The organism is Microcoleus sp. S13C4, from assembly GCF_036700865.1.
Lineage (GTDB): Bacteria > Cyanobacteriota > Cyanobacteriia > Cyanobacteriales > Microcoleaceae > Microcoleus.
In genome coordinates, this window is sequence record NZ_JAUBPS010000017.1 from 1 (window position 1) to 57,671 (window position 57,671).

Annotated in this window: 38 protein-coding genes and 1 pseudogene; 25 read left to right on the forward strand and 14 right to left on the reverse strand. The window is 45.0% G+C overall.

Going from position 1 to position 57,671, the window contains the following annotated elements:
* Positions 1-84: 84 nt before the first annotated feature.
* From QT996_RS09680 to QT996_RS09690, 3 genes are all read right to left on the reverse strand, one after another.
* A complete protein-coding gene (locus QT996_RS09680; RefSeq protein ID WP_333046180.1) occupies positions 85-294 on the reverse strand; it encodes a hypothetical protein in 210 nt (69 codons plus the stop codon).
* Positions 295-360: 66 nt separating this feature from the next.
* A complete protein-coding gene (locus tag QT996_RS09685; protein ID WP_333046184.1) occupies positions 361-843 on the reverse strand; it encodes a hypothetical protein in 483 nt (160 codons plus the stop codon).
* A 154-nt stretch (positions 844-997) separates the two neighbouring features.
* Positions 998-1,264, reverse strand: coding sequence for a hypothetical protein (locus tag QT996_RS09690; RefSeq protein ID WP_333046185.1), 267 nt, complete (start codon positions 1,262-1,264; stop codon positions 998-1,000).
* A 109-nt stretch (positions 1,265-1,373) separates the two neighbouring features.
* Between QT996_RS09690 and QT996_RS09695 the strand changes: the two genes are divergently transcribed.
* The gene (locus QT996_RS09695) at positions 1,374-5,204 is read left to right on the forward strand and encodes a hypothetical protein (RefSeq protein WP_333046186.1); all 3,831 of its coding nucleotides are present in this window, start codon (positions 1,374-1,376) and stop codon (positions 5,202-5,204) included.
* Positions 5,205-5,451: 247 nt separating this feature from the next.
* Here QT996_RS09695 and QT996_RS09700 read toward each other — a convergent pair whose 3' ends face one another.
* Both QT996_RS09700 and QT996_RS09705 read right to left on the reverse strand, forming a co-directional pair.
* Positions 5,452-5,577: a PEP-CTERM sorting domain-containing protein gene (locus tag QT996_RS09700; RefSeq protein WP_333046189.1), complete on the reverse strand. Its 126-nt coding sequence runs from the start codon at positions 5,575-5,577 to the stop codon at positions 5,452-5,454.
* Positions 5,578-5,721: 144 nt separating this feature from the next.
* Positions 5,722-9,258, reverse strand: coding sequence for a S8 family serine peptidase (locus QT996_RS09705; RefSeq protein WP_333046191.1), 3,537 nt, complete (start codon positions 9,256-9,258; stop codon positions 5,722-5,724).
* Positions 9,259-9,486: 228 nt separating this feature from the next.
* Between QT996_RS09705 and QT996_RS09710 the strand changes: the two genes are divergently transcribed.
* The 3 genes from QT996_RS09710 to QT996_RS09720 all read left to right on the forward strand — a co-directional run bounded on the left by QT996_RS09710 (position 9,487) and on the right by QT996_RS09720 (position 15,799).
* Complete coding sequence (locus QT996_RS09710) at positions 9,487-10,929, forward strand: hypothetical protein (protein WP_333046193.1); 1,443 nt, start codon at positions 9,487-9,489, stop codon at positions 10,927-10,929.
* 88 nt (positions 10,930-11,017) lie between these two features.
* Positions 11,018-11,713 (forward strand): PEP-CTERM sorting domain-containing protein, encoded by a 696-nt coding sequence (locus QT996_RS09715; protein WP_333046194.1) that lies wholly within the window; start codon positions 11,018-11,020, stop codon positions 11,711-11,713.
* A 75-nt stretch (positions 11,714-11,788) separates the two neighbouring features.
* The gene (locus QT996_RS09720; protein WP_333046195.1) at positions 11,789-15,799 is read left to right on the forward strand and encodes a VWA domain-containing protein; all 4,011 of its coding nucleotides are present in this window, start codon (positions 11,789-11,791) and stop codon (positions 15,797-15,799) included.
* Between the two features lie 368 nt (positions 15,800-16,167).
* On the opposite strand, the gene QT996_RS09725 is transcribed toward QT996_RS09720, so the two are convergent.
* Both QT996_RS09725 and QT996_RS09730 read right to left on the reverse strand, forming a co-directional pair.
* Positions 16,168-16,458, reverse strand: a complete 291-nt coding sequence (locus QT996_RS09725; protein WP_333046196.1) for a PIN domain-containing protein — start codon at positions 16,456-16,458, stop codon at positions 16,168-16,170.
* Entirely contained in the window at positions 16,459-16,710 is a 252-nt protein-coding gene (locus QT996_RS09730) for a DUF2281 domain-containing protein (protein WP_333046198.1), read from the reverse strand.
* Positions 16,711-16,885: 175 nt separating this feature from the next.
* On the opposite strand from QT996_RS09730, the gene QT996_RS09735 reads away from it, so the two are divergent.
* From QT996_RS09735 to QT996_RS09745, 3 genes are all read left to right on the forward strand, one after another.
* Positions 16,886-18,325 carry an NB-ARC domain-containing protein gene (locus QT996_RS09735; RefSeq protein ID WP_333046199.1) on the forward strand — a complete coding sequence of 480 codons (1,440 nt, stop codon included), beginning with the start codon at positions 16,886-16,888 and terminating at the stop codon, positions 18,323-18,325.
* Between the two features lie 135 nt (positions 18,326-18,460).
* A complete protein-coding gene (locus QT996_RS09740) occupies positions 18,461-20,161 on the forward strand; it encodes a serine/threonine-protein kinase (protein WP_333046200.1) in 1,701 nt (566 codons plus the stop codon).
* Positions 20,110-21,102 carry a hypothetical protein gene (locus tag QT996_RS09745; protein WP_333046202.1) on the forward strand — a complete coding sequence of 331 codons (993 nt, stop codon included), beginning with the start codon at positions 20,110-20,112 and terminating at the stop codon, positions 21,100-21,102. Before QT996_RS09740 ends, QT996_RS09745 begins: the two co-directional genes overlap by 52 nt.
* Before the next feature lie 7 nt (positions 21,103-21,109).
* Here the strand turns inward: QT996_RS09745 and QT996_RS09750 are convergent, their stop codons facing one another.
* The 3 genes and pseudogenes from QT996_RS09750 to QT996_RS09760 all read right to left on the reverse strand — a co-directional run bounded on the left by QT996_RS09750 (position 21,110) and on the right by QT996_RS09760 (position 27,995).
* Positions 21,110-23,710 carry a CHAT domain-containing protein gene (locus QT996_RS09750; RefSeq protein ID WP_333046204.1) on the reverse strand — a complete coding sequence of 867 codons (2,601 nt, stop codon included), beginning with the start codon at positions 23,708-23,710 and terminating at the stop codon, positions 21,110-21,112.
* Positions 23,711-23,733: 23 nt separating this feature from the next.
* Positions 23,734-26,727: an S-layer family protein gene (locus QT996_RS09755; protein ID WP_333046205.1), complete on the reverse strand. Its 2,994-nt coding sequence runs from the start codon at positions 26,725-26,727 to the stop codon at positions 23,734-23,736.
* A gap of 189 nt (positions 26,728-26,916) precedes the next feature.
* A pseudogene (locus QT996_RS09760) lies at positions 26,917-27,995 on the reverse strand (IS630 family transposase).
* 701 nt (positions 27,996-28,696) lie between these two features.
* Here QT996_RS09760 and QT996_RS09765 point away from each other — a divergent pair.
* Positions 28,697-29,116 carry a hypothetical protein gene (locus QT996_RS09765; RefSeq protein WP_333046206.1) on the forward strand — a complete coding sequence of 140 codons (420 nt, stop codon included), beginning with the start codon at positions 28,697-28,699 and terminating at the stop codon, positions 29,114-29,116.
* Here QT996_RS09765 and QT996_RS09770 read toward each other — a convergent pair.
* The gene (locus tag QT996_RS09770) at positions 29,093-30,556 is read right to left on the reverse strand and encodes a transposase (protein WP_333046207.1); all 1,464 of its coding nucleotides are present in this window, start codon (positions 30,554-30,556) and stop codon (positions 29,093-29,095) included. The two genes, QT996_RS09765 and QT996_RS09770, sit on opposite strands and share 24 nt — an antisense overlap.
* A 58-nt stretch (positions 30,557-30,614) precedes the next feature.
* On the opposite strand from QT996_RS09770, the gene QT996_RS09775 reads away from it, so the two are divergent.
* The 10 genes from QT996_RS09775 to QT996_RS09820 all read left to right on the forward strand — a co-directional run bounded on the left by QT996_RS09775 (position 30,615) and on the right by QT996_RS09820 (position 43,858).
* Positions 30,615-30,845, forward strand: coding sequence for a hypothetical protein (locus tag QT996_RS09775; RefSeq protein WP_333046208.1), 231 nt, complete (start codon positions 30,615-30,617; stop codon positions 30,843-30,845).
* A gap of 277 nt (positions 30,846-31,122) precedes the next feature.
* Entirely contained in the window at positions 31,123-31,545 is a 423-nt protein-coding gene (locus tag QT996_RS09780; RefSeq protein ID WP_333046210.1) for a plasmid mobilization protein, read from the forward strand.
* Positions 31,546-31,655: 110 nt separating this feature from the next.
* On the forward strand, positions 31,656-33,983 hold the full coding sequence (locus QT996_RS09785; RefSeq protein ID WP_333046212.1) for a hypothetical protein: 2,328 nt from the start codon (positions 31,656-31,658) through the stop codon (positions 33,981-33,983).
* A 21-nt stretch (positions 33,984-34,004) separates the two neighbouring features.
* Positions 34,005-34,715 carry a hypothetical protein gene (locus QT996_RS09790; protein WP_333046213.1) on the forward strand — a complete coding sequence of 237 codons (711 nt, stop codon included), beginning with the start codon at positions 34,005-34,007 and terminating at the stop codon, positions 34,713-34,715.
* Positions 34,716-34,737: 22 nt separating this feature from the next.
* On the forward strand, positions 34,738-37,989 hold the full coding sequence (locus QT996_RS09795; protein WP_333046214.1) for a hypothetical protein: 3,252 nt from the start codon (positions 34,738-34,740) through the stop codon (positions 37,987-37,989).
* Positions 37,990-37,994: 5 nt separating this feature from the next.
* Complete coding sequence (locus QT996_RS09800) at positions 37,995-39,002, forward strand: hypothetical protein (RefSeq protein WP_333046216.1); 1,008 nt, start codon at positions 37,995-37,997, stop codon at positions 39,000-39,002.
* Between the two features lie 99 nt (positions 39,003-39,101).
* The gene (locus QT996_RS09805; RefSeq protein ID WP_333046218.1) at positions 39,102-40,232 is read left to right on the forward strand and encodes a hypothetical protein; all 1,131 of its coding nucleotides are present in this window, start codon (positions 39,102-39,104) and stop codon (positions 40,230-40,232) included.
* 24 nt (positions 40,233-40,256) lie between these two features.
* A complete protein-coding gene (locus tag QT996_RS09810; RefSeq protein ID WP_325314634.1) occupies positions 40,257-40,973 on the forward strand; it encodes a hypothetical protein in 717 nt (238 codons plus the stop codon).
* 34 nt (positions 40,974-41,007) lie between these two features.
* On the forward strand, positions 41,008-43,068 hold the full coding sequence (locus QT996_RS09815; protein WP_333046220.1) for a hypothetical protein: 2,061 nt from the start codon (positions 41,008-41,010) through the stop codon (positions 43,066-43,068).
* A 16-nt stretch (positions 43,069-43,084) separates the two neighbouring features.
* Positions 43,085-43,858 (forward strand): hypothetical protein, encoded by a 774-nt coding sequence (locus QT996_RS09820; RefSeq protein ID WP_333046222.1) that lies wholly within the window; start codon positions 43,085-43,087, stop codon positions 43,856-43,858.
* Positions 43,859-44,212: 354 nt separating this feature from the next.
* On the opposite strand, the gene QT996_RS09825 is transcribed toward QT996_RS09820, so the two are convergent.
* Entirely contained in the window at positions 44,213-44,488 is a 276-nt protein-coding gene (locus tag QT996_RS09825; RefSeq protein ID WP_333046224.1) for a lipase, read from the reverse strand.
* 152 nt (positions 44,489-44,640) lie between these two features.
* Positions 44,641-44,964 carry a transcriptional regulator gene (locus QT996_RS09830; RefSeq protein WP_333046225.1) on the reverse strand — a complete coding sequence of 108 codons (324 nt, stop codon included), beginning with the start codon at positions 44,962-44,964 and terminating at the stop codon, positions 44,641-44,643.
* An 805-nt stretch (positions 44,965-45,769) separates the two neighbouring features.
* Between QT996_RS09830 and QT996_RS09835 the strand changes: the two genes are divergently transcribed.
* From QT996_RS09835 to QT996_RS09850, 4 genes are all read left to right on the forward strand, one after another.
* A complete protein-coding gene (locus QT996_RS09835; RefSeq protein WP_333046226.1) occupies positions 45,770-46,063 on the forward strand; it encodes a DNA primase in 294 nt (97 codons plus the stop codon).
* Between the two features lie 383 nt (positions 46,064-46,446).
* Positions 46,447-47,691, forward strand: coding sequence for a helix-turn-helix transcriptional regulator (locus QT996_RS09840; protein ID WP_333046227.1), 1,245 nt, complete (start codon positions 46,447-46,449; stop codon positions 47,689-47,691).
* Positions 47,692-48,235: 544 nt separating this feature from the next.
* Positions 48,236-52,867 carry a plasmid replication protein, CyRepA1 family gene (locus tag QT996_RS09845; RefSeq protein ID WP_333046228.1) on the forward strand — a complete coding sequence of 1,544 codons (4,632 nt, stop codon included), beginning with the start codon at positions 48,236-48,238 and terminating at the stop codon, positions 52,865-52,867.
* Positions 52,868-53,192: 325 nt separating this feature from the next.
* A complete protein-coding gene (locus QT996_RS09850) occupies positions 53,193-54,491 on the forward strand; it encodes an RNA-guided endonuclease TnpB family protein (RefSeq protein WP_333046229.1) in 1,299 nt (432 codons plus the stop codon).
* 98 nt (positions 54,492-54,589) lie between these two features.
* Here QT996_RS09850 and QT996_RS09855 read toward each other — a convergent pair whose 3' ends face one another.
* Positions 54,590-54,721 (reverse strand): hypothetical protein, encoded by a 132-nt coding sequence (locus QT996_RS09855; RefSeq protein WP_333002731.1) that lies wholly within the window; start codon positions 54,719-54,721, stop codon positions 54,590-54,592.
* A gap of 230 nt (positions 54,722-54,951) precedes the next feature.
* On the opposite strand from QT996_RS09855, the gene QT996_RS09860 reads away from it, so the two are divergent.
* From QT996_RS09860 to QT996_RS09870, 3 genes are all read left to right on the forward strand, one after another.
* Positions 54,952-55,542, forward strand: coding sequence for a hypothetical protein (locus QT996_RS09860; RefSeq protein ID WP_333046230.1), 591 nt, complete (start codon positions 54,952-54,954; stop codon positions 55,540-55,542).
* Between the two features lie 236 nt (positions 55,543-55,778).
* The gene (locus tag QT996_RS09865) at positions 55,779-55,982 is read left to right on the forward strand and encodes a hypothetical protein (protein WP_333046231.1); all 204 of its coding nucleotides are present in this window, start codon (positions 55,779-55,781) and stop codon (positions 55,980-55,982) included.
* Positions 55,983-56,037: 55 nt separating this feature from the next.
* Positions 56,038-56,583 carry a tyrosine-type recombinase/integrase gene (locus QT996_RS09870; RefSeq protein ID WP_015211723.1) on the forward strand — a complete coding sequence of 182 codons (546 nt, stop codon included), beginning with the start codon at positions 56,038-56,040 and terminating at the stop codon, positions 56,581-56,583.
* The last annotated feature ends 1,088 nt before the right edge of the window (positions 56,584-57,671 follow it).

Here is a 57,671-nt window from a genome sequence, read left to right on the forward strand (position 1 = left end):
ATAATGGAGATAATCGAGTAGATTTCTTGAACTGTAATTTTTCGGCCTGTTTTTCAGTAATTATTAGTTCACCAATACAGCTTTTTACTGTGCGCGGTCGTCCTTGTTCTGTTCCTGTTGCTTGTTTGATAAAAAAAAACCGATTTGTGGGCCAACTTTTTCTAGCCATTGTTGCCTGAGATGTTTTTCAATATTTTCCAGACTGGTCAGTTCACTTGGGGGTGTATTGTTATACAAAATTTTAGCAATTTCTGCCGAAAAGAATTGCAACTGCTCTAGTTCTTCAGGGGTCATGGCTCTTTTTCTCGACTTTTTTTGACGCTTTTATTGATTTTAACTATTTTACACTTATTCGGATATTTACAAAACCGGGATGCTCCCAAATTGTTTGAATCTTTCATCAAGTGGACGTGGCGGGCCAAGATCGTTACGATGTGCGCGACCATGCAAACCATATTCATTTTGTCTACCTGCTAACTTCAGCCAAGTTTGAGCTACTGTCTCTGTTTCAGGAATGCCCAGTGCTTGCAAAATAGCACTAATTTCATCTTTATGAGAAGGAGCCTGATTAGATTGTGAAAATTTATCCCCGCAGCTTGGACACTTAGACAAATTGGGGTTGCTTACCACAGGTTTTGCTAATGGCTCTAACACATCGCGTAACGCACTCTCAATTTCTCGCAATGAGTGAGCTACATAATGTGTTGTGGACTCTAACGGCGACTCCATTTCCATGAGACGACAGGCATCGCGGTAGAAGGCAGCAGAACCAGGCCCTACAAGGGAGTTTAGCCAGTGGTATATTTGCTCTTGCTGTTGATTGTTAAGGGGATAGGGGCTCATTCTTTACTGTATGGTACTTGTATTATATTTTGTATTATAAAGGGTTTTCCATTAAGGATAGGTCAAAACTAAAAGATATTAAACGTTTAAAGGGCGGCTACCGCCGCCCCATCGAACCAAACACCCCATGCCTCTGCTATGTGTCCCCCTACGCCTAAACCCTATCTATATATGTAGGGTCAGCCTGAACTCGCTCATCAAAGTCCATATTCTCCCATTCTGTAATAACTCTCTCCGGTCTGTCCATCAAATCCGCAGGAGCACTGCTGGGACGCACGAATGGGTATTTATCCTCATCTTCAGGAGCGATCGCCAATTCCACCAGCTCAGTATCTTCATCTTCAAACAGAGCCGGATTAACAATTGCATCAACCTTTAGTTCCATTTCAATCACCTCAAAAACACTTCCAACGGTCAACACTTGACCAAGTTTCAACCTGTTAAGGCTTAGATAGACTTTTCTTACCTGCCTTACCAACTGTTTCAACAATTCTTATTATAACACCTCGATTCTAGGGAGAAATCAACTCATGGTCGCCACAGTTGTTACCGAACAAGGACTCAAGATTCCCGTTTTTGATGCTGCTTACACTGATGCCAAAGGTCGAAATGTAGGAAAATTTTTCAACAACCCAGAAATCCTACGCCACTCGATTTTGCAAGCAATGTTTCAACCAGACGAACTGAAGACATTAATGATTGTCAAACTTGACAAATCCAATCCAGATCCTAGCCAATTACGCGCCAGCATCCACGACCCAGAAGATGGCATCAAGCGACGCATGATATTTCAATCTGGCAACAGTTATTACTTTGGTGACGAAACCCTAGCCAAAAAGATAGGAGACTTATTCGTAACCGAAAAAGACACCGCCTGTCGCTACGGTTCCCTTCTAGTCAGCACTTGTATGTCCGGCGTATCAGAATGCGACAACCTGCGAGTAAAAATTGTTGATTTCACCGACCCGCAATATGCTAAATATCGAACCGGAGACTGTCACGGTGCAATCAGTTCCGAGTTAATCAAAAGCATCGGCGGCGAGAAAAACCGAGCTAGCCAATTTCGTTTCGCTTGGCTTCGCAGTTGGAATACAGACAATACAGAATCCACACCCCAAGTCAGCTTTCTAGCTAAAGGAACGCTCCGTCCCGATGATAATTTACTCGACTCATTAGCAGACTCTGAAGGGAACACACCTCAACTTATTTTAGACCGTTCCAGCATCAAAGGCATCAATAAAAAACAACTCAAAGAACTCATTCCTTGTGGCGATTACGAATTACCTAAAGCCATCCTGGGAAACCGCAAAAACAGTCAAATCGGCATCACCCAAACAAGCTGGCAATCCACCGGAGTTTGGTTCGACGAAGCAGCCCAAAAACAAGACCTAGTACCAGCAGCTAAAGCCGAAGCCCAAAGACTGGCAGCACTGCAACGCGACCCCATGAAATTGCGCCAAGCGATGATTGAAGATTACGACAGGCGCGAAGCATTTCTGGCTCGTTTGAACGAAAGAAAACTTAAAGAACAGCAGGACAAACTCTCAACTACAATTGAGGAAGAAATCAACGGTGACAGCGAGGAAAGTACCGAAGATAAAAAGCGGGAAAGACAGGACATCCAGATGCTAAAAGCCGATAAATTCGGACTGATGATAGGCAGTCCCGAATTCACCAATATGGCAGAAAGGTGGCTGGCATCCAAATGGCGAAATCTGGCAACCAGGGGAGCTTTATCAATGACCTCTGCAATGGCTTTACCCTGCGAAGATTTACCCAAAGGCACGGTTTGCGCTAACCATTTAGAAGAAGGAGAATGCGTTCAAGGTCGATTCCCAATTCTCAACAAAGATGGTCTGAGGATATATCAAAATGTACACGCAAAAAACCTGGAAAATATTCCAGAGGAAATTCGCGCTGTCATGGCGAAAATCAAAGGGGTAATTTGGTTCAATCCCAAAGACTTAGAAAAGTTCCATCAAGGAGACTTTGACGGTGACGAACCGTTTGGCATCGAATCTCGAAAAATTCCTCAAATTGCCCAACAAATCTTACCAGCACAAGACGGATTATTTGACTTCGGAGAAGTGGTACAAGCGGAGAAAGTTCCCTATACTAAAGCTCGGTATCGAGAAGACGACCCCGAAGTCAGAGAAGGTAAAGTTAAAGCAGGTCAGCGCAAATTTACCACCCTAGAACAAATTGGAGTTGCCAGCTCTCAAAATGAAGTCGGAATCGTCGCTTTAGCCATTGGTAAAGTAGCAGCAGCACTCCCCAACCCCGGCGAAGATGAAAAGCTATTTCTCAAGCAGCAAAAGCGATTTATCGCCGCTCTCAGCATCATGGAACAGTACGAAGTTGACTACCAGAAAAACTCGCTGCGGGGTAAAGATGCCAAAGAAGTGAAAGAGAAAACAGGTTTAAATCCCCACACCTTACTAGAAAAAGTAGATGAATGGTGCGAGAAACACAAAAGCTGCACTTACTTTTTCCAGTACAAAGGAGACGATCGACTGTACAAACAATTTCCCATGCCCGCCGACTTTCCCAATCCTGTTTACGTCCTAGCCAAAGAAGCCGTTAACCCTTATTGGGAACAGACGCGACTCATCCACCGCAACCGAGATGAATTTCAGCACATTCTTCCCCCCATCCCGGCTCATTTAATCGTGTCGAAAGACAATCGCCAGCAACTGAATGCAGCAGGCATTGAGTATGAAAAAGAAGGGAAGGAATTGCACGTTTTCTATGAGTACAAAAATGCCTTAGTAGAGAGAGAAATCGAGTACCGACACAGCAAAGAAAATGACCTCCCTTGGGAAGAAAACGAATTACAATGGGCGAAAGACCTGGTGCAGCGCTTTCAAGAGGACAAAAGCATTATCTACGATCGCACTGGCAGCGATATCAAAACTCGAAAAGAGGAAATGGGCAAACTTTATGACAGTTATCGAGCGGAGATTGACGAAATTTGGGATACTCCTGAAAGAAAAACCAGGGCTGCTCATGCCTTATTCCAAGCTACCCACACTTCCGATAATCTGAGCAAACACCGGACAATTTGCCAGAAGGTGGCAGAGGATTTGGAAATTACCTTTTCCCTCCAAGAAGACTACGAATTGCTGCACGAAGCCTTACCGCGAGATGTCTACGTGCTGCAAGTTCCTTTCCAAAAAGTTAAAACTAAAGATGGCAGAACCATTGACCTTCCTAACCAATGGAAAGACGCACTCGATAGCAAAGGAATTGCATACGAAGCCACTGCTCATCCCGAATTGCCGCTAGTTGAATTCGCCTTCAAAAACTTACCCCAAAGCATGGTGGCGAAACTGGATACCAAATACGGAGACAATTCTAACGATCGCATCGACACCGACTCTTTGAAGGTAACAAACTACTCCGGTAATGAAACCAGACTCCTCATCGTCCCTCCCGTCGATTGTCGGTGGATCGAGTCTCAAGATAAAGCAGGTAGAGGCGCACTTGTCTACAAACTGTTCATGGATGAAATCTCGGATGCTTTGTCAAATTATCGGGTAAATCAAATAGAAGTAGTCAATGTCAAACATCCCGATAACGACTACTCAGAGGAAGATTTCTCCAAGTCAAAATGGAAAGATCGGAAAGTCACTGTGCAAGTGGGAACGATCGATTTACCTCCCACTCACGAGAAGTATTACCGATTTCAAGGCACTCCCATTATCCAGCTTGACGATAAAAACTTGGGTACATTTTCCCCCGAAAGTCCTAAGTTTCCCCCTGGAACTACTTTTGAGGCGACGCTTTCCCCCGACAAAGGCGGCAGGTCGGTGATGCTGAAAGTCGATCGCGAATCGATTCGGTTGCCTGAAATTCAATTGCCCGCGCTCGATTCACCTGAAGTATCTCAAAGTTCTGAGTTGGGGAAAACTGGGCGTAGTGCGATCGCACAAAATGATAACACTTCACAAGAACGGGTTTCAAAACCAGAAACAGCAGTTAACGGAAAACACGATATCACCAACGCTAAAGCTGACAACTGGCGGCTTTCTCTGCAAGACACCCTCTTTAGCGTTGTTTCGGAAACCTACAAACAGCGGCGATCGCACCTTCCTTCCGATAGCACTCAGCACTTTAAGTTTGGCGACAACCAATGGACGGCTTACGTACAGCCTAACGGGGATTGCTTTGTCAGAAACGAGTCCAAGCGCACCGTGTTTAAAGCCAACGTTCACACTGGGGACGTTCAAATTCCCCTGACAGAGCAAGCAGCGGCTCGTTTCCAAGAGATGATTGTAGAACGGGAAAAAGCTTTGTCCCAGTCGCGAACTACTCTCACGCCTGCGACCGAATCGAAACCCAGAGAACTGGAAATGGTTTAGTCGAGTCGAGGGGATTGGGGAACTGGGGGCGATCACGTAGAAGTTCAGTGGGAAATTTTCCATTGGTTTCTATGCGATCACCCTTTCAATGGTGAGTTTCGAGCGATCGCACCCTTTACTATCCTCGAAGGTATCGCAATTGAGAAGTAATGAATCAGACGCGAGCGCTAATTTTTGACTGGGGGAGCGTTGGCTAATAGGTTAACATCTGACCTATCGGGATAGCAAACAGCGCCTCTATCGCCCATTATCTTGCTTTTTGTTGTTGGCGTTTCCGCAGCCACCCTATCCCTAATACTGCTTGAGACAAAATTCCCAAAATTAAAATAGGTTCAGGGACAGCTTCAGGGGGTATAGAAGCTTCTTCAGTCATCTGAAAAACCCGGTTTCTTTTGTGTAGCCAAGAGCGATTGCTCTTGAGAAATATACTCGAAGGCAAGCGCACTTTATTTCAGGAAGGGGAAAGAGAAGAAATTCATTGCAAATATTGCTCAACTAATTGCGTTGTCAATGCTGGTTATCCTATATACTCTGCCAGCTTATTTTGATAAACTTTCTTAAGTTTTTCCATGCTTTTTTCTGGTTGGGTATAACCAGCTCCTGGGAAACTAGCCCATTCTTCTCTTGCTTTTATTACAGCCTGCTCGAAATTACCAGTTTCTACATCCTCATAGGCTTTTCTGTTCTTTAGACGACCTATTGCAGCAAGGTCTTGATTTGCTGGGCTGAAGTCATTAAGTCCAAGTTTACGTTTTTCCTCATCCCACACAAAATCGAGAAATTGGTATCTTCCAGCAGCCGTAGAGTATAGCTTTTTACTCGAATTAACCAATATTTTTTTTCGAGGATGGTCAGCAAAACCCTCAAAAAAACCGCCGGGATTTACTAACTTGCGATAACTATTATCTCCATAGTCAAGAGTACCTTCAGCATAAGCAATGGTGTCCAAAAATGCCATAACCCTGGCTGATTTCTCCAGTTCTTTACGCACCCGCTCTATCTCTTGTTCTTTATTCTTCTTCTGCAACTCAAGATTAGAGATGTCATCTCTAAGTTTACGTGCGTCTTCTTTTAACTTGTCATACTCAGTTTTAATCCCAGGCCACCAAGTCCACCATTCTTTGCTCTTGGCGTCATCTTCTTTTGTCTTTGCTTCTGTTTGTTTATTGTTAATTTGACCGTTAATGTTGTCTATTTCCTTCTGAAGATCCTGAACCTTTTGTTTGAGCTGATCTAAAGGAGTACCGCCACCAGTCCGAATTAGAGTTAACTTGGAACTGCCCGGCGTAGAAGCTGGAGGCTGTGTAATAGGTTTACCTGTGCCCGACTGATAACCAAACGGCAAACGAAGCAACTGACCCACTTGGAGACGAGTGGTATCCCAATCAGTCAATAGGGTGTAATCTTCCTTCAATATTTCAGTCCAGCGGGAAGCCTCTCCCAGTTCTGTCAGCGCGATCGCCGAGGGATAATCGCCAGACTTCACATAGTAGTCCCGATAACCAGTCGTTGCTGGTCGCTGGTCGGGATTGCCGACGCTCCCAACACTCCCAGCACTGCCGAGAGCGCTCAAGTAACGCTGGGCAATTTCAGCAATGTAACTGGCTTTATCTATGCCATTAACAATGCGTCGGGCGTTGTAAAAATCTTGGTTCGCGCCATTAATATATCGGCTCAGCCCTACGCCTGTAAAACTGCCGTCGCGCATTCCCTCAACGAGTATCTGGGCAGCGATCGCCGGATCGGATGCCAAATCTGGATTGTTTACCAAATCAATTCCAAGTCGCTGCGACCACTTCTCATAATTCGACCGACCCGTAATTTGCACGTAACCGCGACCCCTGTAGCGATAGCCATCACCGGGTAGATAGTTGCCCAGGATGTTGTCGTAGTTTTGCTGCGCTGCGGTTGGCCCCCACAGTTCCGCCATCCACAGTCCCAGATTCGATTCATGGTGAGCCGTTGCCAAAATATAGGCAATTTGCCCCAAATCTGTAACACCATTGGCTTGACACTCAGCAAGGATCGCAGGAATAGATTGCCTCGCGTATTGCTGTAAAGAAGCCGGCACAGCAGCAATGAGTTTTTCTATATCAAAATTAGTTGGCTGCGCTTGCGGTTGTGGTTGCGGGTTAGAAACCGAAACCTCTTGAGGAATTTCTATTGGCTGTCCTGCAAAAACCGTGTTGGGGTCAGCAATGCCGTTATGCTGGGCAATGATGTCGAAGGCAGAAGTATTTCCTAAAGTGTAGCCAGCTATTGTACTCAGGAACTCGCCATCTTGAATAGTGTGAGCAACCCACTTATAGGTTTTGCCGTTGTATTCAAATGTCCCTGTCGGCTGCGGTTGAGGCTGCGGCTCAGGTTGTGACTGTATCGGCGGCAGTAAAGACGGACGGCTTGGCGGATAGCCATCAATCCAAATACTGGGAACCCAGTACGCTTGACCGTTGTACCAAGTTCGGTAATACAGCGCATCCTGTTCGTTGGTAATAGGATCGATATTGACACTACCCCACGTCCAAGCATCAAATTCCAGCCACGTATCTTTCGCAATTGAAAAAGGGCCGCGATCGTCATAGTTCGGGCTGTTACGCAGATTCACTCCATCATCATCCCACACTCGCAAACTAAAATGTTCCTCAGTCTCGCTGGCACGCTCTGTCGGCGTAACTTCCCCTTCACCGAGCCAAGTATCGCGAATTTCAATCGCAGGAGTCGCATAAGTTTCCGGCATCGTCACCTTTGCTGACTGCACCGCCGCCAACACATTTAACAACCCAAAACCCGTCTTATTATCCCATCCGGGCGTATCCAAATCCCTCGCCGTCTTCTCCAAAATCTGAATCACTTGACGGTAACTCAAATCGGGATTTGCTGCCCATACTAATGATGCTGCACCTGTCACTTTCGCAGTCGCTACAGAAGTGCCGGCCATCGTCCCTAAATCACTTTCTGCTGTTGATAAAACTGGGTGTTCGGCAGTACCACCGTCAGCTATTAGATCCAGTCCCCAACCGTAGCTAGAATAATTATGCCGCCCATTAACATCCCCTGATCCAACGGTAATAATATTGTCAAACTCCTGCGACGCTTGACCCAAAACCGACATCAGAGTGCCATCATTACCCGCCGCCACGACAATCATCACTCCATTTTGCCGCGCATATTCAATCGCACTTCTTTCTTGTGGCGTAAATTGATAGCGTGTCGTCACACTACCGTCAGAATTAACTTGAGTTAAATCTAAACTGAGGTTCGCGATCGCATTCTTTTGTCCAGAAGCCTTCGCCGCATCTACAAATTCCCTCAGCGAATTATCCCACTTACCCGAACCGATCGCCCTTCCCACCCACTTCGGCGCATTCTTATTAATCGAGTCAAGAATACCTAAAATAAAAGTCCCGTGTTCGCTACCTTCACCAGGTTGCAGCAATGGATTATCATCACCATCTACATAATCATGGCCCTTCTTAAGATTCGTGTTAAGAATATAGGGATTATTTGCATTCACACCCGTATCGATCGCCCCTACAATCGGCTGATTAGCCAAAGGGAAATCTAGCAATTTCGGATCGATCGCAATTAGCTGATTCTTATTCACCTGCCCATCCCCCGGCGGATCTAACGGCATCATAAACGGAGGCGTTAAAGTATCCCAAGCGCCCCCCGGCGTACCAGGCACCTGAGTCGGAATGCCATTGTGTCGCAAACCCAGCGGGTCAATATCTATCAACGGCGGCAAATCACTTGTTGGTGCGGGAGTAGTCGGGCACGTACCACCGGCATCAGCCATAAAACGAAGAGAATTGCTACCCTCGCGCACCGCGTGAAGCCAAAGCCTCTCCAGCGAGTGACGTACATCCAAATCTGGCAACGGTAGAGATTCAAGGAACTGGCGCAGCGGATCGGTGTCATGCACACCAGGAATCAGAGCGCTAGGAGTAATAATCTCCTCCAGCATAAAGCTACGCCGCGATTTGCGAGCTTTTTTCGTTGATTTCCCAAAGCCTTGAGCCTGTTCGCCTTTTTTTCCCTGAAACCAGAAACCCATAATGCACCTCGAACCTGGTAAGTTTACAAACCGCTACTCGCTGTTCAGATGTCAAAAGCCTACTGTTTTGTCCTAAGAATGACAATAACTACTAAATATTGTAACTTTTAGCAACATAACTTTACAATACTTCATCTTTGAGCTATTTACTTTCTGAAATTTTGGGGCTACGCTGTCACTTATCTGTAAAAACGCAGTAGCCGAACTAACTATCACTCAAATTACATCATGGAGCACGGCAACAGAATTGCAACAAAAGATGACTCAGACTACCTCTGTCCCAATCTCACCGACAACTGGCAGTTAGATGACCGAATTGATAGCGTCGGTCAAGTCATCTTGCAAGCAAAAGCAGGGAACCGCCGCTACCAATTTGAAGCGATAGAAGGCTACGCATTAAAACACTTTACAGGTCAATACACCGCCCGCCAAATTCTTAATCGGTGCCGATCGCGTTCCGGCACCTTTATTCCCTCTGACTTCATAGTGCGGCTGCTACAAAAACTCAATGATTTAGAAATATTACCAGCAACCGCAGCCGAGGAATTAGAGAATCCTACCCCTGATTCTCCTCCTCCAAAAACATCAAATTTCATCGAACTAAAATCTACTGTAGAGTGGATACCCCACCCAGGTGGCTATTGGATACTCCGCAACTCAGAAGATATTACCTGCTTGCAAATTGACAGCTTTGACAAAGAAGTAATTTCGCAGCTAGGTCAGCAGCCACTAACTGCCGTCGTCAATAAATACGACATTAGTTTAGATGACGTGCAATATCTGATGCAAATGTTAGCAAAAGCCGGAATGTTAGAAGGAATTAAAGCGCCAAAGCCACCTAACAAATTCAATCTCCAGAAACTCTTGTACTGCAAAATCCCTGTATTAAATCCCGACGCTTGGCTAACGCAGCACATTGACAAACTACGCTGGATTTGGACAGAACAATTTGGCTTTGCATTGTGCGTTTTTATCACAACTTCTGTCTCCCTCTGGCTAGCTTTCCCCTCGGAGATTTTAGCCTCTAGCAAACAAGTCTGGGCAACAGGCGGAAATGCTGCTATCTTAACGCTTGCGTTGTTGACAGTCCTAGTAGTATCCCTCCACGAACTCGGTCACGCTTTTACTTTAAAACACTACGGCGGCGTTGTTCCAGAAATCGGGCTGCTATTTATGTGTTTAATCCCTGGATGCTATACAAATACTACAGATCAATACGCCTTAGTAAGGCGGAAACAGCGCATCTTAGTAGTAGCAGCCGGATTATTAGTACAAGTGACAATTTGGGCGACAGCCGTTTGGATGTGGGTTTTATCAACTTCTAATCCTTGGCTGCACAATGCCAGCTTTTTGTTGATGACAGCCTCTCTGTTAACAGTTGCCCTCAACCTCAATCCCATGAATCGATTTGATGGTTATTACCTATTAGTTGCTTTGACAGGAATTAACAATTTGCGGGAGAGGTCGTTTCAATTTTACACAGAATTGCTGCAAAGACAGGAGAGTTTAGAAGATTCAGCGAACAAATGGATGTTAGCAGCTTATGCTCCTTTCAGCATCGTCTATACAGCCTTGATTTTCAGTTACTTGATGTCTTTAGTTGGAAATTGGGTTTGGCAACACTTACCAACAACACTAGATTTTACCAAGTTAACATTACCGCATTTTTAATCAGCCTATGCAGAAAAAATCCCTCATCATCCTTATATTCTTGTCCAAATCTGTGTTGTGCCATATTGTTATCTAGGAGTGCACCAAAATGAACATCTACAAAAAATTAGGAATTGCGATCGCGTCTGGAACTTTGAGCCTTATCACCTTAAATTACCAGAGTCTCCCCGTACAAGCTGCTTCCCTTACTCAAACTTTCACTGTGAATCTAAATTCACAGCCATTAAATAGCAGTACCAATATAGTCTTACCAAAATTCAACTCACTTTTGGGAACTCTATTAAAAGCTTATGTCAATGTTAGCGGCACAGTAAATAGCAGCACTAGCATTACTGCTTTAGGTAGTAATTTTACTGGAACGGCAACAACTGATGCTCAAATCGCCATCAATTTGCCTCAGTTAAAAACCGACCCTTTTATAGCTTTGAGTTTGTTTGCCAGTCCACCGGAAACAAACATCGCCAGCGGCGGTACGAAAACTGTAAGCGGCACAGCTTCAGGAACAAATTCTAAGAGTTTCAATCAGTCAGAAATTCTAAGTGCTTTAAGCGGGTGCGCGGGAGATCGCATTACCTTTGGTGTGGGAACAACAGGTAGTGTTCTTGTTAGGGGAACGCCTGGTCGAGGTACTTTTGGCGGTCAAGTATTGACCAATCAAACGCTAAGCATAGCCTACGAATATGAACCTTTATCGGAACCTGTACCGGAACCAACCACAATGGCAGGTTTTGGTTTAGCTACGGGATTAGGGTGTTGGTGGAAGAGAAGGATGCGGCGGCGATAGTTAGGATTCGGTGTAATAGGGGGTTACTGGTCTGGTTTTTGTGTTGAGAAAATATTAGTTTTGTGAGGAGATTAAATGATGAAGTTACTAGATGATGTATTGTTGGGTAGTGAAGTGAATGCGACTGCGATCGCGCCTCTGGAGGAAGAGATTAAGGGCGATTCAATCTTGTCCTATGGTTTGGATACCCGCAGTGCTAGCCAGTTAGGGGCCAGTTCGTCTTTCATTTCGACTTTCGACGGACTAAGCGGACAAGTTGGAACGATCGATCCCTCAGCAAAATTCACCCAAATTGCTAGTACCTTCAGTTTCTCCGACATCGCTGTTTCTAAAGACGGGACTATTTTCGGAATTACGCCTACTCAGTTATTCAAAATCGATCCCGTATCGGGTTTAACTTCATTTGTTGGCGGCCTTCCTGCGGGTGTCAATATTAATGCTCTAGAATTTGCGAATGATATTCTCTATGGGGCTGGGGATTCTAACTTATACGCGATTAATACCACTAATGCGGGATTATATTTAATCGCTAACTTGGAATCTACTGGATTCAATAGCAGTGGGGACTTGGCATTTGATGCTCCGAATAATCGATTTTTAGCGACATCGAAGGGGGCGACAAGCGATAGTTTGTATGCGGTGTCTCTAACTGGTCAAGCAGCCAAAATTGGTGATATTGGCTTTAGTAATATTTTAGCCTTGATGTTTGAGGGCGAGAAACTTTTTGGTTTCACGGCGGATGGGGCGCGAATTGCGATAAATCCTGGAACGGGAGCGGGGGTTTTTGATACCCTTGTCAAGGGGATTAGCGATCGAATTGGGGGAGCATCTGGTATTCAAATTAAGAAAGGAGAGGTACTGTCGAGCACTCCCGGAACAATTCTGTCAGCGGATACGATCGATGTGTTTTTACCACCAGGGGGCGAAATTACTTTAGATATTACAGTGACGGTGCCTGGGGATGCTTCTAGTTCAACCACTCGCAGCGCATTAAGTGTTGAAAGTGTGGATACTGTGGCTGCTCAGATGCCAAGTTCTTCAGCGGTTAGTGCAAGTGCGACGAATGACCAGATTCCGCTTGATGTTTTTCTGCTGCAAGACGCTTCTGCCTCATTTGAGGATGACGTGTCTATTTTCCGCCGTTTAGTACCAAACTTAGTTGATACTCTGTCAAATCAGCAAGCCAATACTCAATTTGGTCTTGGCAGTTTTGTTGACAAGCCAATAAAAGGAATCGGAAGTATTGAGGCTGGTCATTATGTTTATCGGACTAATCTGCCACTAACAATAAACAACAATGAACTGCAATCGGCAGTGAATAATCTAACTATTCTACCTGGTAACGAAACAGATCCGGAAGCATCACTGGAAGCCTTGCTGCAAACGGCACGTCGCGCAGACACTACTGAAATTGGTTTCCGTGACAGTGCTCGCCGTGTGGTTGTGGTGGCTACAGATGAACCGTTTCACCAGGCTGGTGATGGTGGGATTTTAGCTGGAATTACGAGGCGAAACAATGGCGATGCTGTTCTTGATGGAAATCCGCCGGGAACCGGAGAAGATTATCCGAGTATTCAGCAAGTTCGCGAGGCGTTGATTGATGCAGGTATAGTGCCTATTTTTGCTGTTACGCCTACATCAAAAAATATTTCTGTTTATAATGACCTAGTTAATAAATTAGGTTTTGGTAAGGTTGTCAGATTAGACTCAGATAGTGCTAATTTGGTGAATGCAATTACAGAGGGGTTAGATAAAGTCAGTCAGGAAATTACTCTCGTACCTGCTGATGATGATTTCAACTATGTGAAAGATATTTCACCCAAGAAATTTGAAAATGTCAAGCCGGGTGATAAGCTGAATTTTAAAGTCACGTTAAAATCTGATAGTACAGGTGGTGACGATAATCTGAAACTGCAAATACCTGGATTTGGTAATCTGGGTGATACGAAGGTTAATGTGCGAACATCAAATCTTAATCAGCTAATCACAGAAACAGAGACCATTACTGCCAATTTTTTTGAAGATTCTGATACTGACAAAAAATTAAAAGACGGGATTAGTAGAACAAGAACCAGTATAGCAGCAGGTTCCATAGGAGTAGCAGAGTTTAGTAAAGGATTTGGCATTGGGGGTCTCATTGCGGGAGTTACAGTAGGCGTTGGAGCAGGTTATATTAATGACAGGCTGGGGGAAGGTTCTACATTACTTCCCTATGGTCAGTTCCCTAATGATTTGGGGATAAAACAGAAGAATCAACGTGAAGTTAGCCTTAAGCGTTTTCCATCTTCCCTAACTTCCACACCAATTAATTCAACTGAACCTAAAAAAACCTGGGTCATTATTCACGGTTTGAATGATAACCCTGACGATAAGTCGGATAGTGATGGAGATTTTTCTGACATAGCAAAAGCCTTAACTACAAAAACTAACGATAATGTGTTTCTTCTCGATTGGAGACAAGCTGCTGCTGGTGGAATAGTAGATAAGAATGATAATGCTCCTAATGCTCTTATGAGACTTGGCAACTATACGGGAGCTAAGTGGATTAGACCTGTTGCTGAGTTTGCAGTTAAGAAGCTGAAAGAGTTTGGCATTGATGCTGAATATGCCAGTAAAAATCTCAATTTAGTAGGTCATAGCTTGGGGTCATTACTTAGTAATGAAATTGCCAGAATATACAAAAATGGTTTCAGTGATAAAAATGATGGCAAAGAAACTAAAGCTAATGGAATAGGAGTGAACTCTATTTTGGCTCTCGATCCACCATCGCAGACTAACCTAAGTTCTTTCTCAGCTTTTGTTCCCGGTATTGGATACGATATAGATGGCAGAACAGCGGAAGCTGATTTTGTAGATCCCGTTCAAGGAATATATTTACCAAAATTTAGAGAGGTATCTAACTTTTCAAGGGCTTTTGTTGGCAGCAAAAGTCTCGCAGGAAATCAGTTATTCGCTGAACAGGCTCATGAATCATTTCAAATGGATTTTGGATCTCGCTTTGGTAGAGTTGGTGGCGATACAGGTGAGGAACACGTTTGGGTAGTCCAAACTTTAAAACAAATTATTGATCAAAGGGAAAGTTTAGGAGAAATTGGCAAACTCTTCAATCCGACTCCTATTACACAACTCATCAATCCCAGTCCCACTTTCAAAGAAAATGCTTACACCAACGCTATTGGCGGAAAACATGATGGCAGTCTTGCCGTTAAACCTCCGGGACAAAAAACAGAGCTACCTAAGCCATTTGCACTCATCTTTAAGAATACATCAGGCGATGAAGATGATATTGTCTATGGTACTGCTGGAAAAGATAAATTAGATGGTAGTGACAGTGCCTTGGGCTTGTTCGTTGGTGATTCTCGTTACAGTGATGCTGGAAACGATATATTTTATGCCAACTCAGGAGATGATGAAATATTTGGCGGTACTGGCAATGATACTCTTTATGGCGATAAAGACAACAATTTCATCAATGGCGAAGAAGACAACGATTTGATTGAAGGTGGCCATAATAACGACACTATCTTTGGTGCGAAAGGAGACGACACAGTTATTGGAGGTAAGGGTAACGATAGTTTAGAAGGCAACGATGGTAAAGACACTCTCATCGGTGAAGAAGGTAACGATACCCTATGGGGTGGTGGTGATAGCTCGGCTGATAGCCTGGAGGGTGGTGATGGAAATGACTCTCTCCTGGGAGAAGGTGGCGATGACATCCTGATTGGTGGAAAAGACAAGGATACTCTAACAGGTGGCGATGGCAGTGATATATTTGTTTTTTCACCCGGCGATGGTGCTACCAGTAGCAATGAAGCTGATCTCATTACAGACTTTGGATTTGGTAATTTATTTGGAGGAGGAGGCGTTGATAGAATAAGCTTATTTGGTAAATTGTGGGAAGAGAAGAATAACATCAAATTCTTGCCAATCTCTGAACCATTAATTAATACTCCCATTGGTAACATTCTAGATCGTCCCGTAGCAACTGCTATGGTGTTAGGGGATGAATATTTAGCGAAATTTAATCGTACTTTCAGCAATGATGAGGAGCAAAAGATTAAGGATGGGTTTTTTCAAAGAATCTAAAGTGATTCGGCTAACAGCTATGATTTGAGTCCGATCGCCCTTAATACCCACTCCATCAATCAGTGTTCATCTGCGGTGGCTAAAAAGTGCGCTCGCCCTTACGACAAAAAGTGCGCTCGCCCTTTCTTCCCTCCTCATCCATCCGTGTTCATCTGCGGTCAAAAAAAGTGCGCTCGCCCTTACGACAAAAAGCGCTATCGCCCTTCTGTTATGCTAAATTTACTGTCTCGAACCATTAACCAAAGACAAGCCGCACTTGATGCCACACATTCAATACCAGTCTGCGATCGCAAGTCCAGAAACTCTCGAAAACTCCTTAACATTGTGGGTAACAAGAGTTGCTTGAAGCGAAGCGGCTGTCCCTGCAATCAAAACATCAATTGTGCCGATGGGAGTACCTTGTTCCTTTCGATCGCGATTGTGGCAGCAGCAAGAGCACAATCGCGATCGAAAGGAACAAGGTTAACTCGGCTCAAAAGTTGCTGAAGTTGTTGGGTACGTTTTGCAGGCGAAGTAGATTTAGCAATACCCACTTGCAACTCAAACAGGACGATCGCGGAAATGCCAATTTCTTGAGGAGATACATTGGCAAGGTTTTGGGCAACTTGTCCTTGTCCTTTGAAATAGTAAATTAATGTATTTGTATCCAAAATGTACATCTAGAAGCTCTCCCGCAAGATGTCTTCCCCCGACTCGGCACGAATCTCTTCCAGAGTAGGAAAGTCTTCTGCCCATGTTCCAGCTAGGGAATAAACCAATTCTTTCCAAGGAGTTAAAGAATCTACTGTGTCAGTGGATTGGTTCTCATTCAGGTACTTGGCACGAATAAACTCAGCGAAAGTGAGAATTTCGCTAGCTTGGTTTTCGGGAAGGGTTTTGACGATCGCGTAAATTTGTTCAATGATAGTCATAATCTGGTGAGAGATAAAGTGCCATATAATCAGCAGATATTTTAGTCAGAGGCTCTTAATTACCAATCTTTAAACTCTTTAATAGACTAGCACAAATAGATTAAGTGCCAGCATTTTCACTCAAAAGGGGGAAGCTTAACCACTACGCCATCATCGAATATAATAGTAGGCTCTATTGAATGACAACGAGGCACAAGCTTTGATTTCCCAAGAGTTCCTACAAAGCATCGCCGCTGATCGCGGCATCAGACCAGCAGAATTAGAAGTGCTGTCCCTCTCACTGTCAGGGATCTCCACCACTGCGATCGCCTCCCAGTTGGACATCAGCGAGGACTTAGTTCGCAAAAGGCTCAGCAGAATTTACATTAAATTTCAAATCGAAGGGCGAGGCCCAGTCAAATTCGCCAAGCTACAACAGCTACTCCACAACCTCTATCAAACTCATCTAGCCTCCGAAAGAGAACCCAAAATCGGGGTAATGGATACTGGTTTGACAGATAACAACTCAGACTTACAAATAACAACTCATCCCTTAAATCCCTTACATAATTCATTGCCAACTTCCTCCACAACTCACAATTCTCCCATTTTAAATCGAATAGATTGGAGTGAAGCTATAGATGTATCAATCTTCTACGGTCGAGCAGAAGAATTAGCACAATTAGAACAGTGGATTGTCCAAGATAGCAGCCGCTTAATAGCAGTTGTCGGATTAGGAGGAATTGGCAAAACAGCACTTATAACCAAACTAAAACAACAAATTCAACCCTACTTTGATTGTGTCATTGGGCGGAGTCTCCACAACGCCCCTCCCCTAGAAAACCTACTAGCAGATTTGCTTAAATCTCTATCTCATCCCCAGGAACCAGAACTGTCAGAAAAAGCAGATGAAATAATCGTACAGCTAATTTCTTATTTGCGAGCTTGTCGCTGTTTGCTGGTACTTGACGACGTGCAAACCATCCTCCGCAGCAACGACCTCTACGGTCGGTACCTTCAGGGATATGAAGGTTATGGCGCACTTTTTAGGCGAATCGCAGAAGAACAGCATCAAAGCTGCTTAGTCCTTAGCAGTCAAGAAAAACTCAGAGAAATTTTCCTATTAGAAAATCCATCGCGCCCCATCCATTCCTTAAAATTAGAAGGATTGAAACCAGAAGACGCTCAGCAAATATTATTAGGGCAAAATTTAACAGGAAAACAATCTTGGCAAGAGCTAATTCAGCATTACCGAGGCAATCCCTTAGAGTTAAAACTCATTGCAGCAACGATTCAAGATATATTTAATAGAGACGTAGCTGCATTTGTCAAATGGAGTACCACTGTCAGCTATCGCGAAATCCTAGACGAGCCATTTCAGCGACTATCAGCTTTAGAAAAACAAGTCATGCAATGGCTGGCTAAGGAAGAAAAAGCCCTGTCATTTCAACAATTGCGAGCTAAAATAGAAGAAATAGCAACTTCAGACTTAATCGAAGCCTTGGAATCATTACGAGGAAGATATCTCATCGAAAAAGTCAAAACCCAAGATACAAACGAACTCCTCTTTACCTTACAACCAGTTATTAAGAAGTATGTCACAAAATATCATCTCCCATCCGCCCAGAAAATTTAAGCATCCCAATTTTGTAAACGTGAAGAATTCACGCTGATAATTTATTGCTTAGAGTTTTCATAATTGTGACCATCATACTTCACCCACAAGGATATTTTTGTAAAAATCTACCTTTTACTTAACCTACTTTTTTATGTGAGCTACTGCATAAACCCTGACTGTAAACATCGCCAAAATCCTGACACTTTAGAGTGCTGTCAAGATTGCGGCACTCCCTTGCTTATTAATCAGCGTTATCAACTCATCAAACCCCTGCGTCCCTTAGACCCCCGAAACTCCACCGATATTTTTGAAGTCGATGAGAGGGGAACTAAGAGAGTAATGAAAATTTTAAAATACGGCAATTCCCAATTAGTCGAGATGTTTGAGCGGGAAGCTTTAACTTTGCAGCAACTAAATCATCCGGGAATTCCAAAAGTAGAAATAGACGGCTACTTCACTTTTACACCCCGTGATAGTTGCCAGGAACTTCACTGCTTAGTCATGGAAAAAATTGAGGGTGATAATTTAGAGCAGTGGGTCAATCGACACGGAAAAATAACTCAATATGTAGCTATTAATTGGCTAAGACAATTGATGGAAATTATTGATGCTCTACATCAAAGCCATTTTTTCCATCGGGATATTAAGCCATCTAATATTATGATTAAGCCTGACGGTCAATTAGCCTTGATTGATTTTGGAACAGTCAGGGGAATTACAGGCACTTACCTTTTAAAGTTTAGAGGAGGTAGTGCTACTACAGTGATGTCAGGAGGTTACACCCCCCCCGAACAAATTGACGGTCAAGCGACACCTCAATCTGATTTTTATGCCCTCGGTCGCACTTTTGTTTATTTGTTAACAGGGCAGCATCCCAGTGAAATCCCCAAAAATCCCAAAACAGGTCAGTTAATTTGGCGAGATAAAGCTCCGCAAATTCAATCAGCACTAGCGGAACTAATTGATGAATTCATGGCACAAAATCCCGCTAATCGACCGTTAAATACAGGGGCAATATTGCGGTATTTAACGGTCAAGGGGCTAATGATGAAAAGCCTTTTGCGCTCCCTCAATTCTCCGAATTTTCAACTCCTAGCTATTGGATTATTAACAGTGGGAATAATAGGCAGTGTTATTTATCGGCTGTCGTTTCCCTACCTCGCTAAAAAATATTATGAATTAGGAGTGAAAGAACTTAAATCTAACAGGCTTGCTCAATCCCAAAAATATTATGAGCAAGCAAAATATTTTGATTCTGAAAACTCTAAAACTTATAATGATTTGGGATTAGTCTGTCAAAGGCAAAAAAAATTTATCTGTGCCCAAGAAAATTATGAACAGGCACTTAAGCTTGATGAAAATAATGCTGTCTCTCGCTATAATCTAGGGGGTCTTTACGATGATTCAGGAGACTTGGAACAAGCCGAAATTCAGTATCAGCTTGCTAGACAAAATAATAGCCCAGTTGCGGCAAATGCCATGAGCGATTTGGCACGCCTTAAAATTTTACATGGAGACGCGGAAACAGCCATTAAACTCAGTTTAGAAGGATTGCAGCGAACTGAAAAGCCCCTGGTACAATCAGCACTGTATAAAAATCTTGGCTGGGCGCATTTTATGCAAACTAATTATAACCAAGCTGAAATTGACTTGCGACAGGCTATACAATTAAATAAAGATCGAACTGATGCTTATTGTTTGCTGGCACTGGTGCTAGAGGCTAAGGGTGATCGCGGGAAGGCATTAGCCGCTTGGAAAGAGTGCCGGAACCGCGATGCCCAAAATAGGGTAGAGGTCAAAACTTGGCAGACTATGGCAATTCAACGTTTAAAGGATGCAGCCCAAAGACCATGAAACACAATATCTCAGCTTCCCTCATTCTCACTCTGATGCTGGTTTCTGTAAATTGGAGAGCGATCGTTTATGGAAAGCTAACTGCAATACAGCCAGCATTAGCCACTATTTTATCTGTTGATACTATACAAATAGTAGCTTCAAAAGACAATTCCGAAGAGTGCGATCGCGAAAATGGTTGTCATGGTACTATACCTCCCAGAGTTTTCAAAGTCGTAGAGAAAGCTGCTACAGATTGCAACAAAAAAGATGGCTGTTACCCTGACGATCCTCGCGGCCCGATTGCAAACCCTAATACCCCCTATATTATCAGCCCCTCTGACGATACAGCTTTGCTTAATGACAAACCTTCGATATCCTGGCACGCCGTTCCTGGTGCGATTAATTACACTGTACGTTTGGCAGAGATAACGGGTTCAGGCTTAGACTGGGAAAGGACTGTTGATAACACCGAAATTAAAATGCCTTATCCAGATGATGCACCTGCTTTACAACCCGGAAGCAAATATAAGCTAATTGTTGAAGCCAGGAGTCAAGCAACCCAGAAGCGTATAGAACCGGGAACGGCACAATTTAGAATGTTGAGTAAAGAGGATATTCAAGAGGTACGAGCAGCTCTTGAAAAAATAGACAAATTAGATTTGTCTAGAGAGGAGAAGGCATTTCGGATGTCTGATGTTTACAAAAATAAAGAATTAAATACTGAGACAATAGAACTGCTAGAATCACTGGTGAGAGAAGGCAGTCAAAATGCTAAAGTTTATCGTCTTTTAGGTAATATATATTGGAAGCAAGGATTAATTGATTTCGCAAAAGTTAGGTATGAAACAGCAGTCAAGTTGGCAACAACTGCACAAGATTCTAAGGAATTAGAAGCAGCACAAACAGGACTGAATGAAACTAATAAATTGCTCAAAAAACGCGATAGTGTAACTCCTTAATAACAAATCAAAGCCAGCTTCCTACTAAAATGAATGGGGCCCAGTAATAAGGATGAGAATAACTATTGTAATCTTTACGATCGGGATTTTTCAAAAACGCAATTTGAGCTTTTCGCAGCGCTTCAGCCTTAGTTAAATTATCATTTAGCCCTCGATAAAACTCACCCATAAACAAAGCAGTAGATTTGTCACTCACATTCCACAAACTTGCCAGCGTACTCCGAGCACCTGCTTGTACTGCGACCCCTGCAATGCCCAAACCGGCTCGTTTATCTCCTGTTGCAGTTTGGCAAGCGCTGAGTACAAGTAACTCAATAGTATCGCGACTGCTTTCGCTTCTGCGCCTCAATAAACGGTCTAATTGCCTAATGTTAATCCGATCATCAGATGCTAGAATTATTGTCTGTTCAGGATCAGAACTGAAGATGCCATGAGTCGCAATGTGAAGCACTGGAAATATAGAATTATTAACTTTATTTTCAAAACTCCTTTTGGTAAAATCTTCATTGTAAAGTATTTCACTTTTTATTGTATTTTTCTCTACTTCATCTAATTCAGGTTTGATATTAATAAGTTCCTCAAAATAGGGTTCTTCTTGCTTAAAACTCGGCCCTTGACTAACGCCAGCAATTAAAATTCTTGATTGTTGCCAAGGTAAAAATTTAGGTTCCCGACTGCGAGCGCCTAAACTCACGGTAATGCTATACTTTTCTACCAAGTAATGATTGTCTTCATCTTGTAATAGAGCCATTGGAATACTTTGCAATTCGCTATCCAGTACAAATACCAATGTGCCTGTTTTTGGCAAATAGCTTTTAGCTGGAACAATTAACAGTTGATAAAGTTTTTGAGAATAAGAGCTAATCTCTGTAAACGATGTGCCACTTGGTCTAAAATTTCTTTTTTGGAGGATACTCCCCAAAAGTTTTACTGTATTTTGAAATTCAGTGAAATTAACGCTATAATGGTGATATTGATGTAATTTTGATTGATTATTATATAAACTGACAATCACCTCAATTTTTTGCTTTTCCTCTAAAACAATTGTATAGAATGCTGCATCAGGTTGATGATTAACTTCGCTTAGTGGTATTAAATCCAGAGAACTACATTGTAAAAAATTTGGTAGTTCTGCAAACTGAAGCTGTCCAATTACTGTCGTTATTTGTTTAAGTCTGTCTTGATTGGGTTCCGATTCCAAGAGCAAATGAATCAAGTCATCATAAACTGGTTTTACATTCTCCCGAAAGGAAAATTGCACGTCGGGATTAATGGACAGTAAATCTTGACGAACTGCTTCCAGAGTATCCAAAGCAACATTATAAACTGCGATCGCCTCTTCTGTGTTTCCATTTTTTTCGTAAATCTGTCCTAACTGATATTGCCACTGATAGGCAATGTCCTTAGCTTTAATTGATTGGGATAAATATACTGCTTTTTTCGTCGAACTTTCAGCAAGAGAAAGTTGATTTATTTGTTCATCTTTATACAGCTTGCCAAGGATACCATAAGCATAAGCTTCTGCTCGTTTATTTTGTAGTTTTTTAGCCTGTTGGAGGGCATCTTTGGCGTATTCGATAGCCACAAGTAATTTATCATTGAGCTTGAGTTCTTTCAAGCTCAATGATAAATTAAGTTTGGCATAAATTGACTGAATTGGTGGTAAGTTGGAGAATGAATTTGAACTGTTAAGAATTTCCTTAACTAGAGGTTGAATTTGAGGCTGGATTTGAGCGAATTTATCTTTAATTTTTATATTTTGTCTTTTCAATTCTGGTTCCAACCAATCTGCAAGTTCCAGTAACAAACTCAACCGATTTAGCTTTGATTGCACTTTGCTTGCTTCACCATCGCTTCCTTCCTGATATAACTTTAAAGATTCCTCAGCTTTCTCAATGGCATCTATTATATAATTTGGTAATCCTGTTCTTTCATATAAATTTCGAGTTCGGTTGTACAAACCGCGTTTGGTATTTCCATAATTTAGCAAAACAGTACTAACTTCTGAAAAAGAGTTGGAGATTTTAGCTGTTTCTAAACTCTTTTTCAAAACCAATTCTGAGTTATTAAGGTTGCCAATTACCCGTAAAACATCACCGAGATTTCGCAATCCAATAGTTGCTACTTTAGAATTCTCTAGTTTTTCCAACGCCTCTTGCAGAAATTTGAGTTGTTGTTGATTTTTAATGTCTGTTTCATTGGGCTGTTTGCAGGCAAGATTATCCTGATAGTCAAGTTTTATAGCTGTCAGTAAAATCCGGCAAGCACGGCGATATTGTCCTAACGCTTGTAAGGCAAGACTTTGATTAATTTGACTGCCGGCTATTCCCTCAGTGTCGCCTAATTGCGTGTAAGCTTCTGTAGCTTTTTCCCAATTTCCTAGCGCTGGCTCGGCTTTCCCTAACCCTAATTGTTCATGTCCTGTGGCTGTGAAATCTTGAGCTTTACTACGTAGTTGCTCAGAACCGGTTGAGGCAAAAACAGGTGATAAACCTATACTGTTAAATTGACCTCCTAGAACACAAATACAAGCTATGAATGCCCCTAAAAATATATAGTTTAGAAGGGATTGCACGCTGCGTGAAAATAGAACTTTTTTTCCTGCCATATTTTTTATAAAAGAGTTAGTGGTTACTGATTAACTGCTTTGTTGCCTCCATTACAAGGGGGTGTGACTGACCAAAAACTATAGGGTGTGACGATAGGTGCATCGGCGACAAGTTCCACTTGACCAGTGGCATTAATCACCCATCCTTGAGCTGCCACAAGGCGATCGCTAGTGTTTTCAGAATCGCCATTGAGGACTGAAGGATTCTCTGTACTTCTTGTAATTTGACGCTCATCTACCCAACCTGCACTACTATTAAGTGGTTCACTGGGACTCGGTGGTTGGCCGCCTCGTCCAACATTAATAAATCTGCTAATTTGGGGGTTTCCTGTCGAACAGCGGCGAGCGATTAAACTGGCAACATCAACAGGAGTTTGTGGTAAGACGAGTAAGCTAGAAGTGGGATTAATATCAGGCGTTTGGATATCCACTGTACCGCTCAACTCAGGAGTTCCCCCAGTGGCGGTGATGTCGCTGTTTAGGGTTGGCTGCGATCGCGCCTCGATACCAAAAATACCTTGTGCGTTAATGAATACTTGTCCCCCTCTAGCTGTTTCGGAATTGGCGCTGATATCGCTATTTTCTAGGGCCGCTAAGACTCCGGTATCAATATTAATATTGCCGCCAGTGGCGAAACCTGTAGCGTTAGTAGTAATTTGACTGCCTCGGCGTAATTGTAAGTCCCGAGCTTGTAAGCGAATATTGCCAAAATTACCAGCAGAAGTTGTCGCTTTCAGCACTCCATTATTTAGGCGAATAGAGTCCGCAGTTACTCTCAAATTACCTGCTGCCCCTAAACCGCCAGCACTCACACTAACTTGGGCTCCCTCCTGAACAATCAACTGCCCCGCTTGAACCGTCAAATTTCCCCCGCCACCTGTGGAATCCTTCCCCGTACTAGCAAATAACCCACTAGATGCACTTACATTACTAACCAGATCCGGACCAAAGCGAGCAACTTGTTCAGCAAAAATATTATTAGTACCCGCAAGGATCATCCTATCCCTAGTATTAATCGCGATCTCACCTGCATTACCACCCCTGCTAGTAGTTGTCAGCACTTGTCCGCCATTAGTCGCTTCAAAAGTGCGAGCATTAATGACGATCCTACCGCCATTACTAGAATTGAGGGTTCTGGAACTCACAACTGCTCGATCTGTTACTCGAAAACTATCAGTATTGAGGAGAATTTCTCCCGCTTTACCGAGCGCTCCTGGCTCAGTAGGTGTAAATATTCCACTAGATTGTCCGCCAACATCAACTCCCGCAAGATAGATTGAATCAGCATTAATCTGAATATTCCCTCCATTTCCCTGCCCAAAAGTGTTAGCAATTACAACAGCACCATTTCCTACTGAAAGCACCCTGGTATTAATCCGAATATTGCCACCTTCACCTACCCCTGTTTCTTTAACACTGCTGAAAATACCGCTGGATTGTCCAGTTTTTAGGTCTTCTCTGAACGGGCCCACCCCGTCTAAAATAATAGTATCGCGGACGTTAATTGTTACGGTGCCAGGATTGCCCTGTCCACCCGTGCTAGTGGTTATGACAGCGCCATTGGTGACAGATAGTGTCCCGGCTGTGATGTTAATGCTCCCTCGCCGACCTACTGTTTGAGAGTCTTCCACTCGGCTGTATGCACCACTGGAGAAAAGATCTGCGGAATTTGTTCCTTCAAAAGAAGCTGTATCCCGGACGTTAATGTTAATACTGCCCGCATTTCCTCGTCCCAAGGTACTAGCTTGCAAGACAGCGCCATTGGTGACAGATAAAGTTCCTGCTGTCAGATTGATATCACCCCCCTGACCTACAGCATCGGATTCAAGCCGACTATATGCACCGCTGGAGACGTTATCACTACCTTCTCCCTCAAAAGAAGCTTTATCTCTGACAGTTATATTCACATTGCCTGAGTTTCCTTGTCCAAAGATGCCTGTAAATATCTGACCGCCATTAGTGACTCTGAGAGATCCTGCTGTGATCCGGATATCGCCTCCTTGACCTTTTGAGTTAGATAGAACCGCGTTAGAAATAAAGGTTTGAGTACCTATAATGGCAATCTCTCCTGTTGCATTAACCTCGATATCTCCCGCCTGACTCTCAGCGTTACCCACTCCGGCCGCTATTCCCGCTCGAAGTGTCGAACCTTCAGTTGTCGAACCTTGAGAAATCTCTAGGTTTCTAGCATTGACAGCAATAACCCCGCCTCCTTTAGCACGTACATTCACTTGAGCGTTATTAAGGAGTGATACATCGCCTCTGGCTACCTGCTGTGGAAAGCTCAAACTTAGATTATTACTATCCCAATTGATCCCAACGGTTCCCGCTCCTCTTAAGCCCCCTAACTCCACTCTGCCCCCCGGAGCCTGCAAATTTCCGCCATCCAATCTCACATCGCCACCTGCGATCACGATGGTTTTGCTAGGTAGCACTTGGAGTCCAACAATTTGACCTTTGCTATCGATCGCCCTAGATTGATTGACGATGCTGCCGGGATTTGAACGATATTGTAAGCCAATGGGTACGTTTACTCTGAGCAAAGAGGAGGGAGGATTGGGAGCGATCGCGCTAAATTCTGTCCCGTCGGACAACTTGACAGCACTCGCTGTACTCGCCAAAAAGGAGCCACCAATATTTAAGCTGGCGTTGGGGCCAAAAATAATGCCGTTCGGGTTGAGGAGAAATAGGTTAGCAGTGCCGTTGGCTTTGAGGATGCCGTCAATATTAGAAATCGAGCCGCCTGTCACTCGCGTGATGATATTCTGAACATCTAGGGAGTTGTTGAAGTAGGCTGTGCTGCCTGTGCGGAGGGAAAACTCTTTGAAGCTATGGAAAAGGTTGTTACCACCTCTAGTTCCTCCTGCGATCGAGTTTGTGCTGCCAGCAGGGGTGACAGTGGAATTAACTGGTAGAGTTGCGTCTGGGACAATTTGCGCTCTTGCCGGATTAGCTTGGCCCAAGTAGCACAAGGCTATGCTGCTAAAACTCCAGAATAAGAAGCCACCCTGTTTCATCAGCTTACTGCAAATAATTGATTGTCAAATTATCACATTATATCAGGTTCGGGTAATTAGTTATAATATTAATTCGGGCGCTCGAACTTGAATTCGGGCGCTCGAACTTGAATTCGGGCGACCGAATTTTAATTTGCACGTGAGACCACTCCAGAGCCGCTCTGGGTGAGCACCTCGAACTCATCGAACTCAATTAATTGTCAACGGTCGGCGAGTCAAAGGCCACCAATGAAAACAAGTCAGTCCACGAATCAAGTCTTGTTGACCGAGCAATTGCTGACAACGATAGACCAACAGCTCTTCTAACTCGTCAAGATTTTGGGGTGAGTAATTGGCTACGACTTCATTAGTAAGTGGCCACAATCGTTCTGCTGGCTGTAATTCGGGAGAATGTGATGGCAGCTCGAACAAATCAATGCCTTCAGGAATCACTAGCTCTTGAGACTGATGCCATCCAGCTTGGTCAACGACCAGCAGCACTCGTTTATCTGGACCCCATTCAAATACTCTCGTGCAAAATCGGCCAACACCCGATTAAACAGTTGAGTGTTGACAAACGGCAGCAACCACCAATAAGTTTCTCCTGACTCGGGGTGGACAAAACTATAAACCCACAGCCACTTGTATTGATGTTTGACCTCGGCACGCTCGTTGTTCCCCAACCAGCGTCCAGACTCGGCGCAATACTGGTAGCAGTCCCAAGCGATGTTCGTCCATCGCCCAAACTTCAATCTCTGCTTGAGGATATTTAGCTTGTAAAAATCTCAACTCGAAATGAAGTTTTTTTTCCACTGTTGTTGTTGAGAGATGTCAGTTTCCTGATGCTGCGGTCTGGGGACTTTCAAACGGTAGCCCATTTCCCGAAGATATTCCCATCCCCGATGGCGACTGATCTGCTCTCCTGTCCACTCACTTAACCAATCAGCGACTTTGCGACCATTCCATAAACCGCCATCGGGAGCAGGCCCAGATAGGACTTGCCACAGTTGCGCTCTTTGTAGGTCGTTGAGTTGAGGAGGTTGCCCACGATTGGACGAACGTCTATCGCTTAAGGCGCCAGCACCCAATTGGTTGTAGCGTCGCAGCAGTTGGTAAATCCAAATCCGGCTGTAACCGGTAACTTGAGACACCGCTAGTGGGGTGTGGCCCGAGGCGAGTAACCAGATGATCTGGTAGTGGCTGCGTTCGACTAACCCTGAACTTGTCCGGTAGCGAGTGTAGAGTTCCTGGACACTTAAGTGCGGTTCTAACTGGACTTTTTTTGGCATAGGGGGTTTGGCGTCCCTGTGAATCGGCTGCCCTTAATTATAACTAATTATCCGAACCTGATATTACTGGTCTTCTACAAGCCGTCACCATCGCACGCAATTCATCCGACGACTGTTTCGACTTCTGTTGGCAGTGCTCCACTTCAGAAATTTGCCTGTTAATTTCTAGAGCAGTATAAATATATCTCTGAACATTGCTATTGCTACTGCACTTTACAAAAAAGCGAAGTGGAAGAGTATTTTTTTCGGGCTACCAGAATGTTCATGCAGAGCGATCGTTCGCTATCTTAATCTGCTCTGTTGCCTCGCTGATTCGGGTACTAACCCCGCTGATGTTACGACTGCGACAAAGGTCAGGTTCTAAGAGGTAATACCTACCAGCAATAAGCGTAAGTTGCATCTTCCACACAGGGGTGCAACTTTTTGTGAGAAGGAACGCACCCCGATAGTTAGTGAAAGCCACAAAAAGCTTTATATTTTAACCCTTCTATTTCCTCTTATTCCCTCTTATTTCCTAATATCTCCTACTTGTCCCTAAAAATTCCTAAATTTTCCTCCAATTTTTACAAAATTTAATTAAGTTAAATTAACTTTCGCTGCTTTTTAATTGATTTTTTGTACTCCGACACCTCCTAAATCCTCCTAGTTAGTGTGCTGTCGCATAGCAAGCCATGTCAAATAGACGTAAGAGGGGGGTAAAAATGAGTAAATCGCCCAAATCGTCCACTTGTCAGAATTTGTGCAAAGGGCAACGACATATATTCGCTTTAACAGAAGTGGCTGACGAATACCTCTCCTCTGGCTACCGCCAGCAAGCAAGGCGATCGCTTGCTCTTAAAATTGACCAAATGCCACAAAAACACTACGCGCCCACTGAAATATCGCATACAACCCATACTACGGCCCCTGAACCGAATGCGATCGCCCTGCCTGACTATTGGGCGCAACCGGATTTCAAATTTGGGGATACAGTGAAAACCAACGACGAATCTTATATCGTCATCGGCCTAGTAATGGACACAGACTTGGACATTTGGAAATACCTGTGTCGCAGCCGGGATAACACAGAGCGATTCTTCTGGGAATATGAATTCTCCCTAACCAATCAGAGATGTGGTTAGGGTATCTGTGGTAGCTTGAGCTTGCAGCCACAAGCTACTGAGGGTTACAGGAATTCGCTGTGTCTGGGAAGAATCTTTTGCTTCCCAGACCCTCGTAAAATGGTGTCCTATAGCTTTATCGCCGTTCAAAATGGCGTACCAGTACCGCGCACCAATATTATACGATGCGCTCAAATCTGCGTTGTACTGCTTGCCTGATGTGAAGGTAGCTTGACTATAATTTTCTTTAGCCCGTTTCAGCTTGCCAGATCCATCATAGGCGTAGGCGGACGTGTATGCAGCATTAATTGTGAATATCTGACCACCAGATTCGCTCCACTTATCGCGAGTTAATCGCACGATGGCATCTTTGCACCAACGATGAAACCGTTGCTTGAGTGCCGTCCGTTTGCGCCCGCCTTTTGCTTTCCAGTAGCTCAGATTCTCAAACACAATGACCGATACGCCATGCCGTGAGGCAAAATCGACGATGCGGCGTGAAGTCAGTTGTCCAATCTGCTTGTTGATGTTCGCGGACTTCCGATAGTGACCGGAACAGAAGCCCTTGAACAACTCACCGCGCATTCGACGGGCGATCTTAGCCTTGCGACGAATCAGGGTCGCGCGTTTGTCGCGACGGTCTATGTCTCTAGCTTGGTCAATAAACAACCGCGCTTTTACAGTACCAGTCTTTCCGACAATCGACGCGACAGCCGTATTGTTAATGCCCAAATCGACCGCGCAAACATAATCCGAATCGGGCAGTTTGTCAGGATTTGTGGTGAATGGAACCGACAGACGGCAGTGCTTTGCGTTCACAACCAGCGTAGGCGACTCCTGAACGTTATTCGGGTTCAGGTGCCGTCCCTGCTTGCGTTCTGATTTTGCCTGCACGGTTAACCAAACCCAGTCCGAACCATTCCAGACTTTGATCTCAACCGTGCCGTTTGCGTGATATTTAATCGACTGCCCTCGATACAGCGCTGGGTAGGTGTTAGACATCGCGGTCAAAGATGGCGGTTTTGCAGAACGCTTGGATCTGATGCCGCGTTGCCATTGGTCATACCGGGTTCTAAAGCTCGATACGATTCCCATCGCCTCGTTAATCGCCACACGTCTGAGGTACGACGGAAACTTAAGAAACGCGGGATTGAGTCGCGCACGGTTTGCAAAGTAGGAATGCTTTGGAGTCGGATTCTTCGCGGTCTGGATGAACATCTTCTCGACAAACACAAAACGGTCGAGCGATTTCACTGTTTCTAGATTGTGCCACTGCGAGTTAACCGCAATCACCAACGGTCGAACAAACAAGCGGTATTGCTCGACAGTCAACCCTAAAACATGGTGTTCATCTGCGCTGACAAAGAGAACCCACTTGTCGGTTCTGACAAGTGAGGCTTGCACCTTTGCGGGCTTGCGATTTCTGTTTTTGGACTTAGTTCGTTTGGGGTTGACTGCCATTGTTCGACCTACAAATCGGCTTGACACCTTCTAGCATAGCGAACCCAACTAGGATTGAGTGGAATTTGGAGGAGAGGAGGATCGCGTTCACTTGCTCATTGACGCTCATCCTGCAATGGATCTAGCGACGGCGATCGCAAACCAGAAACCGTCCTCAACAACAAAGTACGATTGGCTGCAAACCATACTCAACAATGATGCACTTTGCCAACTTTCAAACAACAACATAGTCAAAGGCTACAAGCAATCCAATCCGCAGTATCCACCCTCGAATCAGCCATCTGGATGATAAAAACTGCTCCGGTCACTTCTCACTAATGCGACTCGTGACCGAACAAAACATAAACCGAAAGAAACAGGCTCATCTCCAACTGAATTGCTGACAATTGAATCAATGAAAGCAATGGATGAATCGCCGCGCAAACCTTGCCATCAAGGTTCAGGAAATTGTAGCGAACCTCGGTTGCTCAGCATTAAGTTAACTTGATGCCAACAACCGCTCTGACCTAATCCTTTGCTGTTCAACTTAGCCTTAATAAACCGTTAGTTAGCCCAAGAAAATTGATGTGCTTACAACTGTAACTATCCCCAAAAACCAACTTTCCAAACCCAACGGAAAGACTGAAGTCGTCCGAGTGCGCCTAACCACCTTTGAAAAGGCAGATTTAGTGAAACGTGCCGCAGAAGCAGGTGAAAAAAGCCTGTCTGACTACTTGCGTAAACGCGCTTTTAGCCTTGACCGCACAGTCCCCGCTATCAATGAAGGAACTTGTGCCCAACTGCGAAAAATGAGCACGCACATTTGCCAAATGACCAGGGGTGTAGAGACAGCAGTAAAAGCAGGACAGTTACCCAAACAAAACCTAGAAGTTCTGCAAGAATTCAGCAGAATGCTAGGCGAGTATCACCAAGAACTAAGAGGCAAAGTCAGAAAAGAACTTTTGAGCGAAACCCGCGAACCAATACCCCCGCTTGTGGATTACCAATAAAGCGATCGCGCAACTAGCCAATAGTCCTGTTTGACAATCTAAAGCACTGCTGAAAGTTCAATATCGAACCTAACAATCGCATCTAATTTCCTCGTAGGAGGTGAGAAAAAATGGCTGCCAAACTCTCAACTAAGCCCAACTCCAAAAGACAATTTTCTGCCCCAAAGCGTACTTGGTCTGTCCTAACAGCCACAGATCCAAAACACGTCAAAAAACTGGAACACATTCAGGAAACCCTTGATGCTGCCATAGAAACAATCCAAGAAGAAGGTGGCATTGAGGACTGGGAAGATTTCAAAAACTTCGTTGAATCCTTCAACAAACGACCCGACAGAATCAATGAATCTGGCAATCACAAAGCTAGTGTCAGCATGGATTTAGTTACTGAAGGAAAAGGAGGTGAGGTGTCTGGCTTTGTTTTCTATTTAACTAAAGACCCCAGCCAGAGAACTAGCGGTGTCTATTTAGTTAAAAATTTGAAACAAGCTGACGTTGAAACCAAAGACAATAACAATTACTATACTCCATCCCAAATTATGGACTTAATCGGGCTGGAGGCCAGTGATGAATTAGAGGAAGACAGCATTTCCGAAGAATTTGATGAAGAACTAGATGATGAATTGGAGGATGATTTAAGCGATCTAGAAGAAGATGCAGACATTCCCAGCCAAAATACGCAAACTCGCAAATCATCGCAGTCTAAACGGCAGCTAGGAAAGTCAGTAGCTTCTAAAGATGCTACCAGCAGAACGCAAAAAAAGGAGGAAGAAGATAATATTGAAGAACTACTTTCTGATGATGAGGATGCTCCTATCCCCAATGGTGTATTGGGCAAGATAGCTAAAAATCGCAGCGTTCTAAATCAGAATAATAACGGACAAATCAAGCAAAAAGTGGCTGAACAGCCCGAAGCAAAATATCCCTTACTCGACACCCTTGAAACTGTTTTAAAAGAAACCGAACGCCAAGGTGCAAGTGTCGCTTCTATGGGAAGCGAAATTAACGGATTAACCGTAAGTGGCTTAACCGTTCAAACTGCCTCTTTAATGGGTCTACTTGGAGCAAAGAGTATTGGGGAGCTAATTGATTACATCGAACAAGCGAGGGAAAAGGAACAGGCAGAAAAACTCGAAAAAATTCTCGAACAAATTGACTCATTAAACGATCGCACCGACCGAGTTGCGACTCGTGCTAAACACGCTGATGTCATTTCGGGCATAGAGGCAATAGATACCCGCACTGAAAAACTTGCTGAACGGGCTAAGCAGGTATTAGAACCGCCTGCGGCAACTGAACCAGAGGAATTGGAAACGAGCAACCCTCAGAGGAAAGATCGCGACATTGAAGCCAAGCTCACCGAGAAAGTTAAAATCAACAATCCCGAAACCAAGGCAGCTCAAATTGGCGAAAGAATTGGCGATCTAGAGAGCAAGCTCAACCCAAACTCCCAAAAATCTAGACCTCTACAGCTCGATAAAGATACCAGCATCAGCGAACAGTTAGACCAAATTCAAGACTATTTAAGCAACCTCTCAAAGAGGTTGGATCGCCTTGAAAGTATCGTTGACAAACTGGAACATAAAATGACCGTTCAGATGCCTGTTGAATCAGAATTTAATCCTAATTCACAAGGGCCAGAAACTCGTCAAAAAGTTCAGGCCACCGTTACTGCACCTAACAGTATCGACAAGGAGGAAAGCGAACCAGAGGATCTTCTTAGCAAAATGGTAGCTCAAACAAAAGTACAGCAGCAGCGAGAAACTGTAGCAGATTGCTTGGTCAATTATGCTTTCGCTACGGGGCAGTCTCCCCGATCGGGAATTGCTTTTGATGGTGGCGGCAGCTTGTATGTAACTGGTGAAAATAACGAAGTTAAAGTTGCCGTCAAAGGCAGCGATAATACCGAAATTTTTGCCGGAACCAAGAATGGCGAACGCTGGAAATTTGAGCCGGCTCGGGACAAGCTAACTCCAGAAGAAAGAGAAGCCATTTTCAAATTGCCTCAGTCGGAAGAAGAATACAACAAGCTAGCAACTGCCCAGGCTTTAGTTGAAAAGTTTCAGGACACCTTCCCCAAACGCTTTAGCGGGGAAAAAGATCCAGTGTTTCCTTGGAAAGAATCGCGTCGCGAAGACGGCACGACCGGGGCAGTCAAATACGAATTTGAAATCCTGGATCTGCCGGACGGGTCAAAACAACTGATCGGAACTGACCCCCGCCAAGGTGACGCACAAGTGTTCGATGCCGTTCTGGTCAAAGGAAAGCCACCAGACGTTCGACAGTGCCACATTGCTGTTGAAGAAATGGAGGCTGTAGTCGGCTCCCCAGAGCCACAAAAAACTCAATCTAGAGAGTCTCAAGCATCTAAAGACTACAACTATACCTCGCCAGAACGCAAAGAACAATCGCGAGAAGACAGCAACGAATTGCAAGCATAAACTACTTTGAGGACAAATCCAATGCAAAACGATTACTTACACAACAACTACCGCTCTCATGGCGATCGCACTAGCGTTGCTAACCAAAGCATTATCCACAAACGCCGCAGCCATTTTAGCAAATTCATGCGTAAATTCAAACTCAATAACGCCGATTTAGCCTTCATTGCAATTTGCCTAATTGCAGCCATTTATCTAACTCTTGTCCAGCCCTTATTTGTCAGCGTATTTAGCTGTGCATCTCTGGTGTTCTTCGGACTATGGCAAATTACCCGCAGCGTTCCCATCCTCGAAAAACTGCTGGGCAGCAAAATTCGCTTCTGGCACTTAGCCGTTGCTGTCATCACAGTAACAATGTTCCTGAATAACTTTCAGACCCCAGCCCAAGCCGTTTTTCTAAGCGGTCTCCAAGCATTTATGACCAATCTAGCAACCGAAGCTGGAGCAGCCGGAGGAGGAACAGCCATTGACGAATCAACAATCGCTTTAATTTTCAATGCCATTCGAGGCGTATTTCTCTTGCTAGTAGCCGCCGCAGCTTTATTCGCTTACAACCAAGCGCAGCAAGGTAACGATTGGCGGCCAATTGTCACCCAAATTGCCCTCGCCTTCGGCATTGTAATTGCCATAGACGTAGTAACGTTCTTATTCGTCGGCGACGGCAGCGGTACTACAGCCGGCTTGGTTCCCAACCTGCCACCGCTGGGAGCGATTACAACTTTGACCTTTTAGAACTAAAAAAAAGGAGTCACCAATGGCTTTACGAGATCCAGAAAAAGACTTTATCAGAGTCAATAAAATCCTGGGCAAACAAGCAAGTATCGGGTTCATCCCTGCCAATCAAATTCTACCTTGGTGCTTCTTAACCGCCATTGCATACACCTTAACAATGGGTCTATTTAGCCTGGGATTGGGTTGGTTCTTCACTGTCTCGCTTTGGCTGATTGTAAGCTGGTGGCTCCTCACAGGAAATCAACCCCACCTCTTTACTGACAAATTCCGCAAGCCCCCCGGAGATGAGTGGTGTAGCGGCGACAGCTTCTATATTTCTCCTATCTCTTCCCTGCGCCCTCCTAGCATCCAAGGCAAACCTTACGATTCACAAATCCGCATCAAATTGAAACCCAAAATTGTACCCAATCAATATGGGGGAAGGAGCAAATTTATGCCTTTCCAAAATGAAATCAACCTCTGTTGTTTGGTAGAAATTGAAAAAGATGGCAGACAAGTGTCTGGGATGCTTCTCAATAACGGGACTAGCTACCAACTGGTATTTGGATTCCGCCTCCGAGGACTTCACAACCTACTATTCAGGAGCGAAGTATCAGCATTTGCAGCTTCTCTTGAAGAAGGAATGAAAGACATCCCACCCAGTGAAAAAATCACTTTCTGCACCGGTTGTTACAGTAGCGATGCTGCTCGGCAAAAAGAATTAGAACAACTAGCTGACACCGCTGAACTCCAACCCGTATCTGTACTGCTCCGAAATGAACAGCGCCGCCTCCAACAACAAACTAATCAAGGCACTAGACAAGTATGGGAGCAAATTGCTTTCTGTACTTGGACAGCCGATAACGAAGGCGAAACCATCTCCAGAGATTTCATTGGTAAAGCCATTGATGGAGTCAAAAAATTGTGCGATTCCCTTGTGGAAACCATTGCAGGCAACACCAGAATTTACAGAGAGCAATTTTACACCAAGCTGCTCCTCAACTCTTTTGAACAAGGATTCCTCCGCTGGGAAATTCTCCTGAACACCAAAATGGGGCTAGAAATTAGTCCTATGAATTCCTCAGAACTTTGGGAGTGGCTGTGGCTGCGATTTAACAGCAGTAAACCACCGCAAATCCCTCAAATTGTTAAACTTGAAGAAACCCATTCTGGCTATCAACTCAGCGAAATTAAGACAACTGACAAACACATTTGTACAGTTTTAATTGAAGGAACGAATGGCGTATCCTCCTGCCCCGAACACCGCAAGACCAACAACCGCGTCTATCTCACCGGAAAGGGAAAAGAATGCGCTGTTCTGACAATGTATGACGCGCCCGCAGGCTGGATTAATACCCGCCAGCAATTGAAATGGATTTGGGAGGTGATGTCCTCAAGCTACGTCCGCGATACAGAAGCTTGGATAGAAATTAGCGCCGGAAATTCCCTCGTAATTAATGATAACTTAGCCCGACAAGCGAAAGGAGCAAAAGCCGCTAGTAGCAGAGCGATAACTAAAGGGCAAGGGCGCGATATTGGCGCTGAAATTAAACAGGAGGAATCTTTCGATGCCCAGCGCCGACTTTACCAAGGAGCCGTACCCCTAAATGCAGCCGTTGCCTTTTTAGTGTACAGAAACACAGCGGAAGAATTGAGCCAAGCCTGCAATGTACTCTCTAATAGTTTTGGAACTGCGAAAGTCATCCGCGAGCGGAACGTTGCCTGGGATATTTGGCTGCAATGCCTGCCCATTACTTGGAAATGGTTGCTGCATAGCGGTTCATTTTTGAGCGAACGCCGCCTCACCCTCGACACTGAAACTGCCGCTGGAATTCTGCCGCTAACTGTTCCCCGCGATTTGGATAAAAAAGGAGTTGAATTTATCACTCATCGAGGCGGAAAGCCAATTTTTATCGACTTGTTTTACAGCCAAATTAGTCGCGCTTTAATTACTGGCGAATCTGGTTCAGGCAAGAGCGTTTTGGGGTGGCGTTTTGCCATTGAAGCTCTGGCGAATAACATCCCTGTTGTCGGGATGGACATCAGCAGCGGGGGTAACAGTACCTTCAAAACCGCGATCGAACTTTTGGGCGACCAAGGCGCATATTACGACATCAGTCAAGGATCTAGCAATTTAGTAGAACCGCCAGACCTCCGCAAGTTCGACAAAGCTGAAAGAGAACGGCGGATGGAATCTTGGAAAGAATTTATCCGCAAAGCTGTGGTGGCGATCGCTATGGGCAAAATTCACAATCCCCACCTAGCCCAGCGGGTAGATTCAATTATCCTGCGAATGCTCGATATGTACCTCAGAGATCCCGAAATTATCGCTCGGTACAACAAAGCATTTGAAAAAGGTTGGCGATCCCCAGAATGGCAGCAAATGCCAACTCTCCAAGATTTGCTGAGGTTTTGCAGCAAAGAAAGGCTCAACCTCAAATCGTTTGAAGAACTGGATAGGCTAGCCATCAATCAAATCCTCAGCCAAGGAAATGCTTTGCTAACATCCCGCTTAGGAAAAGCCATCGGTCAGCCCAGCACATTTTCCCCTGAACCGGCTGTTAAATTCTTCGCCCTATCGGGACTTTCTAACGAACAAGATGCCTATTTAATGGCAATTAACGCCCATGCTGCTTGCATTCGCAACGCTCTTTCTCACCCCAAAAGCTTATTTATTGGAGATGAATTGAGCGTCCTACTCAAAAAAGATGGTTTTGCATCAGTTGTCGGCGAACTTTGCGCCACTGGCAGAAAAGATGGCATAGCTGTCTTACTATTGAGCCAAGATTTTGATGCTATCTGCGAATGTTCCGCAGGAGCACAAATTCTGCAAAATATGGTCTACCGAATTACCGGCAGAATCACCAATTCTGGAGTAGCAGCCGCTCACAAATATTTAGGGTACGACCCGCAAATTATCAGTTCCAATGCCACAGAATCTTTTCTACCCAGAGCTGCTGACCTCTACTCCTGCTGGCTAATTGAGAAAGGAGGAAGATTTTGGCGATCGCGATTCTACCCCGGAGAGATGATGTTGGCATCAATTGCTAACAATCAAAATGAAAAAGAAGCCCGCGATCGCATCATGGCTCAATATCCTCCTACCCTTAAAGGGCAGCTTCAAGGGCTAAAGCATTTCACCCAAGAATACATTGCAGCGGTGAAAGAAGGAAAAGGCTTCGACCACATTGGTCAAAATTTAGAAATTGCCACCCTAGCTGCCAATCCTCAGCCAAAAGTAGCATCCGACGTTCGCAGTAACAAGTCTCAAGTTTTTGCAAAAATCCCCAAATAACTGCCATGAAATATCAACTTCAATTAATGCAGCAACCTGCTACAAAACTAGCAGCAGTTTCCCTGTTAGCCAGTTGGGAATTAATCGTTCAAGTCAGGCCAAGTTTAGCTCAAACAACTCCTCCTTTCGTACCCGGTACACAAGAAGCGACTGTAAAAACTCCAGCCCCAAGCGTTTTCGTACCCGGTACACAAGAAGCGACTGTGAAATCTCCAGCCCAAAACATTTTCCTGCCAAGTACACAAGAAACGACCGTGAAAACTTCAGCCCCAACTGCGGGAAGTTTCTTAGCTCCCATTGCAGATGTTTTCAAACAAGTCAACGATTTTATCGGCGACATCCAAGGGTTCGTGCAAAACGAGCTATTTGGCTCCTTAAACGAACTCCTTTCCTCTTCTCTCGGAGCTATCCAAATTCCTGATTTGAGCCAAGTCAGCAGCCAAATTATTAAAGCTCCAACATCCCAGACAGAAGGAACAAAACTATCAGATTTACTCGAAACTAAATCGAGCAAATTAGACGGCAAAGGTTCATATAACATCATGTCTGACTTAGACGCTCAAGCTCAGCGCAGCGCCGCTATCGGCATAGCTGACGGAGCAACCCTCAGCAAAGAAGCTCAAACCAACAGCTTCCAAGTGTTAGAAGCCACTCGCCAAGATACCGAACAAAACATCCAATTGGGCGAAGAATCGCAGAGCCTCGACGTTACTCAACAAATTCTCCAAAACCTCTCGCAACAGACCGCATTGAGTGCACAAGTTCAAATGCGAAATTTACAGGAAGCTCAGCAAGCTCGCACAGATCGAGCCATTAATAACGTGCTGCTATCGCAAGCTGCTAAGGAAATATCCGCGCTCAATACGGGAGATCGCCGAGGCAGCACTGCGTCTGGAAACCAAGCCAGCTATCAGGCGGGAATGTTGATGCTCCCCGGCGGCGGCTATTTGGGAAAACCGAATGACAGCAGCACAACCCCGATTTCAACTAACAGGTTTGTCGCTCCCAATTAATGCTCCGAGCCGTTAAATTGAATCCGCGATTATCTGCCTAGTTTAGGTACAGACTGACAGTTTTGTCGAATACAAATTTGAAGTTTTTTCCGAGGAAAAATGAAAAAATTTTTAGCACAAATTACACCACCGACGAGTGGTGCAGAAGGATCATCCTTGGACATAGTTAGCGAGTCAATTAACCTGGCTAAGACTACCTCAGAATCTTGGGACAAAGTTTGGATTAGCACGATTGACCCGATCGCTTCTGGGCTGTGGGTCGGTCTAGTATCCCTCGGCATCACCCTAGCAGCCATCAGCATCCTGTTCTTAACTCTAAGCAGCGGGAAAGACATTATCGAAAAGCAATCATGGTCAGAACTAGCAGCACTGTTCGTCTGGCCGCTCGTCATCATGCTGTTCCTCGGCGCTAACGGCAAATTGCTAGCCAATACCGTCATTTTTACTAGAAGTTTTGCCTACAGACAAGTCCAAAGTGTCCTAGAAGCGCAACTAGGAGAAATGACATTTAGGGACGCGATCGCCAATGTCACTATCAGCAATATCGGCCGCCAACAACTAGAAAATCTCTACGGTGAATGCCGAAATAAAGTCGGACAAGAACTGCTAACCTGCTGGAATTCCAAGCAAGAAGCTGCTCGGAAAATTGTTAGCGAAGCTGAAAGGCAAGCCGCCGGCTCAGCCCCTCTGCAAGCGCTGCGGGCTTTTGGTGAAACCCTCTGGAATAATAGCTTGCTCGGTGCTGCTCAAGATGCCACGACTTTTATAACTGACCCCGGTTCAGTGTTTCGAGAAAAAGCAATACCAATCATCCGATTCATTCTTTATAGCATCCAGTGGGCGTTTGTCAACATCCTTGAAGCAGCCCTTTTACTAACAGCATTCTTTTCGCCGATCGCGATGGGGCTGTCGCTACTTCCCTTGCAGGGCAGGCCCATTTGGGCTTGGGCAACTGGATTTCTGAGCTTATTTGGTGTCCAACTTGGATACAACATCGTTGTCGGGCTAGCAGCCACCGTGCTAGTCAATTCTGGAGCCGAATTAGCCAGCGATGTCGCCTTCCTCTTTTTCATCAGCATTTTCGCACCCGGCTTAGCTCTATTAATCGCCGGCGGCGGCGGAATTGCCCTATACAACGGCATTGCTAGCAATGCTAAACAACTCGTCGATGTTTTGAGCAATGCCATAGGAGCAGCCGCTAATTTGGCGATGAACAAAGGATTTAAGTAATGTCACTAATTACCAAAAGATTTTATGAAGCTACAAAGATTTTCACAAACTGCATTGTTGCCAGAAGCTAAAAATCTACTGGCATTGTGCTTCCTCATCCTAACTGGAGTAAATATCCTCGCCCTAATTCTGCACCTCTTCGTCGCGTACCGAATCAACTCGGTAGCTGCTATGAAGACAACACAAGTCCAGCTAATCAACGGTCAAACTTACTACGTAGCAGAACGAGATCGGTTTTTTCGGTATCCCTCAGTCATCCAAAATTTTGTCAAAAATTGGGCCGAGTTAACCTTCAACTGGGACAATAAAATACCAGGAACTAACGATACAGATTCAGGGATTAAAGTCAATTCCAAACGAGTTCCTACCAGCACTTATTTTGCTTCGTTACTCCTAGAACCCAATTTTGGCAAAGCTTCTCTCCCTGACATCGCTGAACTCGTCCCCAATAAAGTTTTTACGGGTCAATTGCGAGCAACTGTCATCATTTCTTTTTTATCCGAACCCAGAGAAGTCCGTCCCGGCGAATGGGAGATTGACATGATTGCCACTCGGTTGCTTGTCGATCGCACGTCAGGAATCGATCAAAGAATTCCTTTCAATCGCACTTTCCGAATCAAAGCAGTAGAAATCCAAACCCCGCCGCTAGGTAGCCAAGCCTCAGCTTTTGAACAGAAAGTTTATGAGCTTCGCTCGGCCGGCTTAGAAATCAACAAAATTACCGAATTCAAACCTAAATAATAGGATAAAAATCGAAATAATAGGAGATAAAAACATGAGTGAAAAAGAACTTCAAAATGGACACGAATTTGATGGCGAACCCGATGAAATTGAAGAAGTTTCCTACAATACGCCACCTAAAAGCACAACTAGCCACCCTTTTAATGGCAACAATTCCTCTAATGAAGCCAATAACTTTTCCCACAGTTTTAATGGCAACAACTCCTCTAATGAAGCCAATAACTTTTCCCACAGTTCTAACAGTTTTCAGGCAGCTAACGCTCCTAATGGCGCTGGCAGCAATGGCAAAAAGACCTTTGGCTCGCGCTCAGTTGAGCCATTGAGCCGTGAGGAGGAAAGAGAATTAGCCGGACATGACGGAGAAGCCGATGAATTATTGACCTCTGAATACAGAATTAAACAGGACAACGAAGGAGCAGAAACTCATCCTGTTTCTGAGAAGCCCGAAGTTCGGACGTTTTCAGTATTAATGGGTACTGGCGCAGTTCTCGGCATCTTGGGATTCTTTTGGTTTGTGTTCTTTGCTCCTAAACCCGTCCGCCAACAGGCAAAGACGGCGAACCCTAAACCTGCTCAAGTTTCTGAAGACGAGTCAGGAGAACTAAAAAGTCGGCTGGCATTTCAAGATCAGCAGCGGGCGCTAGAAGTTCAGCCACCTGAACCTAAAAATCGATCAACCCCTGCTCCCAAACCGACACCTGCACCAAAACCTGTACCAGCCGCTAGAAGATCTCAAACCCCGAGGCCGGTTCAAAACTTTAATCCGCCACCAAGGACGGTACAGACCATTCCTCCTCCACAGCCGCCATTACCGCGCCCTGCACAGCAGCCTGCACCGCCCCCGCCTCGCCCTCGTCCGACGCCATTACCGCGCCCTGTGCCGCCACCCGCACTGCTGGCACTTCGACCTGCGCCACCACCCCCGTCGCCCTCACCAGAAAAAGTAGATCCTTACGAGCGCTGGGCGCAATTAGCTTCTCTGGGGCAAAGCAGAAGTCAAGCAGTTAAAGAGCTAAATGCTGGAGGTATTTCTGCTAGTTCCCCAACTTTAGATCGCGCGATCGCGCCGGGGATGACAGCGGCAAGCTACCCTGCCATACCGCCAGCAATACTAGCAGCAACACAAACACCACCCCCCAGCACAGTAGCAATTGCGCCTACAGCAGCACAGGCACCGCCCCCTAGTGCAGTAGCAATTGCGCCGGTGCCATTGCCCCAACAGCAGCCGATGCCACCGATTTCTCAAAACCCGCAGCCAGTGCTAGTCAGTTCGCCAAAAAGCCCACAATCGGCTGCACCAATGCAAGAGATACCCGCGATCGCAATTGGAGTTACTGACTCTGCTGCAAACGCCAATAGAATGACCCCTGGAGAAGCTGGAATCCTCAACCGCACGACCGCCGGCGAAAACACTGAAGGCAGCACAGCAATGAGAGAGATAGCCATCGGGTCATCTGCTCAAGCCAAGGTAATCGTGCCGATGATTTGGGACGAAGCAGGCCAAAGCCCAACAGCCGGAAGGTTTGCCGTCCAATTGACCGAGGACGTGATAGCAACTGACGGGGCGATCGCCTTACCATCTGGCACCGTCTTAATCACTCAAGTAGAAAATGTCACGCGCGGAAATCGGCTGGTTTCTCAAAGCGTAGTGGCGCTTGTTTACCCCGATGCTGCTGGCCGCATCCAACAAGTACCCATTCCACCCGGAAACTTAATCGTTCGCGGAACCGATAACCAACCTCTTATTGCCGACAGTTTATTTGACAGAGGTTCTGAAATAGCCAAGGCTGATATTTTAGTAGGAATTCTCGGCAGCTTAGGGCAAGTAGGAGAAATAATTAATCGACCCGCCCAAGAAACTTTCAGCCAGCAAAGCGGCTTTTTGGGCAGTACGGCTGTTAAAACCACAACCTCACCTAAACCTAACATCCTAGCCGCCGCCTTAGAGGGATTCTTTACACCTACTGCCCAACGGCTGCGAGAAAGATCGGATCGCAACGCCCAAGAACTTTTGAAGCAAGGAAATGTAGCGATTGTACCAGAAGGAACTCAAGTTTCAGTATTTGTCAATGCCTTTGTCACAGTGCAAAGATAACGGAGGTAAAATAACCATGAACAAACTCACTCGAAAAATTAGTTTGGCTTTAATTTCTCCTGCCTTAATAATTGCCACTGTATTCACTACAGTTAATATTGGGCAAGCTCAAACATCAGCGCTAAAAATTGTCGGAAGAGATGCAGCAATCAATACAACTACCAACCTTCAAGTATGGTCTGGCCGTTCCAGCGTTATTGACTTTAGCCAGACTGGTGAAGTCATTATTTACATCCGGTTAGCAGATCCTTCCAGGGCTGTCTTTAACACTGATGCTGAATTAAAAACTAACCAAGCTAGAACCATATTTGTCCAACCAATTCAACCCTTACAATTCCCTGGCGCTACAACAGCAAACATTACTAACCTGTTCGTTAAAACTCGCTCTCCAGAAGGAATTGAACGCCTTTATACCTTTAATATCGTTCACCAGAATGGGCAACCTACTAATAATGGTATTGCCATCTCTACGATAGTGCCTGGGCAGGAACCCAGCGTAACTTTAGCAGACAATCGAACGGCGGCACTCAGCGACATCGAACGGGGATTAGACCTTGCCATCCTTCGAGGCTACACGCCTCCCAATGACCCCGTTGTCTTCAAAGTTCGAGAATTCATCTCTCTAGCTCGAAATGGCACAGCTATTGCTAAAGCTGCTGAGAGAACTAATCTATCAATGTCTGTTGTTATTTCACTAGGGCAGTTAGGTTTGACCAGGGAACCTTTGTATGAAATTCCAAAAACGCCATCTCCTTCGCTCCCCCCTTTAACTCGAACTCCAGGAAATTAAATCCGTTTACTCAACCAAAAATTTCAACTTCGTATCAAGCAATAGTTTGGACAGTTTTTAGCTCACAGCCTGAAATCCTTGCTGGTATGCTCAACTCATCAATAAAGGGTTTCCTTATCAAAAACCTGCTAATTTTGTCACTTCAGGAGTTGTAGGACTTGACCTAAATATTTCCAATAATCTACATCGTTGGGTTGAGCTCCTACAATCAACCTACTGTTGCTACTGTTGCATGATTTTGAAGAACTGGTAGGTTATTTCTGCCTTGCTAGAGTAGAAACTTGGTTATTTTACTCTAAGTTTGACCTCAGTTCTTACTTTCCCATCTCAAATTTATCGGTCATTTTTTAGGAACTATTTCATTGAAGCTATAGCTATAGATAGGGGTTCAGCCACTTGTAAGTCTTCAATCAGATTATCAACCCACCCCTGATAAGAGATGTATGGCACCTTAAAAACAGGTCTTAACTCTTCCCAATCCTCCACTTGAAAAAGATAGGGCGCTAACTGTTCTAAGTAGGAACGACCGAACTGAAATTCCATGTTGAGATTCCGAATCTTCGACAGTAATTTCTCTGAAATGGAAAGTTTTTCAAAGATATCTAATTCTGAAATACCCTTAACTGCCATGCTGTCTATTAACAAGACATAAAGCCTTTTGCGGGATGTTATATCCGGTAATAAATCAGCTTTAATACGCTGTAAAAATAAGTCACGCTTCTGAATTTGTTCGGCAGTTAGCGTGGCATTGAAATATTGAATAAATGGATATTTTTCTCTTGTTAAGATACTTTCCGATACTTCTGCTGTCGTGCTTTTTTTTTACGAGCGATCGCCTCATAGGGATCTTCATCCCCTTCCGCATATTGCATCAACTCTGTCATAGACCAACCGATCGCATAGGCAAACTGGACTAACTTTTGCAATCTGGGATCGGCTTTGCCCTCGCTCCAGTTCACCAGGGTGTTGAATGAAACTCCTGTAATCCTTCCTAGTTCCCTAGAACTACCAACGCGCTCATCCTCCACCAACGCCTCTATTAACTGACCGAGACGTTTCTGGATTCCACTATCGAGCGCTAAATTTTCCTCTACTTTCGTTGACATTCCTGTTTTCTAATAGCTAAGGAGTTGCCGCAGGCATAATTGTATCGCCTGTATTATACCAGAATAACTCGTTTTACAGTCAATAGTATGATTCGCCTAACTTAATCTAAGCTCCAATCGCTAGCCTTAGACGGGATAATGATAGCCACTAATACTTTGACCCAAAACGTAACAATTCTTTACTTGATCAAAGTTATACTCGGCTATATGCTAGTTAAATGATAAATACTTTTATCAGACCCTCAAAAAATTTTGCCTCACCCTAATCCTAGTCGGAATCGCAAGTGAGGCTATTCTACCAGTGGAAGAGATACAGTTGTACAGAAAAACAACCTTAGAATCCCCATTCTGATTTTTTTCTGAACTGGACTCTTCCCAGACATTAAACACCGACGGCTGTTTGACAGCGATAGCCACCGGAGCTACTGAAGTTGTCATCTGACTAAGAGTTAACTGCCAGACCGGGCAGACTCTTGACTGTACTTCCATCGGCCGGACTTAACCGACTTTTGATGGCGGTACATCACATCTATCGGCCGAATTGTTGGAGCCGACTCTTGATGATGGTACATCTCTGGCCGACTTGTTAGAGCCAGCTTTTGATGATGGTACATCTCTGGCCGACTTGTTAAAGCTGCCTTGATGGTTTTTCCATATTAAACCATTAGAAGCAGTGAATCAATAGGTATGTCTTAGAATTTCTAGTATTTAAGACATTTGCTGCTCCAACATTCGGCTTCCTCTACCCTTTGGAATAGGAGCCAAAATGCACTACAACGACCTAAGCACCCGCCTGTACTAGGGCTTGTCGCGGATTCCTCAAGACTGGCAACTCTGCTTGCTCGACGGCAAGAAAGTCCCTCAAGGCACGGGCTGGCAGCAAAAGCCACTGACTCCCGCCCAAATGAAAGAAGCCGTAACCAACGGCTGGACGGTAGACAAAGCCGATGGCACTCAATACCGCTGCTACCCCAAAGGCTACGGACTGATCACCGGTACGCCAATTGCCGCCAACGGCGCTGCTTACGTAGTCATTAGGGCAATCAAAGACTGGCAAAAGCAAAAGAACTCAGAAACCGCGAAGACGGAGGAGAGTTGATAGCGATCGCTGACATTTACCCCCAGCCCTGCCACCGCCGCTACTGGGTGAGTGATCGCAACGGCCCCACAGAAGAGCGATTTACTTCGTAATGCGAGAAAACTTTGTAATTAGCAAACCCATCAACCTGACAAGCACGATGGACCGACCATAACAGGTGGAGACAGATCACCCCCATGTCTGGCAAGAAAATCTGCGATAATCAAAACCTTGAGGTTAATATAGACTCTAATAACCTTAGCAACAGCTCCTACGCGGAGCCAAAGCAATCGCAACGGTCACATAAGTCATCTACAGAACCCCGCCTCTGCCAAAGAAAATTCTACGAAGAATGCCCCAGTAGTGCAATCACAGATACGATCTATACGGCTGGAGTCACTGGTATGGATTTCTGGGAAATAAGCGAAACCAGTTTGAATGGTCGCAAAGATTTTTCCAAAGGTCGAGTTGAATTGCAAATCCGCGATCGTTTCGACCTAACAGACTTTGCTGAAATTGCCTATCAAGCCAAGGAAATTATCGCCCAGAACTTCGGAGAAGAAACCCTCAAACTGCACTATGCACTGGCAATGATTGCCTTCCGCAAGCCCGAAGTCGGGAGAGAGCAAATTACAGTATCAGCATCTAAACTCCTAGCTGACTTTGGTGAGAATAACAAAAAGAAACACTACATCCCAAAAGCCGAACGAGACGCCAATAGCCAGCCAGCCCGATACCTTTCTAAAGAAGAAAAACTAAGAGCCTTAGCCTATCATGGATATCTGCTAAAACGATTAGAAGTTTCCGTTAAAGCTTGGCGGATACGCAATAAAATATTTACTATTGAACACTCCAATCTCTGGGAGATTTTTCAAATTACCGAGGTGTTTCATCAAGAAAAAAACACCTTGATCGATATTGAAATCACTTATCGCCCTGGCAAATGGTTTGACAAATTTGCAGGTCACGAATACTTGCGGGAATTTGGCTACATTACCAGCGAGGCGCTAAAACTAGATTATTACCAGGAAAAAATGGCTCTCAGACTGGCTTATTTTGCCCTATTTGCCCTGCAACAGCACAAAAGCGGTCGGTATCAAATAGAAACACTGCTGACGCGAATCGGGTATAAGAACGACATAGAGACAGCCAAGAGAAACGGAGTTACTGCCTCGAATTTAAAGCGCAGCTTCGATCGAGGGCTGAAAACACTGGGAAATTTTGAATACCCCTACCTCTTTGACTACGAGTCCGATGTCCCTGACTGGGCGTATCCAAACAGCCAAGTTAAAAAGCCCCATCACTGGTTTGAAACCTGGCTACAACTTAACGGGACTTTACGCCAGCCAGAAGCGCTACCCAAACACCCACAACAACCCGAACCAAAACCAGAGCAACCGCAACCGCCCAAAAGACCCGCCCACAAGCAGAAGTCAGCTCAGCCAGCAGCCAACCTAACCGAACCCATAGCTTTTGGTCAATGGGTGAGAGAAGCTCGGAAAACTATGGAAGAAAGCCTGAGAACAATGGCAAAAGAGCTGGGGATTTCAGCATCCCAGCTATCTCAGATTGAAAACGGCTGCTATCCACATACCATCAAGCCCAGCCTGAAAACCAAGATAATTCGTCACCTTGGCTTAAATGAGTAACTAGCCAACCAAAAGGCATCTTGCATCCAGCGGAAAGACTCCCAATTCACGGGGTCTTTTTAGCTTTTTGAGCAGCAGAGTGTTTAAACCGCTAAACACCTAAAAAATTGGCAAATTTGCTTGAATCTCTTATCTGACAATGGTTTCAGCGCCTAAACACTTTGGGGGTATTCGGAAAAGTTTAGGGGGTATTCGGAAAAGTTTAGGGGGTATTCGGAAAAGTTGTAAATTTGAAACCTTTGTCCTGTATAGCTTTCAGCGCCTAAAAATCTCCTGAGTAGTTTGAGTAGTTTAACGGAGTGTCACTAACCACAGCAGCCGAGTCAGACAGGCTAAGGATTGATTTCAAATTCTGCCCAATATAAAACGTGACGAGAGAAATTTATCTGAGGTGCTGGAAGCATTGCCGTCAAACCAAACGCACGGGAATTGCCCGCAGCCTTGCTGACACCAGAGAAACACCCCTACCCCTACGAAAAGCCCCCTCAACCCCGCCTAACCGCTTCCGGCTGCCCCGACCTTCCACCAACACCGGGGGTGTCCAATGACATCACCCATCTCCCCCCTGTCCGAATGGCTGGCTTCGGCCATAGACCCCGACCTCATCGCCCTCAACGTCCAAACCCTCTCAGGCGACACCCCCTACCCGTACCTCCTGTACGAAATCAACGCCGCCTCCGGCAGAGTCCACCCCGACGCACAATGGCGGTGGGCCAGAAAGCACTACAGCCACATCGAACACGGTGGCTGGTGGTGCAATGGTCTTGACCCCCTCAACAACTGGCAGCCCATGTATTGGGGCTGCTTCAAACCCCACCAGCCCCGAAATACCTTTGACCCCAAAGGCAAAATCAAACCCGTCAAATACGAACACCCCCCCAAAACCCCCACCAGAGCCTTCTTCCTGCAAGTCCCAGACCACATCTGGGCAAAAGTCGCAGCCCGCTACGGTGTCCCCATCGACCCAGAGGATTTGGGAGATGGGGAGCTCTTGAGCAAGGGAGACGGGGAGCAAGGGAGACGGGGAGACGGGGAGACGGGGAGACGGGGAGACGGGGAGAGGGAAGACGAAAATCTCTCCTCTGCCCCTAGCCCGTGCAGCCCCTCTGCGACCCCTACCTCATCCCTGAACCAGCCTCAGTTCTGGCAATGGGTATGGGACAACAACATCCCCGTCATCATCGTCGAAGGCGCAAAAAAAGCCGGATGCCTACTCACACTGGGCTACGCCGCCATCGCCCTCCCCGGTGTCACCGGCGGTGTCAGAACCAAAACCCCTCAAGGGGAAAAATGCGACCCCTACCTCATCCCCGAACTCCAACACTTCGCCACCCCAGGGCGGGAAATCTACATCTGCTTTGACCGCGACAGCAAACGCCAAACCATCCAGAACGTCAACCGGGAAATTGGCAAACTCGGTCGCCTGTTCACAGCCGCCAAATGCCCCGTCAAAGTCATCAACCTGCCAGGGCCAGAAAAAGGCGTTGACGATTTCGTGGTATCAAAGGGCGAAGATGCCTTCAGCGCCCTCAAAAATGAAGCGCAAGGCTTCCAATTCTGGCTTGATAGGGAATCATGGCTTTTAACGTATCCCGCGTCTTTAAAGCTAAATTCTCGCTATTTGGGAAAACTCCCCTATCCAGAGTCCGGGTTAGCCTGCATCAAAGCCCCCAAAGGCACCGGCAAAACCCAAGCCCTCACCAACTTAGTCTCACAATCCCTTTCCACAGGCGATCGCCGCGTGCTGATAATTACCCATAGGATTCAACTAGGCAGGGCGATCTGTGCCAGCTTAGGAATCAACTACATCGACGAAACCAGAGACTCAGCCCTTGGTAAACTGTTCGGATATGGCTTGTGCATAGACAGCCTCCACCCCCTATCTCAAGCTAAATTCAATCCAGAAGACTGGTTCGGTGCGATCGTCATCATCGACGAGTGCGAACAAGTCATTTGGCACGCCTTAAACAGTTCAACTTGCCGCGAAAACCGAGTCGCCATCTTGCAAACTCTGCAAGAACTCATCCACAACGTCTTGACAAGTGGCGGCTTAGTTGTTGCCCAAGATGCAGATTTATCGGATTACAGCATAGACTACCTAATAGCCATAGCAGGCATTCCTATTTCCCCTTGGGTTGTTATCAATGAGTGGCAGCCAAAACGAGGGCGAGATGTGACTTTTTTTGCCACTTCTAACCCGGCTTCGCTGTATGTGCAAATGGAGCAAATTCTGTCTCAAGAAGTCACTTGTTGTGACATTGAAAGCCGTGCCGAATGCTGTCCTATAAGCTTAAACTGTGCCGAATTTGGTGGTAAAACTCCTGCTGAATGTAGTTCTGAAAGCCATGTCAAATGTTCTCCTGTAATCCGGGGTGAATATGGGTTAAAAAGCCGTGCCAATTTTTGTCCTATAACCTGTGCTGAATATGGCTTTAACACTCGTGCCAAATGCTCTCCTATAACCTGTACTAAATATGGCTCTAAAAGCCCTACTGAATATTGTCAGAAAACCTCTGGTCAATATCCTGTAAAATGCGCTAAACATGACAGTGACATCTGTTGTGCTAAATATGGTCAAAAAGCCTCTGGTCAATATCCTGTAAAATGCGCTAAATATGACAGTGACATCTGTGCTAAATATGGTCAAGAAACCTCTGGTGAATGTCCTGTAAAACCTGCTCAATGTGACTGTAAAAGCCATCCTGAATATTATCAGAAAACCTCTGGTGAATGTCCTATTGTAAAAGGCGCTGAATGTGACTGTAAAAGCCATCCTGAATATTATCAGAAAACCTCTGGTGAATGTCCTATTGTAAAATTCACTGAATGTGACTCTAAATGCTTTGCTAAATATGTTTCGGAAAACCCTAGTGAATATGACTGTAAAAACCCTGCTAAGTGTGATTGTGAAACAACCGCAAAATGTAGCCCAATAAACTTTACTGAATGTAACTTTAAAAATTTTACTGAATCTCACCCTATAGAGCGATATCGCCCGCGCATTATGGTTGTAGAAGACTCACAAAAAGTTACAGGAAATTGGTCTTGCCGCAACCTTGAAACCCAACTGCAAAAACGCTTTCCTCATCAGCGAATTCTCAGGATTGATAGCGAATCAGTATCAGATCCAAATCATCCCGCTTACGGTTGCATTGACCAACTAAATACGCTCATACAAAACTATGACATCATCATCGCTAGTCCCACAATTGGCACTGGAGTTAGCATTGACCTTCGCCATCATTTTACAGCGGTTTTCGGCATTTTTAAAGGAGCAATTGCTGTCAATGACGCTTTGCAAGCACTAGCGCGAGTTCGAGATGAAACTGTGCCTTGGTTTGTCTGGACTGCGCCCTTTGGTGTGGGCAAAATTGGCAATGGCAGTTCGAGTTACCAAGCAATTCTAAAATCTCAAAAAAAAGTCATCACAACCAATCTCAAATTGTTGCAAGGCGTGGATTTTGACATTGATGAAGCTTGCGACCCAATTAACTTGCGAACTTGGGCTAAAATGGGGGCGAGAATTAATGCTGGGATGTGGAACTACAGGGAGGCAATTTGGGAAGCTTTAAAAGCTGAAGGGCATTCTGTTTCGCTATGTCGAGAAAATCAATTACAACAAGAACTCAAAGTTTTGCTGTTACGACAGCTTGCAGCAAACAATGCTCAAAATTGGGATTTATTGGAAGAACTAGAGTCGCAAGACCGCAAATTAAAGTCGGAGTTAGATAGCCGGGAAACGGTAGCAGCTTGCATCCGTGCAGAAGCGACATCTATCAAGGAAGAGAATAAATTGTTAGAAGCGCAGGCTGTTAATAATGCTTCTGAGATTACTCTTTCTAAATACTTAGAATTGAAGGACAAACGGGCTAAGACTCGTGATGAACTAAACCAGCAGCGCAAGTATCAATTACAAGAGACTTATGGAGTGCCCATCACGCCTGAACTTAAGTTGAAGGATGATGCTGGCTGGCTGCCTCAAATTCGCTTACATTACTATTTGATTTATGACCCGGAGTTGGTCAGATTTCGAGATAAAAATCACTTGGCGGGGCATCTGGAAAGGGGGCAAGGAAAGGTGTGTCCTCAAGATTTGCGTTTGCTGACGGCAAGTGTGGAAGCTTTGAAGGCGTTGGGGATAAAGTCGTTGTTTAATGTTAATCGAGAGTACCGAGGGACTGACGCGGATGTGATAGCTTTTGCGGAACAAGTGAAGCAGTGCAGTGTTGATATTAAGGATTTTCTGGGTATTAGTGTCAGTCCTCAGATGACACCAATGGAAGTGGTGCAGTATATTTTAAGGGGTAAGCTGGGCTTTACTTTGCGGCGGGTTCGCCAAGAAAGGTCGGAGGAACGAGATGCTAAAGGTCGGCCCAAACGCATTAGAGTTTACCAGTTTGAGTTTCCCCAGGATGGCAGGGAGGCGATTTTTGAGGTTTGGCAGCAGCGGGATAAAGAGGCAGTTTCTTTGGCGGAAGGTGCACGAAAGTGTTTAGAAGGGGTTTCTAGTGGCACAGGGTTGGATAATAATATGGGGATATCAAAGGGTGTGTTTTCTCAGGATTTCCCTCAACAAAATAATGAGGTGGAAACTGTTGGCACAGGGTCGGATAATAATATAGGGATATCTGAGGTTGTGCCGCCTCTTGGTTTTCCTCAACAAAATAATGAGGTGGGAACTGTCGGCACAGGGTCGGATAATAGTATAGGGATGTCAGAGGGTGTGTTTTCTGAGGGTGTGCCTCAACAGATTAATGAGGTGGGAACTGCTGGCACAGGGTCGGATAATAATATAGGGATGTCAGAGGGTGTGCCACCTCTGGGTAAGGAATGGGGTCACGCCTCTCAAGTGTTCGGAGTGGAAGCTGAACCCGCAGAGACAACAGTAACAACAGAAGGGATGGGAGTTGCAGCTTCTTATGAAGCGATAGAGCCGGAAAATCACGTCATTCCCACACCGTCCAATCATGTTACTCCCACACTTGAGGCAAAAGTACCCCAAACTGCACCGTTTGAGCTTAAAGTTGGCTCGGTGGTGAGGTTCTGCGGTGAGGTTCAGAAATATGTCGTTAGAGCTGTTGCAGGGGCTCAGGTAATGGTGAAATCCCTGTTTTCGGGGCAATTCGTCAACACTTACGCGCACCGCTTAGAGCTTGCAGAAGGGGGGACAGGATGAGTCTCTCATGGCGATCGCGATTGATGCTCAGTATTTATTCAGGAGTTGCCTGCTGCTCAACATACTTTTTAAGTTGCTCATTCGGTAATTGTCACTTCACCCATAACGAAAGCAGTAGCCACTTTATCAAATGCGCCGGAAAACCCCAACCTCAACGAAACGGAGAAACAGATCCGCGCTTGGGGGAGTGAATTCGGTTGGGGATGAAAGGCGCAAAAAGTAAGTCAAATATCCAGTTAATGTCATGTAAACTTTTCGGGATTTTTGGTCGAATTCACAGATTCCGTATTAAGATGTAAAGAGTCTAAAAAATAGTAAATTGTCAATGGAAAAAGCTTACCGTTACAGATTTTACCCAACGCCCCAACAAGAAACCTTGTTGAGACGAACGGTAGGGTGTGTGCGGTTAGTTTACAACCGAGCCTTAGCACTCAGAACCGATGCTTTCTATACAGAACAGAAGCGGATTGGATATAAAGAAACTTCTGGCGCTTTAACTCAATGGAAAAAGCAGGAAGATTTGCATTTTCTCAAAGAAGTGTCCTCGGTTCCCTTGCAACAATCGTTGAGACACTTACAATCTGCCTTTAGTAACTTCTTTGAAGGTCGGGCGAAATATCCCAACTTCAAGAAGAAGCGAAATGGCGGTTCTGCAACCTTTACCAAGTCATCCTTTACCCTTAAAGAAGGTAAAGTATTCCTAGCAAAATGCGATGAACCACTCAATATTCTGTGGTCGCGTCAACTTCCAAGGAATTCTAATCCGTCATCAATGACGGTAAAACTTACACCTTCTGGTAAATGGTTCATTTCCATTTTGTGTGATACAAAAATAATGCCCAAACCCACCTCAATGAAACAAAATGGAGTGGATTTGGGCATTGATGCGTTAGTGACGACCAGTGACGGGATGAAGTTTAACAATCCCAAGTCACTGCTCCAAGCGCAGAAAAAACTCAGGCGATTAAATAAAGCTTTAGCACGAAAGCATAAAGGCTCTAATAATCGCCATAAAGCTCGATTGAAACTAGCGGGTATCCACGAAAAGATTGCCAACATCCGCAAAAATAACTTGCACAAAATAACGTCTCAACTGATTACCGAAAACCAAGTAATTGTGGCGGAGACGTTAAATGTGAAAGGGATGTTGAAGAATCACAAATTGGCTCAAGCGATCTCGGATGCGAGTTGGGGAGAATTAATCCGCCAATTAGAGTATAAAGCTAATTGGTATGGTCGTACTTTCATCAAAATTGACCAGTGGTTTCCCAGTTCAAAACGGTGTCATTGTTGTGGGCATATCATTGATAAATTGCCCTTAAAAATACGGGAATGGGATTGTCCTAAGTGCAATACCCATCACGATCGAGATGAAAATGCCGGGAAAAATATTTTAGCCGCAGGACTTGCGGTGATAGCCTGTGGAGCGACTGTAAGACCAAACTCCTATAAGGATGGCGGCGGGTGCCTTGAAGCAGGAAGTAACAGTCGTGAGGCTGTAAAAACTCGGAAGCGATCCAAAAGTTCCGAGGAATCCCCACCCTCAAAGATCTTGGCACGCAGTGCTAAGTATACGGGTGGGGAGGATGTCAAGGTTCCATCTAGCGTGCCAAGTTATGGGTGAAATGACAGTAATGTCCGATTAATTTTTGATTAACTTTTATCTCCGCGCCTACCGTCGCGGAGTGGAAGACAGCTGAACTAACAATTCCCGCACCCGGCCTACAAACAAAGCGAGCTACTGAAACCACTTTCCGCAGAGAGTGCTAATTGTGGCGACTGAACGCTCACCCGCCACTGTCCCCTCGCATTGGCGCCCGTCACGCGCGAGGCGATCGCAAAGAAAGAAAACACAACTTTTCGCTTTCCTGAAACCGCTTAGATCCTCGTACAGCAGGTCGGAGCCTTTGAATTAATTATCAGAGGAGGTGTATTTCTCCTCAGTTAATCATCCAAAAGGCTGAAGTTAATTATCCGTTTTTTCAGCCCGTGTAGCCATGCTGCACCATGTTGTCAACTGTTGCAATCTAAAAAAGGTTAGCAATGCTTACCGCGAAAATTTTGATTTGGAGTTTTCTGTTAATATGACTATCCAAACTATCAACGATGTACTATTTCCCCCTTTCCTTTTTACCACTCTCTTTTGCTTAGCCTCAGTATTCCTGCACAAACCTGAAGCAGCCCAAGAAGAACTCACAGACAATCGAACCCAAGTAAATGTGTCAACAGTCGCAACACCATCCGATGGTATTGGCAGTGCCGTAAATGGAGCAACAATTGAAATTGAGAAACCAGCCATATCCCATCACACTCGCCATCAGACCACAGGCAAAAAAACACCAAACAAACCAGCAAAACCAATTGATTTTGCCGCACATTCAGGCGCAAGCACAACCTCAGTTCCTGCCGTTAATACTTCAATAATTTCACTTAGGCAAGCTCGCAAAATTGCTAGCGCCATCAAAGCTGCTGCGCCAGAACTGGGGTTCAAGCAAAAAGTTAACGGCTCTGATTCCTCTATTGAATGGTTGCAGGCTCAAATCAAAAATCGGCTGGAAAATTCTCCCCTAATTGTGATGCCTATCATCCTCAAGCTTGCTCCCAAAGCGGTGATTGCAAATACCCTAGCATCTGCTACTTCCCAACTAGGTGAAAGTGCGCGTTCAGTGTCCTAGCAGCGAACGAAAAGTTTCTCAATCAACCAGCGTACTCGTTTACCCTCCGAAACTTATAACAATGCCCAAGCCTTCGTAAGGCTTGGGCAGTTCTTTTGACCAGAATAAGCGATTTTCCTATAAAATCCTAATTTTTTATTAAAGGGGAACAAAACTAGCAAAACAACTTGCAAAGTGAATATAAAAATAGTATAATCAAATTATTACAAGCGCCACTTCTATTTGAGCGTACTGTTATGGCGGCAATTAAACCTGTTACCTTCCTAGACCTCATAGATGCGATCGCCACCTTGCCAATTATCAATTTGCCTGAGAATTTAAGTCAGTTGAGTAGCAATAAAAGCCAATCTAACTGCAATAAAGGACGCGGGCGGAGGCATCCTCGGCGCTGCGCCCCGCAAGTGGCCCATCAAGCGATAAAAGCTTTTCGGCAGACTTGACGTAAGGACACTTTCGTCCAATAATAAGGGAGCTTTCATTTTGGAGGGCTGCGCCGTGAAGGTTCAAGGCAACGGGCGTGCTAAGATTTTGACGCCAGCCGAAATATCTAGGCTGTTCGACCGGGGTTTTGTTACAGCAAGGGATAGGCTTTTGTTTGCTGTGACTTTTTATTGTGCCTGTCGTATTTCAGAGGCGTTAGCTTTAACAACTCAGGACATTGTTGGCGGTGTGGTGACGCTGCGGAAAGCGACAACTAAGGGCAAGTCAGCAACGCGAACGCTGCCGCTACATCCCATGTTGGCTAAGTTTTTATTGGCTTACAATCCAGATGCGGGTTTTTTGTTTCCGGGGCGAGAGGGTACGAAGCCTTTGACACGCTCTCAGGCAGACTTGATTTTTAAAGAAGCTTGCAAGCGGGTAAGAATTAAGGGAGCTTCCACACATTCGATGAGGCGGACAGCACTCACGAATTTGAGCAATGCTGGGGTGCCACTGCGGGTAATTATGGAGATATCAGGTCACAAAAATTTGTCGAGCCTCCAGCGCTATTTAGAAGTGCAGCCGGAACAGCTTGTCAAGGCGCTCGGGATTCTGAAGTGAAGCGATCGCGACTTTGGTTCGCCAGATTGTTTCAACAGTTGAAGGGCTCTCCCGTAAGTCTTCTTTGAATTCAGGCGATATTTGGACGCAAGGCTCGCGATGGCTACCCATTTCTTCCCGGATGTATTTTAGCTAAAACAAAGGCAACTGCTATCCGCGACAATCCTGACTGGTTTGAGCCGCCTGCTCAAGAGTGAGGTGTGAATAAGCTTTCCTGACTCTTGAGTTGTAATTGACGTAATCCCCATAACTCCATAAAAACTATCTTACGGAACCAGTCAAAGGGCAGATAGATATATACTTACTGCTGCAAATGCTAGGAAATGCCCAAATCATTAAAAATGACTCCACCAATCAACAACCCGAAGGTACTTATCAGTGCGACACCAGCAGTAAATACACCGGAATCCTGATTGTCATTACACCCACAAACTGCCAAATATTTACCCCTTAAAAGTTAGATATTTAGGGTAATTTTGGTTGGTAGCGACTACTATATCACTAAAAAAAAGCTCAAATAATTAAGCTATTTTCGGGCGAAAAGCCCTTGTAAAAATCTAGGGATATTCATTGATAGTCAGAAGATTGAACTGACAAATTTATCAGTACAAGACAGGTTTGGCCTTGTCAAAGAGCGGCAGCCCTGTCACGCGCGCGTGAAGAAGGCTCTCAAACACCTTCCATTTGGTTGACGACGTTAGCGCAGCCGGAGAAGAGGATCGCTCGATCTGATTTTTTTCAACCGCGATCGACAATAAATCTTGTTGATTATCGATCGCGAGCACCTAGGATGACGTAAATACGTCGTTAGCGCAGCTCTCGAAGAGGATCGCACTCAGCCAGCGGGCTGGTCAAAGAGCGGCTATCGCCGCTATTGGGAGTGACCTACTCATTTAAGTTTCATCCATTCTTAACAATAGCGAACGCATTCACCTAGGAAAGCCTTCATCACGGGCGATCGCCCTCAAAAAAGCCAGTTAGCTGTTAAGAATTATGATTGACTTCTATTTCAGTTAGGAATGAAAAATCAATAACTTGCACAATTAAACCTCAGAAGCCTTGATCCAAGGTAAACTATTGCTCTATTA

Coding starts and splice junctions, on each gene's coding strand:
- QT996_RS09865 (WP_333046231.1), top strand. CDS start 55,779: ATGGCGGCAATTAAACCTGTTACCTTCCTAGACCTCATAGATGCGATC.
- QT996_RS09750 (WP_333046204.1), bottom strand. CDS start 23,710: ATGGCAGGAAAAAAAGTTCTATTTTCACGCAGCGTGCAATCCCTTCTA.
- QT996_RS09795 (WP_333046214.1), top strand. CDS start 34,738: ATGGCTTTACGAGATCCAGAAAAAGACTTTATCAGAGTCAATAAAATC.
- QT996_RS09790 (WP_333046213.1), top strand. CDS start 34,005: ATGCAAAACGATTACTTACACAACAACTACCGCTCTCATGGCGATCGC.
- QT996_RS09810 (WP_325314634.1), top strand. CDS start 40,257: ATGAAGCTACAAAGATTTTCACAAACTGCATTGTTGCCAGAAGCTAAA.
- QT996_RS09710 (WP_333046193.1), top strand. CDS start 9,487: ATGGAGCACGGCAACAGAATTGCAACAAAAGATGACTCAGACTACCTC.
- QT996_RS09700 (WP_333046189.1), bottom strand. CDS start 5,577: ATGACTGAAGAAGCTTCTATACCCCCTGAAGCTGTCCCTGAACCTATT.
- QT996_RS09715 (WP_333046194.1), top strand. CDS start 11,018: ATGAACATCTACAAAAAATTAGGAATTGCGATCGCGTCTGGAACTTTG.
- QT996_RS09680 (WP_333046180.1), bottom strand. CDS start 294: ATGACCCCTGAAGAACTAGAGCAGTTGCAATTCTTTTCGGCAGAAATT.
- QT996_RS09845 (WP_333046228.1), top strand. CDS start 48,236: ATGACATCACCCATCTCCCCCCTGTCCGAATGGCTGGCTTCGGCCATA.
- QT996_RS09770 (WP_333046207.1), bottom strand. CDS start 30,556: ATGGCAGTCAACCCCAAACGAACTAAGTCCAAAAACAGAAATCGCAAG.
- QT996_RS09705 (WP_333046191.1), bottom strand. CDS start 9,258: ATGGGTTTCTGGTTTCAGGGAAAAAAAGGCGAACAGGCTCAAGGCTTT.
- QT996_RS09820 (WP_333046222.1), top strand. CDS start 43,085: ATGAACAAACTCACTCGAAAAATTAGTTTGGCTTTAATTTCTCCTGCC.
- QT996_RS09765 (WP_333046206.1), top strand. CDS start 28,697: ATGAGTAAATCGCCCAAATCGTCCACTTGTCAGAATTTGTGCAAAGGG.
- QT996_RS09860 (WP_333046230.1), top strand. CDS start 54,952: ATGACTATCCAAACTATCAACGATGTACTATTTCCCCCTTTCCTTTTT.
- QT996_RS09695 (WP_333046186.1), top strand. CDS start 1,374: ATGGTCGCCACAGTTGTTACCGAACAAGGACTCAAGATTCCCGTTTTT.
- QT996_RS09785 (WP_333046212.1), top strand. CDS start 31,656: ATGGCTGCCAAACTCTCAACTAAGCCCAACTCCAAAAGACAATTTTCT.
- QT996_RS09830 (WP_333046225.1), bottom strand. CDS start 44,964: ATGTCAACGAAAGTAGAGGAAAATTTAGCGCTCGATAGTGGAATCCAG.
- QT996_RS09840 (WP_333046227.1), top strand. CDS start 46,447: ATGGATTTCTGGGAAATAAGCGAAACCAGTTTGAATGGTCGCAAAGAT.
- QT996_RS09805 (WP_333046218.1), top strand. CDS start 39,102: ATGAAAAAATTTTTAGCACAAATTACACCACCGACGAGTGGTGCAGAA.
- QT996_RS09685 (WP_333046184.1), bottom strand. CDS start 843: ATGAGCCCCTATCCCCTTAACAATCAACAGCAAGAGCAAATATACCAC.
- QT996_RS09815 (WP_333046220.1), top strand. CDS start 41,008: ATGAGTGAAAAAGAACTTCAAAATGGACACGAATTTGATGGCGAACCC.
- QT996_RS09755 (WP_333046205.1), bottom strand. CDS start 26,727: ATGAAACAGGGTGGCTTCTTATTCTGGAGTTTTAGCAGCATAGCCTTG.
- QT996_RS09720 (WP_333046195.1), top strand. CDS start 11,789: ATGATGAAGTTACTAGATGATGTATTGTTGGGTAGTGAAGTGAATGCG.
- QT996_RS09800 (WP_333046216.1), top strand. CDS start 37,995: ATGAAATATCAACTTCAATTAATGCAGCAACCTGCTACAAAACTAGCA.
- QT996_RS09825 (WP_333046224.1), bottom strand. CDS start 44,488: ATGGCAGTTAAGGGTATTTCAGAATTAGATATCTTTGAAAAACTTTCC.
- QT996_RS09850 (WP_333046229.1), top strand. CDS start 53,193: ATGGAAAAAGCTTACCGTTACAGATTTTACCCAACGCCCCAACAAGAA.
- QT996_RS09725 (WP_333046196.1), bottom strand. CDS start 16,458: ATGTACATTTTGGATACAAATACATTAATTTACTATTTCAAAGGACAA.
- QT996_RS09730 (WP_333046198.1), bottom strand. CDS start 16,710: ATGACTATCATTGAACAAATTTACGCGATCGTCAAAACCCTTCCCGAA.